The sequence below is a fragment of the Pontibacter russatus genome, from assembly GCF_009931655.1.
Classification (GTDB): Bacteria; Bacteroidota; Bacteroidia; order Cytophagales; family Hymenobacteraceae; genus Pontibacter; species Pontibacter russatus.
The window spans coordinates 1-57671 of record NZ_CP047984.1; the positions used below are offsets into that span (position 1 = coordinate 1).

Annotated in this window: 47 protein-coding genes and 2 pseudogenes (1 of these 49 running past the window's edge); 26 read left to right on the top strand and 23 right to left on the bottom strand. The window is 54.3% G+C overall.

Annotated elements, in window-relative coordinates; genetic code table 11:
• Positions 1-22: 22 nt before the first annotated feature.
• Positions 23-196 (bottom strand): annotated as a pseudogene (locus tag GSQ62_RS21110) (UvrD-helicase domain-containing protein); the annotation flags it as partial.
• Between the two features lie 288 nt (positions 197-484).
• On the bottom strand, positions 485-1021 hold the full coding sequence (locus GSQ62_RS00010) for a hypothetical protein (protein WP_161887595.1): 537 nt from the start codon (positions 1019-1021) through the stop codon (positions 485-487).
• A 665-nt stretch (positions 1022-1686) separates the two neighbouring features.
• Here GSQ62_RS00010 and GSQ62_RS00015 point away from each other — a divergent pair.
• Positions 1687-3573: a DEAD/DEAH box helicase gene (locus tag GSQ62_RS00015; protein ID WP_161887596.1), complete on the top strand. Its 1887-nt coding sequence runs from the start codon at positions 1687-1689 to the stop codon at positions 3571-3573.
• A 122-nt stretch (positions 3574-3695) separates the two neighbouring features.
• Here the strand turns inward: GSQ62_RS00015 and GSQ62_RS00020 are convergent, their stop codons facing one another.
• The 4 genes from GSQ62_RS00020 to GSQ62_RS00035 form a co-directional block, all read right to left on the bottom strand.
• Complete coding sequence (locus GSQ62_RS00020) at positions 3696-3875, bottom strand: hypothetical protein (protein ID WP_161887597.1); 180 nt, start codon at positions 3873-3875, stop codon at positions 3696-3698.
• 46 nt (positions 3876-3921) lie between these two features.
• Positions 3922-4374 (bottom strand): ferritin-like domain-containing protein, encoded by a 453-nt coding sequence (locus GSQ62_RS00025; protein ID WP_161887598.1) that lies wholly within the window; start codon positions 4372-4374, stop codon positions 3922-3924.
• Between the two features lie 97 nt (positions 4375-4471).
• Positions 4472-5713 (bottom strand): BaiN/RdsA family NAD(P)/FAD-dependent oxidoreductase, encoded by a 1242-nt coding sequence (locus GSQ62_RS00030; RefSeq protein ID WP_161887599.1) that lies wholly within the window; start codon positions 5711-5713, stop codon positions 4472-4474.
• Positions 5714-5934: 221 nt separating this feature from the next.
• Positions 5935-6765, bottom strand: a complete 831-nt coding sequence (locus GSQ62_RS00035) for an SDR family oxidoreductase (protein ID WP_161887600.1) — start codon at positions 6763-6765, stop codon at positions 5935-5937.
• A gap of 91 nt (positions 6766-6856) precedes the next feature.
• On the opposite strand from GSQ62_RS00035, the gene GSQ62_RS00040 reads away from it, so the two are divergent.
• Complete coding sequence (locus GSQ62_RS00040; protein ID WP_161887601.1) at positions 6857-8311, top strand: phytoene desaturase family protein; 1455 nt, start codon at positions 6857-6859, stop codon at positions 8309-8311.
• Positions 8312-8570: 259 nt separating this feature from the next.
• On the opposite strand, the gene GSQ62_RS00045 is transcribed toward GSQ62_RS00040, so the two are convergent.
• Complete coding sequence (locus GSQ62_RS00045; RefSeq protein WP_161887602.1) at positions 8571-8972, bottom strand: nuclease A inhibitor family protein; 402 nt, start codon at positions 8970-8972, stop codon at positions 8571-8573.
• Positions 8973-9101: 129 nt separating this feature from the next.
• Between GSQ62_RS00045 and GSQ62_RS00050 the strand changes: the two genes are divergently transcribed.
• The 12 genes from GSQ62_RS00050 (at position 9102) to GSQ62_RS00105 (ending at position 23152) form a co-directional block, all read left to right on the top strand.
• Positions 9102-9977 (top strand): SDR family oxidoreductase, encoded by an 876-nt coding sequence (locus GSQ62_RS00050; RefSeq protein ID WP_161887603.1) that lies wholly within the window; start codon positions 9102-9104, stop codon positions 9975-9977.
• A gap of 210 nt (positions 9978-10187) precedes the next feature.
• Positions 10188-10952, top strand: a complete 765-nt coding sequence (locus tag GSQ62_RS00055; RefSeq protein ID WP_161887604.1) for an oxygenase MpaB family protein — start codon at positions 10188-10190, stop codon at positions 10950-10952.
• 96 nt (positions 10953-11048) lie between these two features.
• Positions 11049-11405 (top strand): DUF6122 family protein, encoded by a 357-nt coding sequence (locus GSQ62_RS00060; protein WP_237586856.1) that lies wholly within the window; start codon positions 11049-11051, stop codon positions 11403-11405.
• Positions 11406-11634: 229 nt separating this feature from the next.
• A complete protein-coding gene (locus tag GSQ62_RS00065) occupies positions 11635-11835 on the top strand; it encodes a hypothetical protein (protein WP_161887605.1) in 201 nt (66 codons plus the stop codon).
• A 537-nt stretch (positions 11836-12372) separates the two neighbouring features.
• Positions 12373-13722 (top strand): hypothetical protein, encoded by a 1350-nt coding sequence (locus tag GSQ62_RS00070; protein WP_161887606.1) that lies wholly within the window; start codon positions 12373-12375, stop codon positions 13720-13722.
• Positions 13723-13727: 5 nt separating this feature from the next.
• Entirely contained in the window at positions 13728-14141 is a 414-nt protein-coding gene (locus GSQ62_RS00075) for a hypothetical protein (RefSeq protein WP_161887607.1), read from the top strand.
• 2 nt (positions 14142-14143) lie between these two features.
• Entirely contained in the window at positions 14144-15595 is a 1452-nt protein-coding gene (locus tag GSQ62_RS00080; protein ID WP_161887608.1) for a hypothetical protein, read from the top strand.
• A 146-nt stretch (positions 15596-15741) separates the two neighbouring features.
• Positions 15742-16038 (top strand): GIY-YIG nuclease family protein, encoded by a 297-nt coding sequence (locus GSQ62_RS00085; protein ID WP_317164385.1) that lies wholly within the window; start codon positions 15742-15744, stop codon positions 16036-16038.
• A gap of 60 nt (positions 16039-16098) precedes the next feature.
• A complete protein-coding gene (locus GSQ62_RS00090; protein WP_161887609.1) occupies positions 16099-19560 on the top strand; it encodes an acetate and sugar kinases/Hsc70/actin family protein in 3462 nt (1153 codons plus the stop codon).
• Positions 19561-19772: 212 nt separating this feature from the next.
• Positions 19773-20729, top strand: coding sequence for a hypothetical protein (locus GSQ62_RS00095; RefSeq protein ID WP_161887610.1), 957 nt, complete (start codon positions 19773-19775; stop codon positions 20727-20729).
• 9 nt (positions 20730-20738) lie between these two features.
• Complete coding sequence (locus tag GSQ62_RS00100; RefSeq protein WP_161887611.1) at positions 20739-22490, top strand: AAA family ATPase; 1752 nt, start codon at positions 20739-20741, stop codon at positions 22488-22490.
• Between the two features lie 2 nt (positions 22491-22492).
• Complete coding sequence (locus GSQ62_RS00105) at positions 22493-23152, top strand: hypothetical protein (RefSeq protein WP_161887612.1); 660 nt, start codon at positions 22493-22495, stop codon at positions 23150-23152.
• Between the two features lie 58 nt (positions 23153-23210).
• On the opposite strand, the gene GSQ62_RS00110 is transcribed toward GSQ62_RS00105, so the two are convergent.
• The 4 genes from GSQ62_RS00110 to GSQ62_RS00125 form a co-directional block, all read right to left on the bottom strand.
• A complete protein-coding gene (locus GSQ62_RS00110) occupies positions 23211-23894 on the bottom strand; it encodes a YggS family pyridoxal phosphate-dependent enzyme (protein WP_161887613.1) in 684 nt (227 codons plus the stop codon).
• A 149-nt stretch (positions 23895-24043) separates the two neighbouring features.
• Positions 24044-25096 (bottom strand): VWA domain-containing protein, encoded by a 1053-nt coding sequence (locus GSQ62_RS00115; RefSeq protein WP_161887614.1) that lies wholly within the window; start codon positions 25094-25096, stop codon positions 24044-24046.
• Complete coding sequence (locus GSQ62_RS00120) at positions 25077-25988, bottom strand: hypothetical protein (protein WP_161887615.1); 912 nt, start codon at positions 25986-25988, stop codon at positions 25077-25079. Before GSQ62_RS00120 ends, GSQ62_RS00115 begins: the two co-directional genes overlap by 20 nt.
• Positions 25981-26862, bottom strand: coding sequence for a DUF58 domain-containing protein (locus GSQ62_RS00125; protein ID WP_161887616.1), 882 nt, complete (start codon positions 26860-26862; stop codon positions 25981-25983). Before GSQ62_RS00125 ends, GSQ62_RS00120 begins: the two co-directional genes overlap by 8 nt.
• Before the next feature lie 58 nt (positions 26863-26920).
• Here GSQ62_RS00125 and GSQ62_RS00130 point away from each other — a divergent pair, with 58 nt between their 5' ends.
• The gene (locus tag GSQ62_RS00130; protein WP_161887617.1) at positions 26921-27316 is read left to right on the top strand and encodes a DUF4296 domain-containing protein; all 396 of its coding nucleotides are present in this window, start codon (positions 26921-26923) and stop codon (positions 27314-27316) included.
• Between the two features lie 54 nt (positions 27317-27370).
• Here GSQ62_RS00130 and GSQ62_RS00135 read toward each other — a convergent pair whose 3' ends face one another.
• A complete protein-coding gene (locus tag GSQ62_RS00135) occupies positions 27371-29614 on the bottom strand; it encodes an ATP-dependent helicase (RefSeq protein WP_161887618.1) in 2244 nt (747 codons plus the stop codon).
• Between the two features lie 282 nt (positions 29615-29896).
• Between GSQ62_RS00135 and GSQ62_RS00140 the strand changes: the two genes are divergently transcribed.
• The 3 genes from GSQ62_RS00140 (at position 29897) to GSQ62_RS00150 (ending at position 36503) form a co-directional block, all read left to right on the top strand.
• Positions 29897-31504, top strand: coding sequence for an ankyrin repeat domain-containing protein (locus GSQ62_RS00140; protein ID WP_161887619.1), 1608 nt, complete (start codon positions 29897-29899; stop codon positions 31502-31504).
• A 191-nt stretch (positions 31505-31695) separates the two neighbouring features.
• On the top strand, positions 31696-32274 hold the full coding sequence (locus GSQ62_RS00145; RefSeq protein ID WP_161887620.1) for a DUF3109 family protein: 579 nt from the start codon (positions 31696-31698) through the stop codon (positions 32272-32274).
• A gap of 719 nt (positions 32275-32993) precedes the next feature.
• Complete coding sequence (locus tag GSQ62_RS00150; RefSeq protein ID WP_161887621.1) at positions 32994-36503, top strand: GEVED domain-containing protein; 3510 nt, start codon at positions 32994-32996, stop codon at positions 36501-36503.
• A 75-nt stretch (positions 36504-36578) separates the two neighbouring features.
• Here the strand turns inward: GSQ62_RS00150 and accC are convergent, their stop codons facing one another.
• The 3 genes from accC to efp form a co-directional block, all read right to left on the bottom strand.
• Positions 36579-37922 carry an acetyl-CoA carboxylase biotin carboxylase subunit gene (gene accC / locus GSQ62_RS00155; protein WP_161887622.1) on the bottom strand — a complete coding sequence of 448 codons (1344 nt, stop codon included), beginning with the start codon at positions 37920-37922 and terminating at the stop codon, positions 36579-36581.
• A 100-nt stretch (positions 37923-38022) separates the two neighbouring features.
• Positions 38023-38511 carry an acetyl-CoA carboxylase biotin carboxyl carrier protein gene (gene accB, locus GSQ62_RS00160; RefSeq protein ID WP_161887623.1) on the bottom strand — a complete coding sequence of 163 codons (489 nt, stop codon included), beginning with the start codon at positions 38509-38511 and terminating at the stop codon, positions 38023-38025.
• Between the two features lie 3 nt (positions 38512-38514).
• Positions 38515-39078, bottom strand: a complete 564-nt coding sequence (gene efp, locus GSQ62_RS00165; RefSeq protein ID WP_161887624.1) for an elongation factor P — start codon at positions 39076-39078, stop codon at positions 38515-38517.
• 398 nt (positions 39079-39476) lie between these two features.
• Between efp and GSQ62_RS00170 the strand changes: the two genes are divergently transcribed.
• The 3 genes from GSQ62_RS00170 to GSQ62_RS00180 all read left to right on the top strand — a co-directional run bounded on the left by GSQ62_RS00170 (position 39477) and on the right by GSQ62_RS00180 (position 42897).
• A complete protein-coding gene (locus GSQ62_RS00170) occupies positions 39477-40490 on the top strand; it encodes an NADP-dependent oxidoreductase (protein ID WP_161887625.1) in 1014 nt (337 codons plus the stop codon).
• Positions 40491-40721: 231 nt separating this feature from the next.
• Positions 40722-41879, top strand: coding sequence for an iron-containing alcohol dehydrogenase (locus GSQ62_RS00175; RefSeq protein WP_161887626.1), 1158 nt, complete (start codon positions 40722-40724; stop codon positions 41877-41879).
• A gap of 847 nt (positions 41880-42726) precedes the next feature.
• A complete protein-coding gene (locus GSQ62_RS00180) occupies positions 42727-42897 on the top strand; it encodes a hypothetical protein (protein ID WP_237586857.1) in 171 nt (56 codons plus the stop codon).
• Between the two features lie 77 nt (positions 42898-42974).
• On the opposite strand, the gene GSQ62_RS00185 is transcribed toward GSQ62_RS00180, so the two are convergent.
• Entirely contained in the window at positions 42975-43214 is a 240-nt protein-coding gene (locus GSQ62_RS00185) for a hypothetical protein (protein ID WP_161887628.1), read from the bottom strand.
• Between the two features lie 68 nt (positions 43215-43282).
• Positions 43283-43972: a hypothetical protein gene (locus tag GSQ62_RS00190; RefSeq protein WP_161887629.1), complete on the bottom strand. Its 690-nt coding sequence runs from the start codon at positions 43970-43972 to the stop codon at positions 43283-43285.
• A 149-nt stretch (positions 43973-44121) separates the two neighbouring features.
• On the opposite strand from GSQ62_RS00190, the gene GSQ62_RS00195 reads away from it, so the two are divergent.
• Positions 44122-44829 (top strand): hypothetical protein, encoded by a 708-nt coding sequence (locus GSQ62_RS00195; RefSeq protein ID WP_161887630.1) that lies wholly within the window; start codon positions 44122-44124, stop codon positions 44827-44829.
• A gap of 64 nt (positions 44830-44893) precedes the next feature.
• Entirely contained in the window at positions 44894-45457 is a 564-nt protein-coding gene (locus GSQ62_RS00200) for a hypothetical protein (RefSeq protein WP_161887631.1), read from the top strand.
• A gap of 429 nt (positions 45458-45886) precedes the next feature.
• Here the strand turns inward: GSQ62_RS00200 and GSQ62_RS00205 are convergent, their stop codons facing one another.
• From GSQ62_RS00205 to GSQ62_RS00230, 6 genes and pseudogenes are all read right to left on the bottom strand, one after another.
• On the bottom strand, positions 45887-46741 hold the full coding sequence (locus tag GSQ62_RS00205; RefSeq protein WP_161887632.1) for a hypothetical protein: 855 nt from the start codon (positions 46739-46741) through the stop codon (positions 45887-45889).
• A 184-nt stretch (positions 46742-46925) separates the two neighbouring features.
• Positions 46926-47795, bottom strand: a complete 870-nt coding sequence (gene dapA / locus GSQ62_RS00210) for a 4-hydroxy-tetrahydrodipicolinate synthase (RefSeq protein WP_161887633.1) — start codon at positions 47793-47795, stop codon at positions 46926-46928.
• A 195-nt stretch (positions 47796-47990) separates the two neighbouring features.
• Complete coding sequence (locus GSQ62_RS00215; RefSeq protein WP_161887634.1) at positions 47991-48728, bottom strand: LytR/AlgR family response regulator transcription factor; 738 nt, start codon at positions 48726-48728, stop codon at positions 47991-47993.
• 6 nt (positions 48729-48734) lie between these two features.
• A complete protein-coding gene (locus GSQ62_RS00220) occupies positions 48735-49778 on the bottom strand; it encodes a sensor histidine kinase (RefSeq protein ID WP_161887635.1) in 1044 nt (347 codons plus the stop codon).
• 700 nt (positions 49779-50478) lie between these two features.
• A pseudogene (gene ligA / locus GSQ62_RS00225) lies at positions 50479-52490 on the bottom strand (NAD-dependent DNA ligase LigA).
• Between the two features lie 663 nt (positions 52491-53153).
• Positions 53154-53639 carry a hypothetical protein gene (locus GSQ62_RS00230; protein ID WP_161887636.1) on the bottom strand — a complete coding sequence of 162 codons (486 nt, stop codon included), beginning with the start codon at positions 53637-53639 and terminating at the stop codon, positions 53154-53156.
• A 416-nt stretch (positions 53640-54055) separates the two neighbouring features.
• Here GSQ62_RS00230 and GSQ62_RS00235 point away from each other — a divergent pair, with 416 nt between their 5' ends.
• From GSQ62_RS00235 to GSQ62_RS00245, 3 genes are all read left to right on the top strand, one after another.
• Complete coding sequence (locus tag GSQ62_RS00235; RefSeq protein WP_161887637.1) at positions 54056-54778, top strand: polysaccharide biosynthesis/export family protein; 723 nt, start codon at positions 54056-54058, stop codon at positions 54776-54778.
• Positions 54779-54808: 30 nt separating this feature from the next.
• A complete protein-coding gene (locus tag GSQ62_RS00240; protein ID WP_161887638.1) occupies positions 54809-57160 on the top strand; it encodes a GumC family protein in 2352 nt (783 codons plus the stop codon).
• Positions 57161-57325: 165 nt separating this feature from the next.
• Positions 57326-57671: the 5' portion of an endonuclease domain-containing protein gene (locus GSQ62_RS00245; RefSeq protein ID WP_161887639.1), read on the top strand. It continues 20 nt past the right edge of the window; 346 of the gene's 366 nt are visible here — the first part of the coding sequence; it begins with the start codon at positions 57326-57328; the stop codon falls past the right edge of the window.

Consider the following 57671-nt stretch of genomic DNA (forward strand, 5'->3'; position numbering starts at 1 on the left):
GGGTGTCGTCGTTGAAGTTTCGCAGCGCCGCCAGAATTCGGTCTTTCATCTCAGCGGCGGCGTCGTTGGTGAACGTGATGGCCAGGATGGAGCGGTAATAGCCAGGGTCGGGGGTGTGTAGCGCCAGCTTCAGGTACTCCTTGGTGAGGTGGTACGTTTTGCCGGAGCCGGCGGAGGAGGAGTATATCTTAAAGATAGAGGGCATATATGGATTCTGTAGCCTAAAGATACTGCACGCCGAGGGCTACAGGCAAATTACCGCGTAATATCTTTCCAGCTAAATCGTCGGTGCAGTGCTACCGGAACAAGTGAAAACGCCTCTGCCAGCAAAGACAAAGGCGTTCCATAGAATTTTATATGCAGCATCAGGCAGAGGGGGCATATATAGGATGTGCCCCCTCTGCCTGAAACCTGCGACTGCGTGAGCAGCAGGAGTTCTAATGCCTGTTGCCCCGGCGTATTGTGCTACAGTGTTCCAGGAAGCTTAACTGGCGTAAGCCAGCTGGCCCACCGGCTGGCTGTGGTACCCGGTCCCATCGTTCACGCACACATGGTACATGATGCGGGCCATCGACAGCGAGTAATCGGTGATCAGGCATTGCTGCTGCTCCGCGCTCATCAGGGCCTTGCTGTTGCCCAGGTTAAACTTGCTCAGCTCAATCACCTCATCAAAATTCTGGCGCAGGGCCTTCAGGGCCTTGAAAGAGGGCTCGTTGTAGTAAGCCGGAATCACCTGGCAAACGGCGTAGCTGCCTTTGGCGCGCTCCTGCGCTATCATGCTGCACAGCGACTCGATGTTCATCTTGTCAAGGTCGGAGAGGATAACGTAGAAAACGTTACGGCGGTCTGCGTTCACGGCCCTTGCCGGGGCGCTGCCCAGCAGCATGTTGCGGTGTATTTTAGAACCCTGCAAAAAACTCTCGTCCTTCAGAATCTTGTTGTGGATTTTAAATGCCAGCGCGCCGGAGGCAATCAGGTTGAAGTCTTTGCCCTGTGATGAGATTTTGGAAAAGTGTAGCATAGAAGCAGGATAAGGAGTTAGGAAATATTCTTTATAAATTTAACAAAGCAGGTATCAGCAGACATAACAGCGCCAATGTTTACCGTCATAAACCTTCCTGAATTGAGAGGGAATACAATGGCAGAAACTGTGGAGACATAAAAGTAAAATATTGTGTTCAATTACAGCTGTTGCACTAAATGGCTATAGCCGTCGCCGCAGGGTTCAATTGCTTTAAATTCGGCAACTTTTTGCAAAAAAATCGTGCTTTTGTCTTATTTATTGTACATGTGTCTAAATGGCTGGTGAACTGACATATATAACGGGTGAACGATATTTATGTTGCTAATATTAAATGAAAATATATAATTTTAATGTTAATGGCAGTCCATTGCATACATTTATCTATGCAAAATATAAAGTCTGGCTGTAGTGCAACGCCCATGGGCAAAAGCCCCTTAAAACAGTACAATAAATATATTTATTTAAAATACAGGCAGGCGTAGCTATTGTAAAGGTTTCTTCGTACTTTTGCTGCAGTTTTGGTACAGTCTGAATTACTGATAAAGGATACTCCCACCGTAGGCTAACCTGGTTGTTTATCGTTTTTGAGTCGCTCTGATACACAGCAGAGACAAGGTTGAATAGCAGACTGCGCCAGGTATTGAAGTATATACGTAATTTAGATGAACAAAATCAGATTTGAAGAGCTTCCGCTTTCGCCGGAAGTGCAGCGCGCTATCGCTGACATGGGGTTCGAAGAAGCCTCACCCATCCAGACACAAGCCATCCCGGTTGTTTTAGAAGGCAGAGACATTATTGGTCAGGCCCAGACCGGAACCGGAAAGACGGCGGCCTTCGGCATCCCTACCATCGAACAGATTGACCCGACCGACCGCAGCGTGCAAGCGCTGATCCTGTGCCCGACGCGCGAGCTGGCGATACAGGTTTCGGGCGAGATCCAGAAACTGGCCAAGTACAAGTCCGGCATCAGCGTGGTGCCCATATATGGCGGGCAGCCATACGACAGGCAACTGCGTGCCCTGAAGCAGGGCGTGCAGATCGTGATCGGCACGCCGGGCCGTGTGATGGACCACATCCAGCGCGGCACCCTGGTGCTCGACAACGTGAAGAAGATTATCCTGGACGAGGCCGACGAAATGCTCGACATGGGCTTCCGCGAGGACATTGAGTTCGTGCTAGAGCGCATCCCGGAAGAACGCCAGACCATTTTCTTCTCGGCCACCATGTCGAAGCCGATCATGGAGATGACGAAGCGCTACCAGACTGATCCTGTTATCGTGAAAGTAGTACACCAGGAACTGACGGTGACCAACATCGACCAGGTATATTTTGAGGTGCGCAGCAGCGCCAAGCAGGAAGCAGTGTCGCGCCTGCTGGATATGTATAACATGAAGTCGGTCATCATCTTCTGCAACACCAAGCGGATGGTGGATGATCTGGTGGCAGGCCTGCAGGCCCGCGGCTATTTCGCCGACGCCCTGCACGGTGACCTGAACCAGAACCAGCGCTCCAACGTGATGGGCAAGTTCCGCAACGGCACTCTGGAGATACTGGTGGCAACGGATGTGGCTGCGCGCGGCCTGGACGTGGAAAATGTGGAGGCCGTTATCAACTACGACCTGCCGCAGGACGAGGAGTCTTACGTACACCGCATTGGCCGCACAGGCCGTGCAGGCAAGTCCGGAAAGGCTTTCTCTTTTGTGGGCGGCCGCACAGATGGCTATAAAATCAAAGACATCATGCGCTTTACCAAAGCAAAGATTGTCTTGCAGCAGGTGCCCTCGCTGGAGGATGTGAACGAAATCCGCACCACCCTTTTCTTTGATAAGGTGAAGGAAGTGCTGGAGAAAGGCCACCTGGCCAAGCATGTTGCCCGTATCGAGCGCTTTGTAAATGAGACCGACGGCTATACGCCGCTTGACGTGGCGTCGGCTTTGCTGAAGATGAGCATGAAAGAGGCCAAGGTGAAGGAGAAAGGCGCGGAGGCCGAGAAAGGGCTTTCCGCCACCAAAGACGGCATGGACCGCCTGTTCATCACCATCGGCAAGAAAGACCAGGTACATCCGAAAGACCTCATCGACCTGCTGGCCCAGAACGCCAGCATACCGGCAGGCAGGGTAGGAGACATCGACCTGTACGACAAGTTCAGCTTTGTGGAGGTGCCGTCGGAGTACACCGCAGAAATTGTGTCCAACTTAGCGGGATTTGAATACCAGGGCCGATCAGTGGTGGTGGAGAAATCGCAGAAGAAGGGCGCCGGAAGCGAAGGCGGCCGTGGCGACAGAGGGGAGTTCGGATTCAGCGACAGAGGCGACCGCAGAAGCGGTGGCGGCTTCGACCGCGACAGAAACCGCGGCGGCGGCTCATTCAGGGACAGGGACCGTGGCGGCGATTCCTTCAACAGGGACCGTGGCGGTGATTCCTTCAACAGGGACCGTGGCGGTGATTCCTTCAACAGGGACCGTGGCGGCGACCGCAGAGGCGGTGGCGGCTTCGACCGTGACAGAAACCGTGGGGGAGGCGGCGGTTTCCGCAAAAGAAGATTCTAAAACGATAACCTTCCTGTTCACGCCCCGTATATATAAACAGACAGCATTTAAGGTGTGAAAAGCTTTAGAAGCTGTTAGAAAAGGCCGACTTCAAAAATCGGCCTTTTTGTTTTGGCCCCTGCTTACGTTTTTTTAAATCCTGTGTGGTGGGGAGCATGCAACATCTGCAGCGGCAGGCCGTAAACGACAGTATAAAAAGGTTGGAAGATTAATGCCGACTGCTGAAAAGCGGTTGGATATGACAAGGTTGGCATCAGACGGATGCCAACCTTGTTTTTTTTAGCAACCAGACGTGCAGGCATAAAAAAGGGAGCCGAAGCTCCCTCTCAACAGAATTTATATATAAGCTTATCCTGCTTTCGCAGCGTCGCGCAGCGAGCGGATGTGGTCGTGTGCTCTTTTCACGTCATCATACTGCTGTTGCACGATTTGCTTTATTGTGGACGGTAGGTCTTTTTCCAGGGCTTCCTTATAGGCTTTCACGGCATAATCTTCACCGCGCTCGCACTCTTCCAGCACGCGCTTTCTGTCTCTGGAGGTCAGGGCCGCTTTCAGGTCGATCCATGCGCGGTGTACTGTGCCCTCAATAGAGCTCGACTCGTCATCCAGCCCACCCATTTTAACCAGTTGGTCCTGTAGTTCCGTGATCATGCTGTCGCGCTGCACGGCGTATTTACGGAACAGGTCCTTCAGGTCTTTGTCTTCCACGTCTTCTGAAGCTGTCTGGTAGCCTTTTGCCCCGTCCTTACAGCGCTCGATCAGGTGGTGGATGGTTGATCCGATTTCTTTATTAATTGCCATAGTTTTACAAGTTTTGTTTTCTAAGGTACTGATGTCTATTATGCTGATGTACTGCAATTATTTCAAAATAGTTGCCACCGCGTATATAGCACGCCGCTTACGCCTCCTTGCAGGCCATGGCCTTACCCGCCAGGAAACCAGTCGTCCAGGCAGCCTGAAAGTTAAAGCCGCCCGTGACGCCGTCTATGTCCAGCACCTCGCCCGCAAAGTAAAGCCCCTGCTGCACGCGGCTCTCCATCGTCTTCATATACACTGAGCGCAGGTCCACGCCACCACAGGTCACAAACTCCTCCTTAAAAGTGGTTTTGCCTTTCACCGCCACCGGCGCGCGCAGCAGCGCCTCCACCAGTTTGTTGGTACTTTTGCCGGGCAGCTCGGCCCAGCGGGTGTCGTCCGGCACCGCGGCAAGGGCGGTAAGCGCTTTCCAGAGGCGCTGCGGCAGCCCGAACAGCGGGTTGTTGCTAACCACCTTTTTGGGGTGTGCCTGCCGGTAAGCCTGTAAATTTTCCCGAAGGGTTTCTTCCGTATAATCAGGGATCCAGTTGATGAGGGCGGTAAAATTGTACTGCTGCTCATGAAAATAGCGTGCTCCCCAGGCCGACAGCTTCAGCACGGCCGGGCCGCTGTAGCCCCAGTGCGTGATGAGCAAAGGCCCCTCGTACTCCAGCTTCTGACCCGCCACCCGCACTTTTGCCCGCGGCACCGACACGCCCTGCAGTTCCTTCAATGGCGAGGCGGGCACGTTGAACGTGAAAAGCGACGGCACCGGCTCCTGGATGTTGTGCCCCAGCGCCCGCAGCCAGTCGTAGCCCTGCGACTTTGGGTTGCCCCCAGTACACACCAGCACTTTGTCGGCGGTGACGCTCTCGCCGGAGGTCAGCCGCAGCATGAACGTTGGTTTCCCGGAAGTATCCTGCGCGGCCGATATCTTTTCTACACCCGCCCCTGTCCTTATCTGCACGCCCACGCGCTTTGCTTCCTGCAGCAGGCAGTTCACAATGGTTTCCGAGTTGTCTGTCACCGGGAACATGCGGCCGTCGGCCTCCGCTTTCAGCTGCACCCCGCGCTGCGCGAACCAGTCGATGGTTTCCTGCGCGCCGAATGTCCTGAACGCCTCCTTCAGTTGCTTCCCGCCCCGCGGGTAATGCTGCGACAGCACCGAAGGCACGAAACAATGGTGCGTCACGTTGCAGCGCCCGCCGCCCGACACCCGCACCTTCGACAGTAGCTTCCCCGACTTCTCGAGCAGAAGCACCATCGCCTCCGGGTTGAGCTGTGCGCATGTGATGGCTCCAAAAAATCCGGCTGCCCCGCCGCCTATCACTACGATTCGCTGCATTTTTGATTGCTGGTTGTTAATTGCTGGTTGTTGATTGTTAGTTGTTTGTTGAATGGTTTGATGGTTAAATGGTTGTTAAGACCTCAGTCGTAGAAAGACAAGGTTTCCGGCTCTTGAAGCTGCGCTCATAGCATAATCTGATGTAAAGCAAGTGTCATATATAAAACTCCATTTCACCCATGCAGCTATTGAACCATTCAACAACTAACAACCAGCAATCATCAACCAATAAAATTCATTGGGTCGGGATGTAGGAAGGCATACGCCAGCGCATCCTTTAATTTCTGGCTGTTGATGAGCTTGAAGTGCGTCTCCTGCATGTCATCGAACTCCGGGGGCTCCAGGCCAAGTGCCAGGGCGGCCTGCGTGTAAAACTCTTTGCGGAGCGGGTGCTGGTCGGCGCAGGCGTGGAACACCTCACCCCATATATCCTGCTCGATGATGCGGGATATAATCTGAATGCAGTCCTCTAAATGAATCAGGTTGACGGGCGCATCACCATTCGGCACGTGCTTTTTGCCCGCCAGAAAGCGTCCTGGCTTCCGGTTGCCGCCCACCAATCCGCCAAAGCGGAGGATGGTGGTCATCCAGCCTTCGGCTGACTGAAACAGCCGCTCTGCCTGCAGCAGCATGTGCTCCGGTTGCTGCTCCTCCGCAAAAATAATATCCTCCTCCGTCACCACGCGGTTCAGGTCGGGGTACACGGAAGTGGAGGAGACAAACAGCACCCGGTTGACAGGAGACGCTGCCAGCGCCTTCGCCAGCAGGCGCAGCTGCTGCAGGTAACTTTCGCCACCGTCGGAGCGCAGGTGCGGCGGAATGTTCAGCACCAGCACCTGCGCCTGCAGGAAGTCCCGAAGGCGGCCCATATCCACATTCTCCTCCTGCAGGTTCAGCAGGAAAGGCGCGACTCCCTCGGCCTGCAGCACTTCCAGCTTTTCGGGGGTCGTGGTCGAGCCTTTTACATCATACCCCGCCCTCACCAGCTGCGCGGCCAGCGGCAGCCCCAGCCATCCGCAGCCCATGATGCTGATATCGTATTTCTGACTCATATATGCTTCTTCTTCGCCTGAACAGTATCGTAACAATTTGCAGCCCCTGCTGTTTAAGGTGCGGCATTTGCTGCCGTAAAGTAACGCATAAATGAGGTATGATGTCGTACTTGTTGGCTCCGGCTTTGGCTCCCTGACGGCTGCGGCGCTGCTGGCGAAGCGGGGGCTGAAGGTTTGCGTGCTGGAGCAGGCGAAATATCCCGGCGGCTGCGCCTCGTCCTACAGGCGAAAAGGTTATTGGTTTGAGACCGGGGCCACGACCCTGGTGGGGTTGGATGAAGGCATGCCGCTGCGCCACCTGCTCGATGCCACCGGCATCCAGGTGCCGGTGCAGCCCCTGGAGCCTTCGATGCAGGTACACCTGCCGAATGGCAAGGTCCTGACACGCTACAAAAACCTGGGCGACTGGATTGCGGAGGCGGAGCGCGTATTTGGAAAGCACCACCAGCGGCTATTCTGGGAGCACTGTTACAGCATCAGCCAGGGAGTGTGGCGCACGTCGCTGCAGCAGCGCAGTTTCCCTTTCTCTAACCTGAAGGATTTGGCACTATCGGTAAGCCGGGTGCGGCCAGCGCAGCTGAAACTCCTGCCTGGTGCCTTCCGCACCATGGAGGACGTGCTGAAACAATACGACCTGCTTCAAAATAGACAATTTGTAGACTTCGTGAACGAGCAGCTGCTGATTACGGCGCAGAACCACCTGCACGAGGTGAACGAACTGTTCGGCGCCACGGCGTTGTGCTACACCCTGTACAGCAACTACTACGTGCCCGGCGGACTTATAAATCTGGTGAAACCGGTGGTGGATTATATAACCCAAAGGGAGGGCGAAGTTATATATGGCCGGCAGGTGGAGCGCATCAGCAGGAGGGAAGGCGGCTACCATATCGCTACCAGCAAGGGAGATGTTGAGAGCCGGTTCGTCATCAGCGGCATCCCCCTGAACAGCACGCTGGATCTGTTTGATGATGTGCAATTACAGAAGCGGCTGCAGCGCTATGTCATGCCCTCTGAACAGTTGAACGGCGCCTTTACGATGGGGCTGGTGCTGCAGGGGCAGGAGCCGCCAGCGGTATTGCACCACCAGGTGCATGTGCCGGAGGGGCTGCCGCTCATCGGGAGCAAAAGTGTCTTTCTCAGCTTCAGCCACCCTCAAGACAGGCTACGGGCACCGGCAGGAGAATTGGTGGCCAGCATCAGTACCCACGTGCCGCACCCGAAGCAGTCCTATATACAGAAAAAGCAGGAGATGGAAGAAGCGATTTTGGAAGCGCTGGTGCGAAGCGGCCTTATCAAACGAGACCATATAAAGCTGCTGCAGTCGGCCACGCCGGGTGCCTGGCTTTTCTGGACCGGGCGGGCCTTTGGTGCCGTGGGAGGCTATCCGCAGTACCGCCATATAAAGCCCTGGCAGATGAAAGACGCCCGCCTCGACCACCAGGGCGCCTACCTTTGCGGCGACACGGTCTATCCGGGGCAGGGCATCGTCGGGGTCTGCCTCAGCGGCATCATTGCAGCGGAGAAGCTCCTGCAGGACCACTTTTAGCTATATTAAGTAAAGAACATAGTTACCAATGCTCAATACTATTAATGGTATATAGGATTGGTTTTCAAGAGGCTCATATATGGGGTGATCTTGTGGATAGTGCAGGTTGATTTTGTCCATGTGCTTATCTGCGAGAGCATTTTTGGTGAAAGATGTTTTTTCAGCTCCCTGCCATTTAAAGCTCCCAGCCATATATAAAGACCGCGGAAGAGAAGCCTCCCTACTATATAGCCGAAGAAACTGAGCCCTTTCCAACCAATCATGTTTCCACCAGCACCGTTTTGAGCCCTGTTATCTCGCCGGCTGCTGTAGTACCCAGTATGAACACTGAAATGCGGGTTTCGCCGATGCGGTAAACCTTCACGTCCGGCAACAGCTCATGCAGCTTTGCCTGCAGCTGCCGGAAGCGCTCCGCCCGTGCCAGTTCATCCGGCGTTTCTTCGGCCGGACGAACCTGGCTGCGGAAGAATTCATCCAGTTCAACCACCAGCAACGGGTACTGCGCGGGCATGCCCGCCAGTTTGCGGACGGTCTCCTCATTCAGCTCGGTGCTGTCGTGCTCCTCATCATAAAAAAACTCAAATGGCTCGTCGGTCTCGCTCCGCATCAGGAGTCCGTTCACGGCCTGCTTCAGTTCGGTTTCTATCTGCTCTAAATTCATCTGCTCTTATCTTTAGGTTCAAATGAATACGCAAGTCTGGAAATTTAATCCTTCCGGGTTTTCGGTTTTATACGAAAAGATTCGCTGCGTATACGTTATAAATTGAAAAGCACCTTAAAGCTACACGACATGATAAAAGCAGAACCAATGCTGAAAGAAGGCGCCCTGAAGGGCAAAACTATCATCGTGACGGGCGGTGGCACGGGGCTTGGCCGCTCTATGGTCAAATATTTTCTGGAGCTCGGCGCGAATGCCGTTATCTGCAGCCGCAAGTTGGAGGTGCTGGCTGCAGCGGCGAAGGAGCTGGAGCAGGAGACCGGCGGCAAGGTGCTGCCCGTGGCCTGCGACGTGCGCAAATACCTGGAGGTAGAGGCCATGCTGCAGGCGGCGCTGGCGCAGTTCGGCCGGGTGGATGTGCTGGTGAACAACGCGGCCGGTAATTTTGTGAGCCCGACGGAGCGCCTTAGCCCCAAAGCCTTCGATGTGGTGACGGACATTGTGCTGAAGGGCAGCTACAACACGACCCTCGCCCTGGGCAAGCACTGGATCGAGCAGCAGCAGGAGGCGGCCATCCTGAACATCGTGACGACCTACGCCTGGACGGGCTCCGGGTACGTGGTGCCGTCGGCCTGCGCCAAGGCGGGCGTGCTGGCGCTGACACGCTCGCTGGCCTCCGAATGGGCCAAATACGGCATCCGCTCCAACGCCATTGCGCCCGGTCCTTTCCCGACGGAAGGGGCCTGGAAGCGCCTGTTCCCGAAGCAACTGGCCGACAAGCTGGACCCGGTGAAGCGCATCCCGGTCGGGAGGTTTGGGGAGCACCAGGAACTGGCGAACCTGGCGGCCTACCTGGTGTCGGATTTTGCGGCCTTCGTGAACGGCGAGGTGGTGACGATTGACGGCGGGGAGTGGCTTTACGGCGCCGGTGAGTTCAACGCCTTCGACCAGATACCGCAGGAGATGTGGGACGCCATGGAAAAGCAGATGCGCGGCAAGGGGCAGTAGCCCTGCCGCCGCTGCCATGTATGCGCTGCTTTCAAAAGGAGACAAAATGAAGCTCGCGCTATATCAGTTATATAATCAGTTATATAACTGGAAGCGAAGCATAAGTGAATCGAAAGATTTGGTGTCTTGCTACCTCATACAAGCACCTTGTTTCTGACATTTATATAGGCTGGCTTCGCACATTTTGCGGTGCAGAATTGTTCAGGAGGCATGAGATATTTTGTAGAAGAAGGCTCGATGGTGCGGGAGATATGGGGAAAGAGCGACACCATCCTCTTTATCTTTGCCGGCGCCTCCGCCGAGTTTGCCCTGAACAAGGCCGTAGACTGGCTATACTTTACCGGCAGGCTGCCTGCCGACCCGCTGGGCAGGCTGTTTACCACAGTGGCCTATGCCCGCCTGATTGTTTTTTCTGATTTTGAGGGAGCGCACCGCGCGATTGACAAGATGGCCGCGATCCATGCCAGCGTGGAGGCAAAGCGGGGCATGTCTATACCTGACTGGGCCTACCGCGACGTGCTCTTCATGCTGATTGACTATTCCATCCGCTCCTACGAACTGCTGGAGCGAAAGCTGACGGAGGCAGAAAAAGCGGAAGTGTTTGAGGTGTTTAACCGGGTTGGCAGCCGGATGGGTTTGAAAGGCTTGCCGACAACCTATAAAGAGTGGCGCCCGATGCGCGAAGAGCACCTGCGGCAGAACCTACAGCATGGCCCCTTTACCTCAGATTTATACAGGCAGTACCGAAAGCACCTGGGCCTGCTGCGCTATGGCCTGCTGTTGCAGGGGCAGGTGCTGGTAGTGCCAGGAATTGTGAACAGGATGCTGCGGCTCGGGCGGTTTTCGCTGCTCTCGCCGGTGCTGGCTATATATAAGGTATGCAGGCAGCTGCGTATGGAGTGGCTCCTGAAAGCGGCTATTCTTCCACCGGCCTATAGGTCAGAGATAAAGGCGCTGGATTCGGTGCCGTCCTGAATCCAGCCTGTCCTGTTAAGGCAACCGGGATAAATATTATATAGAACCAATGCGCGCTGAAACAGTAAAAGTGGCTGGTTTACGTTAACATCAGGAATGGATATCTTCTTAGGCACGCTGACGCCCGCGTTTCTTCTGCATATGTTTTTTCACGTGGCGGTGCCGGTAGGGGTGGCGGCGCTGTTCTTCCGCAAAGACTTCCGGCATTCCGCGCTGCGGATGCTGGCAGGCATTCTCATCGATATCGACCACCTCGCGGCCAGCCCCATCCTGGACCCCAGCCGGTGCAGCGTGGGCTACCACCTCCTGCATAGTTTCTGGCTGATTCCCGTTTATGTTACGCTTGCCCTCTACCCTAAAACACGGCTTATCGGACTTGGGCTGGTCATTCATATAGTGCTGGACACGGCTGAGTGCGTGCGGCATGCGCAACCCTTGCTGATGCTGGGTTAGGCTGACCCAATGGTGTAAGGCGGCGCGGGTACGTGCATAGCTCCTCCCGGGTATGGTGCTTCCCAGAAGAGTCGGAGGGCGTGGCCGTGCAACCTGTGCGGGCATATAGGCTGTATTCCTATACAGGGCGGTAGACGTTCCGGTGGGGCTGTTTGATTTTCAGGCTTGGGCACAAAAAATATCCTATATGCTTTTACCCACGTACGTTGAATTAAATTGTAGATAGATTATGAAAGAAACGGCACCAACTAAATCGATACTGGACATCCTGAAGGATCCGGATGAAGCGAGCAAATTGTTAAACAACCCAGGCAAGTACGGTCTTGATTTTTACAACGGGCTCTCAAACCAGAACAAGCAGTATATTGCGTTTGCGGCTGCAGCAGGGCTCGTGATATATGGCTTGTACCTGAACAGGCAAAAGGTGTAAGCAATCTGATGCCATTTTCCCGTGCAGCAGCCAGGCAAGTCGCTTTAGGCGGGCTGCTTGTGCCTGACCTGCAGGCATAACAACAAGCTCCATTGTCCCGGGTAGGGGAGATGGAGCTTGTTGTGCATATAGGTAAAGCCAAAATCCACGTCCCGCTTGAGGCCCAACGGCAACACCGCTCCGGCAAGTAGCCTCGCTTTATATACCGGGACTTCTCAGGAAGGGAGGCGGGTGCAATGGAATTTTCTTATATTTGAGCAGACCAGTGCCTGACGCCAGCCCGGATCAACTGCACCGGTATATAGCATTGTAGCACATATAGATTTGTGCAGAGAAAATCAGAGCGAAGGCATTGCCAGCTTGTAGTAATATTTATGTTCTTTAATACGTTCTGCAAGAATCAGGGGAATGTTTGGGCGGCAGTCGGTGAGCGCGAAACCACGCATGGCAGCAGTAACACCAAAACGCATCTATAACCTAATATAACCCTAAGCCTGTTTTCAAAGTAATTGCGGAACAGCTAAACCCCGAAAATGCATGCCTGTAACCAAGTTTGCCAGTAGCATCTACATGCTGCTGCTTTGCATGACCCTCCTCTTAACGGGCTGTTTCAAAAAGCAGTCCGGCGACGAAGAAACAGCCCCCGGAGCTGCCACGCCCTCACAAAAAGACAAACCCGCAGCCAGTGCATCTCCGGCAGAAACAACCGCCCCCGAAAAGGTGGACGTGAACGTGTACCTCGAAATATCCAACGGCATGAAAGGCTTTATGCCGCAGGCCACGGCGGGGAAAGAAGCCACTACGTTCCAGGACAAGGTGCTGAATCTGCTTTCGGAGGTGCAGGACGGCCGCTACGTATCGGACAAAGGCTTTTACCTGGCCAAGGAAGACCAGCAGAGCCGCCCAGTGCTCGACAGCGTATCGTACAATACGATGAAAAGTTATGTCGTGAGCGGCATTAAGGACGATGTGCGCGGCACGCCCCTTCCGGCTTTGCTGCAGACGGCCCTGCAGAACTCCATCGACCAAGGAGCCGTCTGCGTGATTATATCGGACTTTATCCACGGGCCCAGCGATCAGGGGCAGTTCATTTCGCTAGACGCAGATATGCGGAGCAGCCTGCGGGAAGCCGAGCACCAGGGGCTGGCCATCGCCATCCTGGCCAACACCTCCGAGTTCTTCGGCACCTACCACCCGGCGGTGAAGAAACCGGAAGTCAGGAGAACGCTGAACGGCGAGGAGATACCGTTTTATATATGGGTTATCGGCCCGCAGCAGGAAGTACAGGTGGTGACGAACAGGGTGCTGCGCAACCTGCCGCCGCAGCAGGCCTATTTCGGCTTCGAATATGAGAGCATTCCCTATTCCGCCTTGCTCAAAGAAAAGGAATTCAGCCCAAGCGGCATCGTTTATTGCAGCAGCAGCAACGCCGACCCCTGCACCTCAGTAAACCTGCAGCCGGAGGAGGATCAGCCCGTAGAATTTACTGTAGGGTTGGATCTGAGCAATTTGCCGATGGCGATGCAGCAGGTGGATTATCTGAAGCGCAACCTGAAAATCGGCAGCAAGGGCAGCCGGGCGAGTCTGGTGTCGGTGACGGCGGCGGACGAAAGCATCAAAGCAACCCCCGACCTGGCCAGGTACACCCATTTTGTGCGGGTGCAGGTGCCGCAGCTTACGGCCAATGCCGGAACCATATCCGTGCAACTGCCGCACGTATACCCCACCTGGATAGACAACTGGGCAACCGACAATGACAACAACCCGGTGGCGAACCCGAAAAAAACGTACCAGTTAGACAAAATAGTAGACGGCGTTCAGGCCCTGTACCGCGACCAGAGCGACTTCGTTTTTGAGGCAACCATCCAATTCAACAAAGCAGATTAGCACGTATGATACAACAGTTTTTCTCAGGACTCTACGAACTGGTTTTAGGCCGGCCCATCCCTGCAAATTTCACCAACGATTACCGCGAAGTCGTGTTCCCCAACACCGGGCTGATGCTCTTCATCATCACGTTGGCGATGGTGCTGGTGTATTATTATGTGCTCAACCGCATGATGAGCACCGGGTTGTACAAGCCGCGCCACTGGGTGATGTTCCTGGTACTGAACGCAATCATCGCCTTCATCATCCCCATCGCGCAGGTGACCGGCAACGACATCGAAACGCACTCCTATACCTATATGTTTGCTTTCGTGAACGTGATATACAGCCTCATCCTGTTCTTCATTTTCTCTATACTATTCAAAAGGGGCTCTGTGCAGGCATGGACCACCCCTATGAAATGGCCCAATAAAAAATAACTATGGCAAAGCTTTTTGTATTCGGAATCGGAGGCACCGGCTCCCGCGTGATCCGCTCGCTGGTCATGCTGATGGCGGCAGGTGCCAGGATTCAGAACTGTGATAAAATTGTGCCCATCATCATTGACCCGGACACGCAAAACGGCGACATGAACCGCACGGTGGAACTGCTCAAAACCTACAAGAACATCCACAATGCCCTGGGCCGCCGCGACGAAGGTTTCTTCCACACCGACATCAGCACCCTGTCCAGCATCGCCAATGACGGCAACGCCAAAATCCGCGACAGTTTTGTGTATGACTTCGGCGGCATCAACAAGCCTTTCAAAGACCACGTGGGTTACAACCAGCTCAACATCGAGAGCCAGGCGCTGATTGACCTGCTGTTTACGCCGGAGAACCTGAACAACAGCCTCGACGTGGGCTTCCGCGGCAGCCCGAACGTGGGCAGCGTGGTGCTGAACGAGATCATCGACTCGCCGGAGATGCGCTTTTTTGCCTCTAACTTCCAGGCCGGTGACCGTATCTTCTTTGTCAGTTCGATTTTCGGTGGAACGGGCGCCGCCGGTTTCCCGCTGCTGCTCAAGAACTTCAAGGATTCCCGCACGGGCCTGCCTAACGCCGCCAGCCTGAACAACGCGCTGACTGGCGCGATGGTGGTGTTGCCGTATTTCTCGCTGGAGCAGCCGGCAGCCGGCGTAGAGGCGGATTTTATCGACTCCAACACCTTCACCACCAAAGCCAAAGACGCGCTCTCATATTACCAGAACCACCTGACCGGGGTGAATGCGGTGTACTATATGGGCGACACACCGGACAAGCCGATGGAGAACAACCCCGGCCGCGCCAGCCAGAAAAACGACGCGCATCTGGTGGAGTTGCTGAGCGCGCTGGCGATTGTGGACTTCATGGACTACTCCGACAATGAGCTCTCTGGCAACGAAATATACCATGAGTATGGCCTGCGCGAGGACGTGAGCAATGTACAGTTCTCGCACCTGGACAACGAAACGAGAGACCGCATAGCCAAGCAGTTCATCCGTTTCCATTATTTTGAGCGCTATTATACCACACACCTGCCGGGAGATTCGCAGGCGGCGTATGCCAAAGGCGTGGACCTGACGAGCGCCATCCGCAACGAGCCCGTGTTCAAGGAACTTAACAAGTTTCTGACAAACCCGGAGTACGGCTACCAGGCGTGGCTGCGCGAACTGGGCCGCAACGAGCGGACCTTCGATGCGCTCAACCTGAACGAGACGGACTTCAACCGCATGGTCTCCGATAAATACATTGAAACCGGCTTCCTGAACAAAGGCATCCACCAGGGCGCCTTCGTAAAAGAACTCAACAGAGCTTCGGAGTCCATATCAGACCGGGACGCTTTCAGGGCAACCATCAAAGCCTTTGAAACCGCTACCGGCACGCTGGTAGAGGAGAAGCTGAAGTATAGTTAATGCCATGCTTTGTATCACACACTTAGTGTCATACGCTTATAACTTCCTTTTGTCATCCTGAAAGGATCTTGTGGGCATGAAGCAAAAGCTGCAGCTATGAGAAGCCACAACTACTTCGTCTACATCACCATCAATCCAATAAAACGGTGCTGTATGTAGGGGTGACAAACGATTTGCAAAGCAGGATAGAGCAGCACAAGGCAAACCGTGGAAACCGGGAAATATTTGCTGGCCGATACTACTGCTATAAGTTGCTTTTCTTTGAACGCTATACCTATGTGCAACATGCTATTGAGCGGGAGAAAGAGCTGAAGCTTATGAAAAGAGATGACAAACTGCAATTAATAAAAGCAGAGAATCCTAATCTGATGTTTTTGGCAGGCGTCACTGGTTCTTGCCCACAAGATCCTTTCAGGATGACAAATTGGGAGCAGGTGTTTTGAAAGAAAGTCACAGCAAAACTACTACTTTAGCAAACATTACCTTAACAAAATATAACGAACATGCCGAAAGTACTTCGTCTTCATAAAACCGGATCTAACGTGGAAGGCTGGGCGAAAACCAGCCAGATCACCAGCACCGAGATCAAAGATATAACCGATGGCGCCGGTGGCCGTGCCCTGAAGATCAACGCTTCCATCCCAACGCCATTTGCCAGGATGCACCTGCTCGAGACCGCCTTTGATTTTGTGAAGCGCGGTGTGGCGGGCTCCAACAACAGCATCTACCACCGGTTCGTCACCCACTTCTGGGATCTGTGGGAATTGCTTTACAACCACCAGAGCTACGCGCAGGCGGGCAACAAGATCATCATCCGCCGCTGGAACAAGCACCAGCAACTGAGCGCCATGCAGGCCAACCCGAACACGAGCCTGCTGGGCCGCACGCTCGAACTGTTCATGAATGACAGCCGCTTTCAGGGCGTTGAAGACATCTTCCTGATTTTCTTCGAATCCACGACCAGTCGCGGCGACCGGCACATGCAGCTCATCGGCGGCACTTCGCCGTTGACCTTCCTTTTTGTGGCGCCGAACGTGCAGCCGCTGAGTCTGAACCGGGCGCAGAACATCGGTACGTACTTCGACCACCATTATGTGGCGCTGGAAGACAGGGAGCAGGATTTCAGGGAGTATGTACACAAGCTTTTCGTGTCGAACTCTGCGATGATTCAGGCGTTTCCGGCGGTATATAACGCCCTGGACGAGCACCTGCTGCGCAAAATTAATATGGCAGGGGCGGTAGGCCAGGGAGCCATTGCCTCAGAATACCTGCAACTGGTGGATTTTCAGCAGAACCCGGTGCATGTGGGCCATATCAACTTTCTGGTGAAAAAGGATCAGACTGCCGTGACCAGCAGCGATCTGTTCATCCGCCCGACCCACACCGGCTTTGCTGGCGAGCGACCGATTGTGCTGAAGCCCGAACTGCGGCTGGCACCAGATGTGAAGTACGTCAACAACCTCGCCTGGCCCACAAATACCATAGTAGGTTATGCCGATGAAAAACCTTTGGAGAACCGTTCGCTGCCGGGTGTCGGGTTCAACTATCCATACCTGACGATAAACGACCTGCTGCAGGAAACGCTGGTGCAGGTGCCTTACGAGGTAAACACCGACCGTTTCTACAGTGGCACAGTGGTGTATCAGCCGGGTGTCACGGATAAATCCTTCAATTACCTGCTGCCGATCACGAGCCTGTACTTCGAGTTTTTCACGCCACAGGATCTGGCAAACCACCTGACCTTTTATATCGATATAAATCATGTGCGGGTGACGCTGAGTGTGCCGACGGAGAAAGGAAACGTGGTATATGAGCGCAGCTATTACGATAACCCGCTCAACTCGAAAGATGCTCATGGCAACGTGATTCCGGAGAAAGGCCGCATTGTGAAATCAAAGATCGGGCTGGGAGTTTTCCCGTTCTACAAGTTCACCGACGCGGTGCAGTACAATGATTTCTATAAGGTGATGCTAGTGGACGAGGACATCGATCCGCTGCTGGTGAACAGGAACCACTCGCTCGCCTTCTTTGCAGGGGGCAGGCAACTGGAGGCAGGCGGCGGTATCATCTCAGCCACGGCGCACCGCAGAACCAAAAAGAGCAACAGCAGCGCCGGCAGCACTTACTACGAGATCCGCGGCACACACTTCGACTTTGCGGAGTTTACGCATGCAGGGGTAGATTTTTCCGGGAAGGCGCTCATCGTGCCGAAGTACCAGGAAGTGCAGCAGGGTATTCTCAACTTCACGTTTGCCATCGACTTCGGAACCTCGAACACGCACATCGCCTATACCTCTGGCGCTAACCAGCCGCCGCGCGAGTTCACCATCACCGCCAACGATCAGCAACTGGTGATGCTGAACAAACCATCCGACGATCCGGCTCTGACTGATTACCAGCGATTCCATAAGCGCGGCTTCGGCAGGTTGTTTGCCGTGGAAACCTTACTGAAGCGCGAGTTTATACCGTTGATCATCGGCTCCGGCGGTTCCTTGTATAACTTCCCGACCCGCACGGCTACCTGCGAGGCAATCGACTTTGAGAACCAGATCACGAACCTGTTCGGCAACATCAACATCGGTTTCTCCATCAACACCGAAGGCACTCACCAGGACCAGTACAAGCAAACGTACCATACCGACCTGAAGTGGAGCGAGACGATGACCAATGCGGGCAAGCGCCGCATCGAAGCGTTCTTCACTGAAATTATGCTCCTGATCAAAAACAAAGTGGTGCTGAACCACGGAAACGTGGCCGGTACGAAGGTGGTGTGGTTTGCCCCGCTTAGTTTTGATGAGTACTCGCGCAACATGTTCCAGAACGTGTGGGACGGGGTATATAACGCTGTGTTTAAGAACGGCAGAAACACCGTGTGCATCACGGAGTCCGTGGCGCCATTTTACTTCCTCTCCAGAACGGGAGCTGTGGTGCCCAGCCAGGACGAGAACCTGATAAACGTGGACATCGGCGGCGGCACGACCGATGTGCTGCTGTTCACGAACCGCAGGCCCTCCCACAGCTCTTCCTTCCGCTTTGCTGGCAACGACTTGTGGGGCGATGGCTTCGCCACCGTGAAGACCAAAAAAGACAATGGCCTGCTACAGTACGGCGTGGACCACGTGTTGCGTATCCCGCTGACGGAGGAGGGACGCGAGTACCGCAAGTTCCTGGAGACGGCGCTGGACAACCCGGATTTCAACTCGGCGGATATCAGCAGCCTGCTGTTCAACTACGACAAAGAACTGAACTACAGCTCGCAGCTTTTGCAGGCGCGCCAGCTGCGGTTGATGTTTTACCTGCACTTCGGGGCGCTGATGTATCACCTGGCGCAACTGGTGCAGCAGCTGGATGTGAAAGTGCCGCGCTATATCTCCTTCAGCGGACGCGGCAGTTTATATATAAAGCTGCTGAGCGCCGGCAACAACCTCTCGAATGTGGAGCGCTATGCAAAAGCGATTTTCCTGAAAGTGACAGGGCAGGAGCCACCGGCTAATTTCAAACTGGTGCTGGTGGACAATCCGAAGCAGGTAACAGCCAATGGCGGCGCGATGGCTTTGGAGGGAACGGACCTGAACGACCTGACCAACATTCCGATCATGAAGCCGACGGGATCTGCGAACATGGCGGATGCACTGACTCCGGTAACGAAAACCCAGATAACAGGGGAACTGCGCCAGGAAGTGATGGACAACGTGATGAACTGCCTGCAACTGCTGCTCGACGATCCGGACATCTCTCCGCTGATGCGCTCGATGGGCGTGGAGGTAGACACGAAGCGTGTGCTCGACTATATGCGCGCCAACCTGCAGGACAGCTACACCATGGTGCTGGAAGATACCGTACGCGGCCTGACCGACCGGGAGCAGCTGCACGAGACGATGTTCTTCATGCCACTGAAACAATCGCTATATTTGCTGTCGAAGGAACTGTACAGGCAGCAGTCGCAGGTGAGTGCGATGTCTTGAGTTATATAGCCAGAAAGTCAGCAAGTGGATTTTCGATGGTTCGGATTTATCCCCCAGCCCCTCCTGGGGGTGTAGGGGTGGTTGGACCCGGTAAAGAGAATCTTTTTATATATAGCAAGAGCCTTCAAAATCATATATACCACATACCTCGGCCACCTGACCGAATAATTTCAGGCCTTAATTTCATATACAAGCACAAACAGCACGAACACATGGATTATATAGCAATAATAGTAAGTCTGGTGGCAGTGGTAGGAGCGGGGTTTGCCTTCCTGAGAGCCAACAGCTCGCATCATATCTTAGGAAAGCGAATAGAAACGCTGAAGGAGAAGAACAACCTGATGGAGGCCCGGCTCCGGAAACTGGAGGGCAACGCTGGCAGGGGGAACAGACCAGCGAATGAAGCAAGCGAGTCCGGGCGCAGGAACCAGCCACGGCAGGAGCAGCAAAACGAGCCGAACCCACGCAACCAGCAGCGCCAGGAGCAGCAGAATGAGTCAAGGCAGAACGAGCCACGCCAGAAGCAGCCGAGGCAGGAGCAGCAGGAGCGGCGGCAAAAACAACGCGAGCGGCAGCCACAACCCCTGCAACAGGATGCAACAGCAGCCTCCTTATCACTCCCCGACGAGGAAGCGGCGCAACAACCGCAGCAGCCGAGACGGAAGAAGGAGAACCGCCGCCGCAACGAGCCCAGAGAAAGAGCGAGCTATGGCGAGTTAGAAAGAGGAGAGGAACAGACGCCAGCCCAGAGGCCCGTTAAACTGGAAATTGCGGGAGGTGATTTGCTGGACGAGCTAGAGCAGCAGTCCGGAAATGCAAGCCCAATTACAGCACCGGAAGAGGCCACCTACTCAGGTAAAAAATACGCCATCATCCCGGAGGACGGCGTGATACGGCTGCACCAGTTGCAGCAGCAGCCCGACTCTGACAGCTATATAGAAGTGGATGCCCCGGCGGATGGCGGCAACAGCACGCATTACCGCTTTAACCTGGCAGGAAACCATGCTTTTGTGATCGCGCAGGGCATCGACCGCCTGGAGAATGCCTTTGATTTCGAAAAGCCGTCGAACCGCGTGGTAAACAAAGTAGTGCAGCAGCAGGACGGCCTACTCACTAAGGTAAACAACGGCTGGAAGATAGTCGAGAAGGCCAGAATAGATTTCAGATAAAACGCGCTGATGGAAGGCATATTTATTTTTGAGGCGCTTTTAGTACTGGCGATACTTGGTTACCAGTTTTATATATACCGGAACACCAGGGCCAAAATTGAGCTGATCAAAAATCTTTTCCCTTCCGAAGAGCAGCTTTCAGTCACGGAGCACCTGCTTGATAATTCCCCGAAAGCCGCCGCCAAAGCTGGTTCCACGGATCAGCTTTGGGAGTCGTTGCTGGCGGGCAGGCCTTTCCGGGAGTATATGCCCTCCAACCCGGTGGTAAAACGCATTGTCTCCACCGAGAACGACATCCTGCACATTGAGGCAAAGGGCGGGGCCGTGCCAGCCTACTCGGTAGCCAAAGACAAATTTGAGCGACTGGTTAGCGGCAACAACATCTACCTGATGGAAGGCGATCCGGACGCGCTTGTAAGCACGGTGGCTTCGGGTGGTAAAGGAACAGCGACGATTGATCTGATAGAAGCCCGGAACCCATCCGAGACCTTCAGCAAGATCATCCGGAACACCAACGAGTACCTGAAGCGCAACAAAGGCGCGGCAGCGGATTTTGATATCCTGAAAGATGTGTCGGAGCGCTACTCCGAAGCCCTGGATGCGGAAGTGCAGTCGACGGTGGCCACGCCGCTATATATAGGTTTGCTGGGAACGTTCTCCGGGGTGATTATAGGTTTGTCGAGCCTGATCTGGTCCGGCCTTGGTGCGGAGGAAGCAGCAGGTTCGTTCATCACGGACCAGAACATCCCGTCCTTCCTGTTCGGCGTGATGATCGCCATGGCGGGCAGCTTCTGCGGACTGCTGCTGACGCTGCTGGGGAACAATGCCCTGAAAGACGCCCGCAGCACCCGTGACAGGCTGCAGAACGAATACTACACCTTCCTGCAAACGCACCTGCTGCCCAAACTCAACTCCGATATGGCTGCCAGTCTGGGCAACCTGAAGTCGGTGCTGGATTCCTTCAACAAAGATTTTCTGGACAAAATCCTCGGTTTCCGGCCCATTGTGGACACGCTCACCGAGAACATCAGTACGCAAAAGGAGTTTATCGAGAAGCTGGACAAGATAGGCTTCACGCAGATGGCTAATGCTAATCTGCAGGTCTTCGACAAGATGAAGGAAAGCGAGCAGCTGTTCAAAAACTTCATGCAGTACCAGGTGGCGCTGAACGAGTCGGTGCGGAAAGGGGCGGAGCTGACGCATACCATCAGCAATGTGCTCAATCGGCTGAACGGCCTGCAGGAGGGCTTTGACAAGGTGCCCGGCTATCTGCAGAAGCACGACGAGTCGATTCAGCGGCAGGTGAATTTCTTCGGGCAGCACGAGCGCGAACTGCAGGACATCGGTTCGCGGGTGGAGCAGTATTTCGATAAGGCCGCCCTGCGGTTAACGGATTTAATGGAAGCGCGGCTGCAGCACCAGGAGCGCGATGCGCAGAATGCTTATGAGAAATGGCAGGAGCATTTCCGGACCCTGAACGAAGACAATATCTACCAGCGCATCCTGGATTATATGCAGCCCTTCCAGAACCTGAGCCAGCAGCAGGAAAACATGAACGGCGCGCAGCGGCAACTGGCGGGCGAGATAAGGCAGACAAACGAGCGTCTGCTACAGAAGATAGAAGCCGACACCGCTATTCAGCAGCAATTGCTACAGCAACTCCAGGCCCTGAACGCCAACATGGTCCGGAGCATGGAGCCGGGGCCGATAAAGGCGGCGTTTGACAAGCTATTTGGCAGTGGCGGGAACCACAGGAGGTAGAAATGAGCAAGGAGAGCAGAGATTTTTTCTGGCCCAGCTACGTTGATTTGATGACAGTGCTGTTCCTGGTGATGCTGGTCCTGTTTGTGCTGAGCTTTAAAATGTTCCAGGGCAAGGACCGTGAAAATCGCGAAAACATTGCCCGGCTGCAGGTAGAAGTGGCCGAGAAGCGCAAGCTGGATGAGATAAAAGCCGCCCTTGCCCGCCTCGATGACGAATATTTCCAGTACAACGAGAAGTATAAGCGGCACGAGCTGCTGGTAGATGTGCTGTTTGAGCAAAGCAGCGCCATGATACCGGAGCGTTCGCGCGCGCCTCTCCGCAAAGCCGGACAGAACCTGAGCCAGGTCATCAATTCCATCGAAGACAAAGACGTGAAATACCTGATTGTGATAGATGGCCGCGCCGCCAGCTTCCCTAAAGGCGATCCCCGCAACATCACGCAGCGCGAATATGCCCTGGAACTGAGTTATCAGCGGGCGCTGGCCCTGTTGAAGTTCTGGCGGAATGCGGGCATCCAGTTTCCCGAAGACCAGGTAGAGATAATTGCAGCCGGGAGCGGCTTTGAGGGCGCAGGCCGCAAAGGCGATATCCGCGACCGCCGGTTCGTGATCCAAATTCTGCCGAAGGTGGGCACACTGGAAGCTGGTGAGGAGGAATAAGATCCAGTGGTCAGAAACTATAAATGATAAATTTATAGTAACCGAAAAGCCCTATTTCTCACCTGTTGTAGTGGCGCTCCCCGAAGATGCCGCTGCCCACCCGGATCATGGTGCTGCCTTCCGCCACGGCCAGTTGCCAGTCAGAGGTCATCCCCATGGAGATTTCCCGGAAGCTGTCTTTGGCAACGAAAAAGGTGTCTTTCAGTTGCTGAAAGCACTGGCGCAGGTACCGGAACTCCTGGCGCAGTTTTTCTTCATCATCCGTGTTGGTGGCAATGCCCATTACGCCCGTGATACTGACATAGTTCATCTGGCGGTATTCCTCCGACTGCAGCAGTGCCACGGCCTCCTCGTAACTCATCCCAAATTTGGTTTCTTCATCCGCAATCGAGATTTGCAGCATGCAGTTAATAGGCAGGGTGCGGCCAAACATCTCAGCGCGCCTGTTTATCTCCCGCAGCAGCTTCAGGCTGTCCACCGATTGAATGGTGTCGATAAACTGTGCTATGTACTTTACCTTGTTTGTCTGCAGGTGGCCGATGAGGTGCCAGGCAATGTCGTGGGGGAGCTGGTCGCGCTTTTCTACCAGTTCCTGCACTTTGTTCTCTCCGAAGAGGCGATGGCCAGCGTCATATGCTTCTCTAACTTTTTCCGCAGGATGGGTTTTGGACACAGCCACCAGCCGGCAGGGCGTGTTCCGCAGTTGCTCGTCGAAGTAAAGGATGTTTTCAGCTATTGACATTTCTTTATTTTTTGACAGTTATATATACGTATCACGACGTACGTATCAAGTATCACGATTGGAGGTAGTGTTTATATATAAGTACACTATATAAACTAACGAAGCAAGAGCATCGTGCTACGTGATACGCAATACGTGCTACGCGTTATTCAATCCTCCAGCACGTTGGTGATAAAGGTGTTTTTGAGAAGCATCCAGCAAAGGAGCAGCAGCAGCGCCCATTTCAGGTACACCTGGTAATAATCCTGGGTGTCGCGGAAGCGCTTCTCCGTTATCTCGGTTTTCTCCAGCCGGTTGATGTTCCGGAAGATTTCCTGCAGGGCATCTTTGCTGTCGGCCCTGAAGAAGCTCCCTTCGCCCACCGTCGCGATTTTACGCAGCGTGGTTTCGTCCAGCTGTGTCTCCACCAGCAGCGTTTTGCCTGTTTCCTCCTCCGTGTAGGTCACTTTTCCGTCTTTACCGATCCCGATGGTATATAGTTTTATGCCATAGGCGTAGGCCAGTTGGGCGGCCAGTTCGGGGTCCAGGCTGCCGGCAGTGTTCTCGCCGTCGCTGATCAGGATGATGACTTTGCTTTTGGCCTCCGTGTCGCGCATCCGGTTGATGGCTACGGCCAGGGCACTGCCAATTGCCGTGCCCTCGTTTTCGATCATCTTAAAACCGATGGAGTTAATGTTGTCGCGCAGCAGTTCGTAGTCAGTGGTGAGGGGGGAGAGGGAGTAGGCATCGCCTGCAAACACGACTATGCCAATGCGGTCCTGCACGCGGCCACCGATAAAGTTGAGCGCCACCTCTTTGGCCGCTGTCAGCCGGTCCGGCTTTATATCCTGCAGCTCCATGGAGCCCGACACATCCAGCGCGAGCACAATGTCGATGCCTTCCGCGGTTTGCTCCACCTGCTCGTTTACGCGCTGCGGGCGGGCCAGCGCCACCACTACCAGCATCATGAACAGGATAAAGACCAGGTTGGGGATATGGCGCAGCACACTGCTCCACTGCCAGCGAACCTTACCCTCAAACATGGCCAGGTCAAGCTTGTTGCGCGTGTTCAGGGTAAACAGCCACTTCAGCAGAAACAGCAGGGGCACCACAGGCAGTATATACAGCACCAGCGGGTACACCCACTCAAACGAGCGCAGGGTGCCGTAGCTGAACCATTCCAGGCTGAGCCAGTCCCAGGAGTTATCGGGTATTCTTAGCATTCCGGATGATTTCGCGTTGTGTCTTGTGGCGACTCTTGGCAAAGCGGCGCAGCATGCCCAGCGCCAGGTTCGTCTCGCCTTCCGCCTCCGTCTGCAGGTTGCCATATATGGCCTTATCGCAGATGCGTAGGGCGGTGTTCACTTCCTCGTCGTTCTCATAAAACTCCACTATCTCTTTGGTAGTAAAAGAGTTGATGGCGCTTTTCTCCAGTTTGGTCAGGTAGTTCTTCCAGAGCGAAACAGCCTTCTCCAGGCTCTGCGGCGATCCCGTTTTCTTGAAGCGGTCTTCGTGCGAGTTATAGCGGGAGGCAAAATATACATGGTCTTTGCGCAGGCGGTAGAGCCGGTATTTGCTCTGGATGGCCTGCCCGAAGATGAGCCAGACCAACGCCAGGAAAAGCGCCGTTGCCGTAATCCACAGGATCAGCAGGGGCCAGTTAAAGCGCTCTTCCACAGCGGCCAGTGTCGTTTCTTCCCGCACGGGCAGCGGCTCCCGCACCTCTGTCACCAGTTGCGCCACCACCACGGTGTCTGCCGCGGCGAATACCGTCTGCGTGTCGCGCTGCCCCAGCACGTAGATGGGGAGTGCCAGTTGTTGCAAGGGGGCTGTCTCAAAAGTGCGCAGGGTATATATGGCGCTGTCGGTGCTGATGCCCGCTTTCGTGGAAGTCGGGAAATAGGCTTTGCGCACCAGTTCGAACGGAGCGAAGTCATATTGTTCCGAGGGCAGAATTACCTCCTGGGCCACAGGATGCCGATGCACCAGCGTGTACTGTAGCAACTCCCCGATTCTGGCGGTGTCGTGGGCAAAGGTGCCTTCCGGTTTTGGAATCTGCCCCCAGGCTAGGGCTGGCAGGAGGCACAGGAATAGGAACAGGATATGTTTACGCACTGTTTTTCGTGGACTTGTTTCTCAGCCGGAACAGGTTAACCAGTTGCGGCACGTAATCTTCGTTCGTCTCGATGGTCAGGTAGTTGGCCTGGTACTTCTGGCAGAGGCGCATCAGGTTCTCGCGGTTTTGCGCGTACTGCGCCAGGTAGCGTTGCCGGAACTCCTCTCCGGAAGTGTTCAGCCAGATGGTGCGGCCGGTCTCCTTGTCCAGCACGGGCACGATGCCCATCGGCGGCAGGTGATGCTCGCGCACATCCAGCATGTGCAGCACGATCAGGTCGTGGCGCTTGGCCAGCATCGCCAGTTCCTTTTCATAATTTATATCGATGAAGTCGGAGAGCAGCAAAATAATGCTGCGGCGCCTGATGATGTCCAGCGTCAGTTTGATACCGGCGGCCAGGTTGGTTTTCGCGGATTTGGGCTGCAACTCACTCAGCGCCTTGATGATGCTGTAGGCCTGCTGAATGCCTTTGGCCGGTTTGATGTATTTCTCTTTCTGGTCGGAGATGCAGATGATGCCGATCTGGCTCTGTTGCCGCGCCGCCGACAGGGCCAGCACCCCACATATCTCCTTGCCTACATCCAGCTTCTGCTGCGTCCCGGTGCCGATGGTTTGCGAGGCGCTCACGTCCAGCATCAGGAAAACCGACTGCTCTTTCTCCTCACGATAAGTCTTCACAAACGTGCCGTGCCCCTTTGCCGATACGTTCCAGTCGATAGAACGCACGTCGTCACCGTACTGGTATGCGCGCACGTCGTCAAACTCCAGGCCCGTGCCTTTAAAAACAGAGTGAAAGTCGCCCTGCATTTGCGTAGTGATGGCTTTTCGGATACGGATCTCGTATTTGCGTAGCTTCTTGACAAGCTCTTTCATGGGCTGCTGCCGTGCTGTGTAATTTTAAATTTATCACTTATTCTCGTAATTTACACCCGTGAATAGACTTTTCCGCCTGCTTTTTTGCCTCTGCCTGCTCGGCTGTCAGCAGCAGCCCGATGACCTGCCCGCCGACATGGTGCCCCAGCAAACAATGGTGCGCATTCTGGCCGACATCCACACCACGGAGGCGCTGATCGAACGCAATGTATCCTATCCCGACACGGCCCAGGTTATATATGCGGAGGAGCATGCCGAAATCCTGGAGAAGTACGGCGTGGAGCAGCGGGCATTCCGGGATACCTATAATTATTATCTCACGCACCTGGAGGAAATGGACAAGCTGTACGAGGTGGTGGTGGACACGCTCAGCGTGCGGGAGTCGCTGGCGGAGGCTGCGAAAGCCAAAGCGGACAGCGCAAATGCTGTTAAGCCAACAAAACGAATAGAGTAAACGCCACCACGTGTAGCTATATATCTTTTTATATACAGCTACACGTGGTGACGTTTACGCATGTATCTTGAGCTTGGCGAAACTCAGCAGCAGCGTCTTTTCACCTACTTCCTCGAAGTTGATGATGGCTTTGGTGCTGTTGCCCTGCGTGTCCATTTTCGCTACCACCCCAAAACCGAATTTCGGGTGCTCCACTTTCATGCCAGCCTCCAGTTTAGAGGTATCGCTTGCCTTGAAGTCGGCGGGCGGCGTATAGTTGCTGGCCACCTGCTTGCGTGGCGGTGCCGCCACCAGGCTGCTCTTGCGCTGCAGCACCCGGTCGAACACGTTGCCGCCGCCGCTGGCCCCGTTGTCGCCGTACTTGAAATTTATATACTTCGGATCTATCTCATCGAGGAAACGGCTCTTCTCGCAGGCCCGCAGGTTGCCCCACTGGTAGCGGCTGGTGGCGTAGGTGAGGTAAAGCTTCTTTTCGGCCCGCGTGATGGCCACGTAGAATAAACGGCGCTCCTCTTCCAGGTCGGCGCGGGAGTTCAGCATCATCTGGCTCGGGAACAGGTTTTCCTCCATCCCCACGATAAACACGTTCTTGAACTCCAGTCCTTTGGCTGAGTGAATCGTCATCAGCGTCACGAACTCCCCGTCGTCATCGGCCTTGGTGTCGGCGTCGGTGATGAGGGCGATGTCCTGCAGGAAGGCGGACAGGCTCTTGTCCTCTTTTTCCGGATCGTCCACATACTCCTTTATACCGTTCAGCAGCTCCTGGATGTTCTCGTAGCGGGCAAGGCCCTCCACCGTCTTATCCTGGTACAGATCATCCACAATACCAGAGTGCTTGGCCACGTGCTTGGCTACCTCAAAGGCGTCGCTTTGCTCGGCCATGCGGGCGAAGTCGCGGATCATCATGGAGAAATTCTCGATGGCGGTACCCACGCGGTTGCCCAGGAACTCCGTCGCGTTCATCACCACCTCCCACACGCTGTGGTTGGTGTCGTTGGCTGTCACGAAAAGCCGCTGCTCGGTTGTCTCGCCGATGCCCCGCTTTGGGTAATTGATGACGCGGCGCAGCGCCTGCTCGTCGTTCGGGTTCACCGTCAGGCGCAGGTAGGCAATCAGGTCTTTGATCTCTTTGCGCTGGTAAAAGGAGAGGCCGCCGATGATCTTGTACTTGATGTTCATGCGGCGCAGGGCCTCTTCCATGGCCCGCGACTGGGCATTGGTGCGGTACAGGATGGCGAAGTCGTCGTAGGAGAAGTGGTTGCCCATCTTCTCCTCAAAAATGGTGGTGGCCACCAGTTTGCCCTCCTCGTTGTCGGAGTTTGCCTTTATCACTTCAATCAGCGGGCCCTGCTCGTTGTCCGTGAACACCTCTTTGCGGAGCTGCGCCTGGTTGTTTTTGATGACGGAGTTAGCCGCATGCACGATGTTCTTGGTGGAGCGGTAGTTCTGCTCCAGCTTGAACACCTCCAGCTCCGGGTAGTCGCGCTCGAAGTTGAGGATGTTCTGGATATCGGCCCCGCGAAAGGCATATATGGACTGCGCATCGTCGCCTACCACCACGATGTTGCGGTTCTGCGCGGCCAGCTTGCGGGTGATGAGGTACTGCGAGTAGTTGGTATCCTGGTACTCGTCCACCATCACATATTTGAAAATGTGCTGGTACTTGTTCAGCGCATCGGGGTGGTCCTTGAAGAGCACGTTGGTCTGGAAGAGTAGATCGTCGAAGTCCATGGCGCCGGCCCGGAAGCAGCGGCTCTGGTACATCTCATATATCTTCCCGATTTTCGGGCGCATGGCCGCCTCGTCGTCGGCCTGGATGACCGCATCGTTGAGGTACTGCTTCACCGAGATCAGCTTGTTTTTGGCGGAGGAGATACGGCCCAGCACCACGTTCGGCTTGTAGAGCTTGTCGTCCAGGTTCATCTCCTTCACAATGTTGCGGATGAGCGTCCTGGAGTCGTCGGTGTCATATATGGTGAAGCTTTTCGGGTAGCCGATTTTCTCTGCCTCGGCACGCAGGATGCGGGAGAACACGGAGTGGAAGGTGCCCATCCAGATGTTCTTTGCCTCGTTTCCGATCACTTTCTCAATACGGTGGCGCATTTCCTTGGCCGCCTTGTTGGTGAAGGTGAGGGCCAGTATGTGGAAAGGGTCCACTCCCTGGCTGATGAGCTGGGCGATCCTGAAGGTGAGTACCCTTGTTTTGCCGGAGCCGGCGCCCGCAATAATCATGGCCGGTCCGTCCTTGTGCAGCACAGCCTTGCGTTGCGACTCGTTTAATAAACTTAAATGATCCATTTCTTCTCTTCCGCGTGCGTCTTTAAATCCATGCAATTTACGAATTCATATCCGTTTTCTGAACGGCCTCTCCATTTTGGCACGGCGCATGCAGTGTCATAGCAAAGATTGGCGTTACCAAGTGAACAGGAACAGGCGCGAAAGCGTTTAGTCGTGAGCCTGTATTTTACAGGAAGTGAGCAGCCTTGCTTCAGATTCATGCCGGAGCGCCGCATATTTTGCAGAACGGCTGCGTTTGTTTAATTTTGATCAGATACCCAAGTACTACCTCAACTCCCTTATATGAAGCATTTGCTACTGATTTTGCTACTCGGCGGTGCATGCCACCTGGCCTTTTCCCAGACCGCGCCGCACAAAACAACCGCCGACAGCGCCGCGAAGGCAGGCGTAACAGCAGCTGCCAAATCAGCGAACGCCCCTGCGCCTGTGGTGGTGACGAAAAGCATCTGGCGCACCCCGGCCATGGACGAGGCGATGGCCTATTACAAGGCGCTGCGCTTCCAGGGAGCCTATATGAAGTTCCGGGAGGCTATTGCGCAGGGCGACAAGGACGCTTATTATTTTATCGGCCGCATGCACCAGTTCCGGGAGCTGAAGTACGATTCGGTGCAGATTGACACGCTGCAGCAGGTGCAGGATGCCAGCCAGTACTTCTCCGCAAACAAAGACTCTGCGGCCTACTACTACCAGCTTGCCCTGGATGGCGGCAGCGTGCTGGGTCACCTGGGTATGGCCGAGACCATGATACTGCGCACGGAGAAAGACAGGCGTGAGTTTACACAGCACATGCACACCGCTGCCATGGAGATAAGGGAGAAGGCTGTGGCAGGGGACGCCTTTTGCAACCGGATCCTGGGCAGCATGTACTATACCGGTTTCGGGGCGATGGTGGACAAAGGGCTGGCCTTCAATTATCTGAGCCGGGCCGCTGCGGCCGGGGATGTGCAGTCCTATACCTCGCTGGCTAACCTGTACCTGAACGGCGAGGGCGTAGGCAAGGACTATGACAAAGCCGTGTACTGGCTTAAGAAAGGAGTGGATGCCGGGGAGCGCGAGGCGCTGTATACCCTGGCGCTGCTGTATGAGGAGGGCACGCTGGGCGCGGTAAAAGTGCAGGAGGCGCGCAAGTTGTACAGAAGCGCAGTGGAGAAGGGAAGCGTGAGCGCCTACGAGCAGCTCATCTATATAAACCAGACCGCTGACCAGAAGGTGGTGATCGCCTCCATCAGGCGCGACCCGGAGATGCTGAAGCGGGCCATCTCGGCGGGCGGCGACGTGAACACGCAGGCGGTGCCGGAAGAATATGAAGCCGACCTGCACGGGCGCACCCCGCTCATGCACACCATCTACGTGCCCCTGCGCCAGGAGGATTATGGAACTGAATATGAGCCCGAGGTGCGCTTTCAGACGGTGGGGCAGCTGCTCCGGAAGGGCGCCGACATAAACGCCCAGGACAATGATGGCAAGACGGCCCTGCATTACCTGGTGAGCTGCGTCAGGCTCAGGACGGAGCTTTACGAGATGGAGCAGGTACACCTGATCGACACCCTCATCCACCACGGCGCAAATCCCAATATACAGGATAACGAGGGCAACACGGTGCTGGCGCAGGCGCTGCAGGCCACCATCGGCCAGCACATCGGCATCATGGAGCTGGAGAGGCTGCTGCAGTACGGCGCGGACCCCAACATAAAGAACAAGGAGGGCAAGACGCCGCTGATGCTGGCCTGCGAGATAAACGCTAACTACGAAATCATTCTCGCCCTGCTGCAGGCGGGTGCTGATCCCAAACTGCTTGACAATGCCCAAAAGGCGGCCATCGACTACACCGACCACCGCAACGTGCAGAACATCCTGCTGGCCTCAGGCTCACCGGAGCGGCAGAAGTAAGATGTAACTGACATAGGCGGCAAGAGCCCCTATATATGGCCTCGATTATTAACGGCTATATATAGAACGGCCTTTATTCTGTCTGCTTCCCGGCAGTTTTTTAAACTATTATATGCTTACCTTTGTCTCCCTTTCGGACAGGTGCAGGAGGAAAGGTGCTGCATCCTCCGTTCCATATTTTTTACCAGAAAATGATAGTTTTACAGAATACGGTCATCAGCGATGACGTGCGCGAACAGTTCTTTGTCTGCAACCTGGAGAAGTGCAAGGGGGCCTGCTGTGTGGAGGGCGACCTTGGCGCTCCGCTGGAGGAGGAGGAACTGGCGATACTGCAGGAAAGCTACGAGCAGATAAAGCCCTATATGACGGGTGCCGGAAAGCAGGCGGTGGCCGAGCAGGGGTTATATATAAAAGACTGGGAAGGCGACTACTCCACGCCCACCATCAACAACCGCGAGTGCGCCTATGCCATATATGACGAGCACAAAACGCTGAAGTGCGCCATAGAGCAGGCCTACAACGACGGCAAAATCAGCTGGAAGAAACCCATCTCCTGCCATCTGTATCCCATCCGCGTCACCAAGTACGACGACTTTGATGCCCTGAACTACGACCGCTGGGGAATTTGCAGCGCCGCCTGCAGCTTTGGCCAGGACCTGGGCGTGCGGGTGTACCAGTTCCTGAAGGAGCCGCTCATCCGGAAGTACGGCGAAGGCTGGTACGCTGAGTTGGAAAAACTGGTGGAGGAGGAAAAAGCCACGCAACCGTAAGGCATCAAAATATATATAAATAGCCAGGAGTACAGCAAATGGCCGTAGCAGAGAACCTTCTGTGCCAGGGGTGAAAGCAATTTCTCAAGAAGGCAGGAGGTTCTCTTTTATATATGGCTTTCGCAATTATATAAATAGCCTGTACATGCCGAAAGCTTGTCCTCTAAGTTTCTGCTGTTCCTGAATTTTCCTGCCAGTCAATACTTTTCTTTCACGCTTCATGGGTCTTTAAGTCCAGTGCATACCCCAAAATAACCGTATTTTCTGTACAGACCACATTTTCACATCTATCAGGCCATTGCACCTGCCACGGGTCCTCTCATATAGCTATTTGCAAAACAAGCTGCCCCGGTCCCTGACCGAGGCTCGACTCCTACCGGGAACTCTCCTATAGAAGGTTGCAAAACCGCGGCAGCATACGTGTGCGGCCGCGGTTTTGCCTTCCTATTAAAATATTTTATAATATATCAATAATAATTATACTTATTCTGTTTGAATCAGTATAAGGTGGAAGTAGATGGTGTAATCTTTTATAGAGAAGCCATTATGCGCTCTTTAGCTCATATCTCCCCTCCATCACCCTTCTGCCAATTGGCGCTTTGCTACACCCGCACGTGCCAATTTTTAGCAACTCTAAAAGTCAGGCCACTGTCCGCGCTTCCCCACAAGTAAGCACATACATGCCATTGTCATTTTCTGCACACCTCAACAATTCATACATGAAAAGAAATTTAGCAGTTACTTCGCCTGGTGCATCATGCGCCCCAACTTACAGGCACAGCCGTGGGAAAGTCTCACGGGGTTTTGCGTTTTGCCTCTTCTTGCTGCCCTTCCTGCTTCAGCCAAAGCCTGCCACCGCTCAGGTCGACCACCCCGAATGGAGGTGGGCCAAACAGGCAGGCGGTTCGTCTTCCGACTACACCTGTGCTGTGGCTACTGGTGCTTCCGGGACGGTATATACTGCCGGGGCCTTCAGCGGCACCGCTGCGTTCGGTAGCACAAGCCTTGCAAGCAGTGGCGCAGAGGACGCCTATATAGCACACTATACTGCTGACGGAGATTTGCTGTGGGCCCACCAGGTAGGAGGACCAGCAGCTGACCGTGCCACTGCCATCGCGACGGATGGATCTTATAATGTATATATAGCTGGCACGTTCAGCGGCACCGCCGACTTTGGCGGCACGAGCCTGACAAGCAGCGGCGAAGCGGATGCCTTCATCGCCAAGTATGATGCGTCGGGCGCGTTGCTATGGGTGCGACAGGAGGGGGGAGAGCGCATCGACAGTGTGCTGGAGCTATCGCTTGATATAGCTGAAAATCTTTATCTGGCCGTTCGTTCCGCAAAGAGCAGCAGCGATGAGCCTCTGGAGCAGGTCTACCTATATAAATTCGGCTCTTCTGGAAGTTTACAATGGTCATCCAGCGCAGGCGGAGAAGGCGGCAATGTTACAGATGTTTCCTTTGATGCGGGCGGCAATACCTTCGTCGCAGGAGATTTCACCGGGACTATGGTGATTGGGGACCAGACTTTCCAAAGTCCAACCAATCCTTATAAGAATTACTCCGCTGTTTTTACGGCAAAGTTCAATCCGGATGGAAAGTTAGTATGGGCCAGGGAAGCGTTCGGCATGGAGAAGTACACCGAGAAAGGGTTTCCTGCCTCTGTTCAATCACCCCTAATAGCTACGGATAAAGCTGGAAACGTCTACATTTTCGGTATTTTTTTCAACGGTGTCCGGTTTGGTGATGTTATACTTGATGTTGGGTTTGATGGTGAAGTTCCAAGTGATGTATTTCTGGCCAAATATGATAATGCCGGTAATGCGGTATGGGCCAAGGGGGTTGCCAGATTAAATCAAGGCGTTGACATAGTAGAATTAATATCCAGTGCGGATGATAACCTCTACCTGGCCTATCACCCGCGGGGTTTCATGGCCCAGGACCCAACTGCCAATGTCAATAAATACGACACAGATGGAAACCTGATCTGGAAAATAGTAGAAGATGCCGATATTGACAACCCTACGCCCATCCATCAAATTGCCCTGGATGAAGACAGCCGTCTTTATATGACTTTCTCTTTTATCGGAGAAGTTTACATAACAGGCACAACCGGAACTGAGGAGAATTCGGTACTTATCACCAGCGACGATTTGTCGGACCGGTTTACTGCCATTTACAGCGCGGAGGGAGCGCCAGTATGGGTGCAGCAGGTAGGAACGAGTGCCATATCCGATGCTTCTAATGGCGTATATATGGCCGGCTCGTTCGAAAACACCGCCACTTTCGGAACTGCCACCCTGACCAGCAACGGTAGTACGGACGCTTTCTTGGCCAAAGTTGCTTTCACTGCCTTGGCTAACCCCTATTGCATTCCGGTTATGACCAGTGGTTGCGCGGAGGATAACTTTATTGCCTACTTTTCCTTTGCCGGTTTGTATTACAATGTGCTGGGGCAGGGATGTCAGAATAATAACAGCTACACCAATTTTACACCTTTTTTTGATTACTTCAACGACTCCGACTACACTTCCACTGTGAAGCAGGGGCAAAGCTACCCCATCAACCTGCGGTCGGAATCTGAAAATGGCGATATATCCAGGGAGCAGGCCTACGGCGTGTGGGTCGACTACAATGACGACAAGGATTTTGACGACCCCGGCGAATTTATATATAGTTCCCCCGGAGTCGGGGCAAATTTTTCGAGCACCATAACTATACCCGCTGATGCCGCCTCAGGTGTCAGGCGCCTGCGGGTAAGGAGCAGGCCGGAGGGTATATTCACTGCCTCCGAGTCCTGCGTGGCTGGCACCTACGGCGAGACCCAGGACTATACCTTTGCCATCGGATACTGTGCCTCCTTTGCGGCTGCAGGTTGCGGAAATTGTTCTTATATAGATAATTTCAGCCTCAACACCCTCGTCAACAACGGTTCAGGCTGTAACGGGAAGGCTGGCGGCTACATCAGCTATGAGCCCACCGGCACGCTTTCCACCACCGTTAAAAAAGGGGGGAGCTACAGCGTCAGCATCCAGTCCGGCCCTATGGCGCAAACATTTGGCGTTTGGATAGACTACAACAACGACATGGACTTCAGCGATGAAGGTGAGTTTGTGTATGGTTCCCCTGTTGTAGAAGGAGAGTATGACAACGATGGCGGAGGGTTTATATCCCCGTCTGCCAGTACAGATGCGTTCAATGGCACAGTAACTATACCTGCGCACGCTGTTACTGGGCCTGTGCGCATGCGGGTGCGGTCAAATAAATTCGATTTCTATGGTAATGAGGCCTGCGCTGAGTTTTTTCCGGATGATCCGACCGAGCAGGAGGACTCTTTCCTTTACGGAGAAACAGAAGATTACACCATCATGATAGAGGAGCCGGAGGTGGGCCCGCCCACGCTTGCTTCTTTCACACCCCAGCACGGGCTACCCGGAACAGCGGTGCAGCTGACCGGCACCGCCCTGGCAACCACACATGCAGTCCGGTTCAACGGTGTGGAGGCCGAGTTCACCGTCATCAGCGACACGCAACTGAAGGCTGTCGTTCCGGCCACGGCGACCACTGGCAGCATCACGGTCACCACTGCGGGCGGGGAGGCCACCAGCGGGACAGCGTTTGTCGTGCTGCAGCCTGGCATCTTTGTCTTTGCGCCGTGGTGGGGCCACGCAGGCTCCAAAGTCATCATCATCGGGCAAAACCTCTCTACCACCAAAGAGGTCCGCTTCAATGGCGTGGCAGCGAGCAGTTTCTCAGTATACAACGACTACCTGGTGCGGGCGACGGTGCCCGCCGGGGCAACTACCGGTAAAATCAACCTCCTGCTGCATGGCGGGGCAGAAGCCGTCAGCCCCTGGGACTTCCAGGTGCTCTGGAGACCATCAGCGCTCATAGCGTCTGAGGCATCAGCCGACAGCACCACGCTGGAAGTGCCAAACCAACCGCTGGCAGAGGAGGATCTTGTGGCTTATCCGAATCCGTTCAAAGGAGATGTCGTGATTGCTGCCACGCTTCGCGAGGCGGGCCCGGTGCAGTTGGTCATCTTCTCGGAGCTGGGCCAGAAAGTGCGGGAAGTCCGCTACGGCCAGCTCGGCGAGGGAAGGCATGAGCTGAAGTGGGACGGCAGAAACAGCCAGGGCGTGCCGGTGGCGCGGGGGCTTTACTTCTACCAGGTGGTGCTCGGCAACAGGCACCTGAGCGGCAAGCTGCTCAAGTCAGGCGGCAACTGACGGGCGCTGTATATAGAAAAAGCCCCGGCCATATATGGGTATATGGCCGGGGCTTTTTCGTGTTGCAGGCGGAACTTATAAATCCTTGAAATTAAAATTATCGAGGTAAGCGGTGGTGAAGTTACCGGCCTTGAAACCGGGGTCGTCCATCAGCTTCAGGTGGAAGGGGACCGTTGTCTTGATGCCCTCTATCATAAACTCGCTCAGCGCGCGCTTCATTTTCACCAGCGCCTCCTCGCGGGTCTGGGCGCTCACGATCAGCTTGGCAATCATCGAGTCATAGTTCGCCGGAATGGTATAGCCCGAGTACACGTGCGAATCGACCCGCACGCCGTGGCCACCCGGCATGTGCAGCGTGGTGATTTTTCCGGGGGAGGGGCGGAAGCCGTTCTTGGGGTCTTCGGCGTTGATGCGGCACTCGATGGCGTGCATCTTCGGGAAGTAGTTTTTCCCGGATATTTTCTCGCCCGCAGCCACTTTTATCTGCTCTTTTATCAGGTCGAAATCAATTACTTCCTCCGTGATTGGGTGCTCCACCTGTATGCGGGTGTTCATCTCCATAAAGTAGAAGTCACGGTTCTTGTCCACGAGGAACTCGATGGTGCCCACCCCTTCGTAGTTGATGGCTTTGGCGCCCGCAATGGCCGCCTTGCCCATTTTCTCGCGCAGCTTGTCGGTGATGAAGGGAGAGGGGGTTTCCTCCACCAGCTTCTGGTGGCGGCGCTGGATGGAGCAATCCCTTTCCGAGAGGTGCGCCACGTGGCCGTGCTGGTCGCCTATCAGCTGAATCTCGATGTGGCGGGGCTCCTCCACAAACTTCTCCAGGTAGATGCCGTCGTTTCCGAAAGCGGCTTTGGCCTCGGTGCGGGCATCGTTCCAGCCTTTCTCAAACTCGGCTTCGTTCCGGGCGATGCGCATACCCTTGCCGCCGCCGCCGGCTGTCGCCTTCAGGATAACCGGGTATTTGATCTTGGCCGCTATCTTCAGGCCCTCGTCCATCGATTTCAGCAGTCCCTCCGAGCCCGGAATGGTCGGCACACCGGCTTTTTTCATGGTGGCTTTCGCAGACGACTTGTCACCCATCTGGTTGATCATATCCGGGGTGGCCCCGATGAACTTGATGTGGTTCTCGGCGCAGATGCGGGAGAACTCGGCGTTCTCCGACAGGAAGCCGTATCCCGGGTGGATGGCGTCCGCGTTGGTGATCTCCGCAGCCGCGATGATGTTCGGGATGTTGAGGTACGACAGCGCGCTGGGAGGGGGCCCAATGCAGACAGCCTCGTCGGCAAAGCGCACGTGCAGGCTTTCCTTGTCGGCGGTGGAGTAAACGGCCACCGTCTTTATCCCCATCTCTTTGCACGTCCGGATAATGCGCAGGGCAATCTCGCCACGGTTGGCGATGAGTATCTTTTTGAACATATTTTTCAATTAGAAATTAGAAATCAGAAATTAAAAATAGCTGGGATGGGTTTTGACATCTATATCTCCCATCTTCTAATTTTTAATTTTTAATTTTTAATTATGATGGGTCTACCAGGAACAGCGGCTGGTCGTATTCAACCGGGTTGGCGTTGTCTACCAGCACCTTCACAATCCTGCCGGATACCTCTGCCTCAATCTCATTGAACAGCTTCATGGCTTCGATGATGCAGATGACCTGGCCCTTTTTCACCTCATCGCCCACGTTCACGAAGATGGGGCTTTCGGGGCTGGACGCCCTGTAGAAGGTACCGATCATCGGGGCCTTGAGGGCCACATACCTGCTGTCGTCGCTGGCGGCGGGAGCTGCCGCAGCAGGGGCCGGGGCAGCAGGGGCGGCAGACGGGGCAGGCAGGGGAGTGGCGGCCGGTGCGGGGGCCGGGGCCGCGCCGGAGTCCTTTACATACTTTACCTTCTGGTCCGGGTCGCGCTTAACCGATATTTTAAACTCTTCTGTCTCAATGTTTACTTTGTTCAGGCCGGATTTGGCGATGAAGTCGATGAGTTCCTGGATTTCTTTAGCTTTCATGTTTTATTTAACTCTCTCTGCGTATGAATAGGTACGGGTGTCTACTTTGATTTTTTCATCCTGGCCGATGAACAAAGGCACCTGAATGGTAGCACCCGTCTCCACTATGGCGGGTTTCGAGGCGTTGGTGGCGGTATCGCCTTTCAGCCCCGGCTCGGTATAGGTGATGGTCAGCTCCACAAAAGGAGGAATTTCGCAGGTAAGGGGCGTCTCCGTCTCCGCATGGAACAGAATCGTCACCTCCTGGCCCTCTTTCATCAAATCGGCAAAAGGCACCATGTGATCTTCCAGTGCAACCTGCTCAAACGTATTCATATCCATGAAGTTGTAGCCAAGGTCATCTTTGTATATAAACTGGTGGGGGCGCTGCTCCACACGGGCGGTGGTGATTTTGTGGCCGGCAGAGAAGGTATTGTCGAGTACCTTGCCGGTTTTGATGTTTCGGAGCTTCGTCCGAACAAAAGCAGGTCCTTTTCCGGGTTTCACGTGCTGGAAATCAATGACGACATAGAGGTCGTTGTTGTATTCCATGCACAATCCGTTTTTAATATCAGCGGTGGTTGCCATACTGGTAAACTCTTTTTTGCGTTGTGAATAGAGGGTAAAAGTAATTTTGTTTTTTTTGTCTTGCAATGTAAAGTTATACATTCTGCTGTAAATGTTGGCAAAGAAAACCAGAAGTGCCCCTCCGCCCCATCCTCCCGTGAATTTGGAGTACCGCAAAGGTTACTTTCCGGGTTGTGAAATCTGAAGGGTAGTTCCTCAATTGACTGTTTTGGCTGAGGACACCGGGCATCAAAAACCAATAAGGTTGACACATTAGGGCCTGAAGTATATAAGCGCCATATATAGCTGCTGTTCCGGGGCCAGCCAGGCAGAGAAAGCAGGTGGCTGCCGCGGCCATTAAAAACTGTAGTGGCCGGTTCTGCGTGTAACAGGTAAACCGCCAAGCCTGACCCGGAACCATGAAGAGTAAAACCATCCTGCTTAACAGCCGCCCGCACGGCGCGCCCAGCAAAGACAATTTTAAAATCACCGAAACAGAAGTGCCTGCCCTGCAGCCGGGAGAGGTGCTGCTGAAAGCGCTGTATATATCCGTAGACCCCTATATGCGGGGGCGCATGAGCGATGCCAGGTCCTATGCCGCACCGTACGAGGTAGGCAAGCCATTTATGGGCGGCGTAGTGGCCGAGGTGGTGGAGAGCAGGAACGGGCAACTGCAAAAAGGAGCAGTGGTGGTAGGCAGCCTGCCGTGGCAGCAGTACACGGTGCATACAGGCAAGGGACTGCACGCGGTAGATCCGGAGGTGGCGCCGCTGAGTTACCACCTGGGCATATTAGGGATGCCGGGCCAGACAGCCTACTTCGGCCTGCTGTATATAGGCCAGCCAAAAGAAGGCGAAACGATAGTGGTGTCGGGGGCGGCTGGCGCCGTGGGCACAGTGGTGGGCCAGATCGCGAAGCTGAAAGGCTGCCGCGTGGTGGGGATTGCCGGCTCCGACGAAAAAATCGACTATCTCAAAAACAAGCTTCACTTCGACGAAGCCATCAACTACAAAACTACTGGCGACATTAACAGGGCTGTGGCACAGGCCTGCCCCGATGGCGTGGATGTTTATTTCGACAACGTGGGCGGTGCCATCTCAGATGCCGTGCTGCTGTCGCTGAACAAGTTTGCGCGCATCGCCGTCTGTGGCCAGATCGCCTTTTATAACAACACCACTCCTCCCACAGGTCTGCGCGTGGAGCCCATCCTGCTCCGCAACAGCGCCCTGATGAAAGGATTTATCGTGAACGACTACGCCAGCGATTTCGGAACGGCCGCCCGGGAACTGGCATCCTGGCTGAAGGAAGGGAAACTGCAGTACCAGGAAACCATCAAGGAAGGCTTTGAACATATTCCGGAGGCTTTTCTGGGCCTTTTTACCGGCGAGAACACCGGCAAACTGCTCGTGAAAGTGGCTGAGCGGGAAGCATAGAAAATGTGCTCCGGCGGCCTGTTGTGGGCTTTCCTGTCTATCAACTCCTGCATAAATCAATCACAATATCCTTGGAATCTACTCGATTCCTGTATCATGTACTCTAAATTTGAGCGATAATAAATTCCTCTGCCTTGCCACCTGTGTCCTTTCAATATATGGCCTCATGCCGTAGCACGGCTGTGAGCAGACTGCATTTCATACTGTATATAAAACACCAATAAAGCATCCATGAACAATTTCACATTTTACAACCCTGTAAAAATACTTTTCGGCAAAGGGCAGATCAGCGCCATCGCCAAAGAGATACCTGCCGATGCCCGCGTGATGATGACCTACGGCGGGGGCAGCATCAAGAAGAATGGCGTATACGAGCAGGTGATGGCCGCCCTGCAAAACCATACGGTGCTTGAGTTCGGCAACATAGAGCCAAACCCGCACTACGAGACGCTGATGCAGGCCGTGGACATAGCCAAACGCCAGAAGATAGATTTTGTGCTGGCGGTGGGCGGGGGCTCCGTGATTGACGGCACCAAGTTCATTGTGGCGGCCATGGCCTACGAGGGAGAAGATCCCTGGGACCTGCTGGCAAAGCACGCGCCGGTTCAAGCTGCGGTGCCGTTCGGCACGGTGCTCACGCTGCCCGGCACAGGCTCTGAAATGAATGCCAGCGCCGTGATTACGCGGGTGGCCACGAAAGAGAAGTTCTCCTTTGGCAGCCCCCATACCTTCCCGAAATTCTCGGTGCTGGACCCGGAGACCACCTTCACCTTGCCGCCGCGGCAGATAAGCAACGGCGTGGTGGATGCTTTTACGCATGTGCTGGAGCAATACCTGACCTACCCCGTGAACGCGCCGCTGCAGGACCGGATGGCGGAGGCCGTATTGCTGACGCTGAGGGAGGAGGGACCCAAGGCGCTGCTGGCCCCGAAGAACTATGACGTGATGGCCAACATCATGTGGAGCGCAGCGATGGCCCTGAACGGCGTCATCAGGGTTGGCGTGCCCACCGACTGGGCCACGCATTATATCGGCCACGAACTGACAGCCCTGCACGGAATCGACCATGCGCGTACGCTCGCTGTGGTGCTACCCGCGCTGCTGCGCTACAAGAGCGGCACCAAAAAAGAGAAACTGCTGCAGTACGGCGAGCGCGTATGGGGTGTGAGCGCTGGTACAGAGGACGAACGGCTGGAGGCCACCCTGCAGGCCACTATTTCCTTTTTTGAGTCGATGGACATCAAAACCAAACTGACGGACTACGAAGTGGGGGAAGACACGATCAAAACTATCGTCGGGCGGTTAGAAGAGCGGGGCATGAAAAACCTCGGTGAGCGGGCCGACATACAGGTGACAGATGTGGAGAAGATTCTGGAAATGAGCCTGTAACGCTGCCCGTGCATATATAAAGCCGCCGCAGAAGCACTGCGGCGGCTTTATATATAACTGACATCGGTCATAAAGTAAAGAAATCTGGTACCCCTCTGAGTCAGGACATATATGGCGCAAGCGACCTAGCTGGTGAAGCCAACCCCACGGCCACCAGCCGCCTATATAGTTCATGCTTCCGTTTCGGAAATCTTTCGTCCGCCGTGAACTCATCAGTTTCAATCCGCAGTACAGCTTCGCTACCGCCAAGCTTATATATAAAAGCTGCCTGTATATAAATACCGGCCGGAGGCCCTGTGATAGTAGACACAGGCGAAGACACTCGCGCCATATATGCCATGCCTTCCAAGGTGGGAAAAGTGAAACTTGAATCAGGCAAAGCCCTTCAAGGATGGAGAAATGTAAATCCCGAAACTGGTACTCCTATCAGCTATGTTACCGGGAAGCACCAGGAACGGGGCAATTAGCAGGATTGAATTTTAAAGCGGGGGGAATTTCACCTGCGAGCTCTCCCTCACTGTCATAACTGCCTGAAGAATAATACAAAAGCTATTGTATATATAAATAAGTATATATACCAGGGGCGGGTTAACTTTATATTAATTTTTTATTCCGAAAGCTTGTGTTTGAGAATGCTTCCCTCTAAATTGCACTAAGCTATTTTGATAAAGAGAGATTCAGAACAGCAATGGATGGCCTTACAGGATTAAGAACCATCGTATTTTTACCAACAAAGCACCCGGACTTCACAACCTGACGATAAATTTAACCAATGATAGACATCATCAATCTCGTAGCGCTTTCCGGAATATTCAATATTTTATTTTTTTGGTACGCCTCCACCAAGATGAGCTCGAAATTGGACCCTGTGAAGACGCTGATTGTCTCGTTCATCTTTTCCATTCCGCTCAGCTTCCTGCTTATCGGGGTATATACCACCATGCTGATTTATGCTGCCAAAACCGGCTCCAGCGAGGACGCGATGTGGGAGTATATGGAGCAGGAAGAATTACAATAGCAACTGATTTGATTTAAACTCCCATAAACAAGGAAAGCCGCCTACACAGGCGGCTTTCCTTGTTTATGGGAGTTATGTTAATGGCTTCCGGCGCTGCTGCCCACATCCTGCCCGCCGTCCTGCACGTCGGCGCTGCCGCGGCTGCCGCTCTGCTGCGATGGAGCGCCGCCTACCTTGCCCTTCCGGATTTCCTCCTCAGTGGCCTCTTCCTGTCTTTTGCCGGTAGGGTGGATATTCGGTACGCTGTTTCCTTTGTTGATGGTCTTATTTAAGTTCTCGTCCTGCAGTTTGCCTTTGCTTTTATCGCTCTTGTTCATCTTCATAAATTTTAGTTAAAAACGCTGAGGGTTATGTATCCCTCTTTTAATGTAGTGGCCATATGGCTTTAAAACCAGCCGTTTTCGTGGCGGCCGCGCCGACTATTGTTCTCGCGGTATTGCCTCCGCTCCGGGTGGCGGCTCTCGTAGTGGCCGTGGTAGCTGCGGCGCTGGCCGGTCAGTGGGTCATATTGCCTGTTCCAGTCCGGGTCTGCGTTATAGTCCCCGTCGTATCCGTAGCTGAGGGAACCGGCCATGTTGCCGTAGTTGGCCCCGCCGCCGCTTCCGAAGTTGTCGGGGCGGTAGTCGGCGTCAAAATTGCCGGCGCCGGAAGAAGAGTGTTCCAGCCTTTCGCTTCTGCCGCCGAAGCGCACATTGTAGCCTCCGCTTGTCGGACGAAACTGCTCTTCGCGGATTCCGTAATCTCCGCCGCGGTACCCGGAGCGGCTGTCGCGGTTGTAGTCATCCTCTCCTGAATGTTCGCGTCCTGAATGTTCGCGCCGCTGGTCGCTGTTGTAGTTCCGGTTATAGTCGTTGTTGTAGTTGCGGTTATAATCCAGGTTGTAGTCTGTGCCGCGCCGGCTCCTGTCGCTGCGTCGGTCAAAACCGTCCCAGGTGGTCTCGTGGCGGTGGTCGCTGGTGGTGTCGAGGCGGTAGGCGCCGCGGTAGCTGTCCTCATCCACCTGGCGTCTGTGGCCGTGCGCGCGGTTCCTGTCGCTGTCGTAGCCCCGCCTGCTGTTCCATTCGTTTCTTTCCATAGTCGTCGTGGGTTTGGTGATATATCTCTTTAACGCTTGCGAAACGCCTGGGTTTTTCTACTCACGCCGCGGTGGCGCTAACCCATCGTGTGCTTGCTCCCGTAAAAAGAGAGAGTATGTTAAACCGCAACAGCTAAACCCGAGAAGCTATGAGAGACGAAAGAAGCGATAACCACAGCAGAAATTATGACGCAGCCAACAGCGACAGCGAGCCGCGCTGGCTGCATGGCCACCACCATGGGCAGAACTCCGACCGCGGCAACTATCCCCGCGACAGCCACTTTAACCGAGGCTACGGCGATAACTCCTTCAGCCAGTACGGCGACGACAGCAGCTTTAGCAGCAACGCCGACCAGCGCCAGATGAGCCCACAGGGTCGCTTTCGTGCGGGTGGGGCGCCCTACAGCGGCGACGATTATACCCGCGGGAACAGCAGCCCGGACAATCCTTACGGCATGACCTATTTCAGGGAAGACGGCCATAACTCTTCCCGCCACTACGACTCACGCGCCGACTACAGGGACCGGGACTATAGCGCCTTTGGAGATAACGGACATTCGCACAACAGGTATGGCATGGCTGATGAGCGTTTCGGCCACGAGGTGCGCCGCGGAGAGAACGAGGGCGGCTGGGCACGCGGCTCCCGCGGCGACTTTGAGTCGTACCGCCGATACGAGCAGGGCAACCGCATGTACGACGACGACTACAGCGCAGGCTTTGCAGGCCGCAACTACACGGACGGCGACACGCCACACTACGGCGAAGGCAGCCACTACAGCAGCATGGACCGCGGCCGGGAGGATAGCGGCCAGCACGGGGACCGCTACGACTACATGCGTGGCAGAGACAGGCGCTAGATGAACTGACAGGGAATGATGTATTGAACCGGAGGCGCTAGCGCCTCGATAAAAAAGCAAAATCATGAGAGAAGACAGAAATAGAAACTACGGCGACTATAGCCGCAGCTACCATGAACAGGAGGGCTATTCCCGTCAGGCCGGCCCTTACCATGGCCGAGAACATGCCCGTCTGGGAGATACCCAACACGAGCCCGGCGAGCATTACCGCCTGCAGCACAGCCGGGAGTATGGCCGCAGCGGAGGTCGGGAAGGGAATAGGAGAGACCGGTACAACGAAATGTATGACATCTCAAACTATTCCGACCATCCGAGGAGCTCAGACTACGGCCTGCCTTATGGCGCCGAGAACGACCTGGACACAGTAGACCGCTTCCCCTATAGTGAGGGGCCATATGCGCGGCGGCCGCGCCACTACACCTACAGCCAGGGCTATAATCCAAACTACGACAACCCGGAGGAAGGCGACCGTTACCGCGACTTCGACAGCCGGGGCAACCACGGCTTCCGCCACGAGTCGGGTTATGGGAACGAGGACACCTTCCGCGATTTCGGTAACGACCACTATGGCACCCGCGACCGGGACAACAACCGTTATTACGGTCACTTCGGTGGATATAACCGCTGAAGCAATTTATATATAGCGGCAGGCTAAAAAGCGCATCAGCAGCCAGCCGCATGAAGAAAGGCGGCAGCTATATATAGCTGCCGCCTTTCTTCATGTGGTAATCCAGCGTAAGTCCCTATCGCTTTGCGCTCTTACGTCCCTCTATATAGGTTATACATAATTTGATTCTCGCTAAAGTTTAGCGGCAGCGCAAATGTGGCTATATATGAGTTCATTATGTAAAGGCATGATCCAAAATATAAATTCGCAAGCTGTGAACTTGCCGCCATGTTTCACCGGTATAAGAACTCTAGATAGGGCCGCTGCTTCCATTTGAATGGCTGCACGTTTTTCCCTGTAAGTTAAGCCTCACATGGATGAGGTGGATTCAAGTCGTAAGAATGACAAATCAAGAAGAACAAAGGCTATATATGGCTCATGCTGTGTGGTTTATATTCTACTGCCTTCAGCTTTAAATTCAGCGACCTTCTTATATAGATTGCCCTGTTCGGCCATGGAAGACAGGTACAGCGCGTAGCGTGAAATGTTGTAATGGTTCGACAGGTCCAGGAGCAGGTCCGGGATGCCGTCGCGGTCCACGTCGCCAGCCCACAGCAACACATAGATGGAGTCCTTGAAGCGCTGGTCCTCCACCAGGGTTTGCTTAACCTGACGGCCATTCTTGCGCCCCGACACTCTCCAGCCATAATTTTTGTAGCTGTACTTCCCGGAGGCTTGTTCCACGCTGTCGCCGTAGGCTTCTATGGTATACTCCCTGCCATCAAAGGTATAGGTGAGTGCTTTGTTGGCGGGGAGGGTGGTAACATGAAAAGCCGCCGTGTCTACAGGGCCCGTTGTGGCACGGCGCAGCCCGGCTACAAAGAACAGGGCGTTTGTGTCAGCGGCCACCACTTCACGGCCCGAGAGCACATTGGCGCTGTCCAGCACGGGGTCTTTTACAGTGTTGATATGCAACTCCGCCGGGCGCAGTTCATATCCCTCCGCTGTACGGAAAACACCAAGCCAGTCCTCTTTTTCGGCGCCGCGCCATACTTCATTTTTATGGTAGGTTCCCTCCAGCAGAAGCTTTACCGGCGTTTCAGGCGCAGGCGCGAGTCCTGTCGTGTCTAAAGTAAGTGCTGCCTGCATGGGAGTGTCCGTGGCCGCTGGTGCGGCAGGCTCTTTCACGGAATCCTCCTGCACGACATGGTCGGTGGGGGCTGCCGGGGGAGTGGTCTCTGTGCTTTGGCGGCAGCCAAGCAGCAGGAGCAGGCTAAAAGGCAACAGCAGGCGGGGATATGGCATGTTTATCTTCAAAGGAGAAGTTTATGCAGGGAGTTCCGGCGTCTTTGAAAGGGAAAGGCTCGCAAAGCCAGAAGCATCATTTGGCCTGACAAACAGATAAGCAGGGTGACATGCTTTGTTTTAACAAAGATAAACCTGCACATGATGTTTTTTATATATGCTGATAACAAGCAGCATATACAGGCTATAAAAGCTTGTCTATTTTGTCGCGCAGGCCAGCCGAGGCTTCCACGAGCGGCAGGCGAACGCCGGGGGAGCAGATGCCGAACCTTTCCAGCAGCACCTTCACGCCAACGGGGTTTCCTTCCTCATACAGCAGCGGGTTCAGGTCCACGAAGCTGAGCAGCAGGTCCGCCGCCGCTTTAAAGTTGCCCTGAAGCGCCTCCTGCACCATGCTGCTGAACTTGGCAGGATAGGCGTTGGCGAGCACGGATATGGCCCCTTCGGCCCCGAAAGACATCATCGGCACGGCCATCATGTCGTCGCCACTCACCAGCATAAAGTTTTCCGGGCGGTGCCTCGCGATGAGCAGGCACTGCTCCAGGTTGCCGGATGCCTCTTTTATTCCGATGATGTTGTCGTGCAGGGCCAGTTTCAGGGTTGTGTCGGCTGTCATGTTGCTGCTTGTGCGGCCCGGCACGTTGTAGAGCATCACGGGCACCGGCGAGGCCTCTGCGATATGCAGGAAGTGCTGGTAGATGCCCTGCTGCGAAGGCTTGTTGTAGGCCGGGCTCACCGAGAGGAGGGCATCCACGCCATCAAAGTCTGTCGCGGCTATCGCTTCGATTACCTGCTGCGTGTTGTTGCCGCCGATGCCGAACATCAGGGGCACGCGCCCGTTCAGGTGCTGTTTCACGAAAGCCAGTATGGCCGTTTTCTCAGCGGCTGTGGTCGTGGGCGATTCGGCGGTGGTGCCGTTCACCACCAGATAGTTCACGTTTCCCTCCAGCACAAAATCCAGCAGTTTCTGCAGCGCGTCGTAGTCTACAGCCAGCTCTTTTGTGAACGGCGTTACCAGCGCCACACCCGTTCCTCTTAGTTTCTCTCTAATCATTGTATTCCATTCCGAACCACGAATTACGAATTATGATTTGATTTCTGCAAACAGGACCGCCAGAAACAGGACTGACGCACGCCCACAGCAGCATCGCCTAGAATCATCGCAGGATATCGATTAGCTGAAGTAAAGGTATGTAAGCCATTCAAATACAACGTATAACACGCAATTCGTAACGCGGAAATCGTAATTCTACTGAATATTATTTTCCTCCACCCATTTCAGGAACTGCTCTTTGTATACTTCCCCGATGGGTATCTCCTTGTTGCCGATGCGTATGCGGCTTTTCTCGATGCTGTCAATCTTCTGCAGCGACACGATGAAAGAGCGGTGTACCCGCAGAAACTTGGAGTCCTGCAGTTTTTCCATCATCTTGTTCATGGAGAGCAGCGTGATGATCTTCTGGTCTTTGGTCTGGATGATGATATAGTCTTTCAACCCCTCAATCCAGAGAATGTCCCTGAAGTCGACGCGGATGGTCTTGTAGTCGGCCTTCACAAACATAAAATCCTGCACCGGGGCGGCCTGCGGAGCGGGGATGGGCTGGGCCGGCTCGGTTGCCCTGCCGTTGCGCTGCAGCCGCTCCTGTGCCTTGGTCACCGCCTTCAGGAACCGGTCGAAGGGGATGGGCTTGAGCAGGTAATCCACCGCGTCCTGGTTAAAGCCCTCCAGGGCGTAATCGGGGTAGGCGGTGGTGAAGATGATGAGCGGCTGGTGCTTGAGGATGTTCAGGAACTGGATGCCCGTCAGTTCCGGCATCTCGATATCCAGAAACATCAGGTCGACCTGCTCCTCCTGCAGCACCTGCATAGCCTCGGTGGCGCTGGAGCAGGTGCGCACCAGTTTCAGGAAGGGCAGCTTGCTGATATAGCTCTCAATAATGTCCAGGGCGAGCGGCTCGTCGTCCACGGCAATGCAACGTACTGTCATAGTTTCTTAGGTGTTAGGTCTCAGGTGTAGTTTCAGGGTAGCGTAAAAAGCGTCCTCTCTTTCTTCGAACGTCAGTTTGTGCCGATTGGGGTACAGCAGGTTCAGGCGCCGCCGCAGGTTCTCGAGGCCGATGCCGCCGTACTCGCGCTTCTTGTGCGAGCTGGTGTTGTTAATGGTGCTGAAGGTGAGCATATCCTCCTTTACCTCCAGGCGCATGCTGATGCCAATCTCGTTCTTGCTCACCAGGCCGTGCTTAAAGGCGTTCTCCACCAGCGTCATCAGCAGCATAGGCGCAATCTGCTTCCCTTTCAGGTCGCCCTCCACGATAAATCTGATGCTGGTCTGCTCGCGCAGGCGCAGCTTCTGCAGATCAATGAAATTGTTGATATGGTCCACTTCCTTCTCCAGGCTCACCAGCGGGTCGTTGCTCTCGTACAGCATGTAGCGCATCAGCAGCGAGAGTTTCATGATGGCGTCCGGCGTCTCGGGGTGCTGCTTGTAAGCCAATGAGTAGATGTTGTTTAGGGTGTTGAACAGGAAGTGCGGGTTTACCTGCGATTTGAGGTAGGCAAGCTCCGTGATCAGTTTCTGCGTCTCCAGTTCCTTGTTGCGCCGCTCGTTGCGGATATAGTTTCCCGTCACTTTCAGCGCCGAGCTGATGAAGGTGGTGACGAGTCCGCCGAGCGCGTACTGCAGCAGGCGCTCGTAGCTGTAGAGGCTTTCCATGCCAGGGTTAAACTCCCTGAACACAAAATAATCGAAGGGGGCCTGCAGCACCGCCACCGCCAGCAGCGTGGCCAGCACCGCCGCTATATAGAGCAGGATGCGGTTTCTGGCCAGGTACTTCGGTATCAGCACATACCAGTTAAAGTAAAAGATGAGGAGCTGAAAGAGCAGCCCCACCGCTATGTCGAGGCCCTTACTGAAGGAGAGCGTGCGGTTGGCATATACGAAATAGAAGATCCAGGCGCCGAATATCACCCACCCGGCAATGTGCAGCGCTATCTGGTAGCGTTTCCTGATGGTCACCTCTGGCAAAGACAGGTTCATGGAATAAGGAGTGTTAGCAGCCGTGGTGAAGCGTGCAGGCAGCGTCGTGCTGCCTGGGAGATCGAGCGCATATTATTTACAGTATATAATCCAAGTTCCGCAAGATGAAAGTGACTGGCTATATATAAGGGTGCTTGCCTGGTGCAGGCGTTAAACCAGCATCCGGGTCTGATGATACGCCTTGCTTGTCCCGCGCGAAGTCCCGGTAACAGCATTCACCATCGCGTACGCCCGCGCAATACATAGCTCTATATGTTAGCAGGGTGAGCTTCAGCAGCTACATATACCACAACCTGCAATATATAAAGTTAAGCAAAAGGCGGCAGTAAACGCTTCTTCCAGGGGCAGGTATATACAAAAGCCTGTTTTGTGCCGATGAAGGCCGTTTTTCCGGCGATGAACCTCTCCACAGGCACCAGCCGGGATTGGTCTATAGATAGCAGCGCTTGGTATAATATAGTTTTAAGTGACGGAAAGAATGTGCAGCTTGTAACATGATGGCAGCACGGCACACCGGCGCTGCCTCTATAGCCAGGACTTCCCCAGGCGGGGCGCATGATGAGACGACGGCGCGTTGCAGCGCGGCGGAGTCGGCCGTACCTGCCAGGTTCCCCGGCAAAGCAGAGTTTGTTGTTTGTTAGAGTATACCTGTAAAAGGCACCGTTGCTTTGCAGCGGTGCCTTCTCTCTTTCATCGGGTTCTATTCCTGTAGCATCCCCAGAAACTCGTCTTCACTAAGTATCCTGATCCCCAATTTGTTTGCCTTCTCCAGTTTGGCGGGGCCCATCTTGTCGCCAGCCACCAGGTACGACAGCTTGGCGGAGATAGAAGACACCACCTTGCCGCCGTGGCTCTGGATCAGGAGTTGCAGCTCTTCCCGGCTCATGCTCCGGAACACCCCCGAAATCACAAAGGTGCTGCCCGCCAGCTTCTCGCTCTCCATCGCCGGAGCAGTTTTTTCAGATTTGAATTTCAGACCCGCCGCCTTCAGCCGCTCCACCAGTTGCACGTGCTCCGGGTTCTGGAAGTAGTCGAGAACGGAGGTGGCGATGCGGCCCCCGATCTCGTTGATGGCCAGCAGCTCCTCGTAGGTCGCGCCGCGCAGGGCCTCCAGGTCGGGCAACTGCTCTGCCAGCTTCTTTGCCACCGTGCTGCCCACAAAGCGGATGCCCAGCGCGAACAGCACCCGGTCATAAGGCGTCTCCTTCGACTTCTCCAGGCTCTTCAGAATGTTGTTGGCAGATTTTTCCCCCATCCGTTCCAGTTCAACCAGTTGTTCAAAGGTGAGGTCGTAAAGGTCAGCCGCGTTGCGCACAAGGCCGGTCCGGTAAAGCTGCTCTATCGTCTCCGGGCCCAGGCCGTCGATGTTCATGGCCTTGCGCGAGATGAAGTGCTCCAGCTTTGCCTTTATCTGCGGCGGACAGCCCGCTTCGTTGGGGCAGTAAAAATGCGCTTCGCCATCTGCGCGCACCAGCGGCGTGCCACAGGCGGGGCACACGTCCGGGTAAACGATCGGCTGGCTGTCGGCGGGACGCTTGCTGAAATCCACCCCGGTTATCTTGGGAATGATCTCACCGCCCTTCTCCACATATACCACATCGCCGAGGCGCAGGTCCAGGCGCTGTATTTCGTTGGCGTTGTGTACCGAGGCCCGCTTCACCACGGTGCCCGCCAGCGGCACCGGCTCCAGCAGGGCCACAGGCGTCACGGCTCCGGTGCGGCCCACCTGGTACTGGATGCCCGTAAGTTTGGTGGCGGCGCTTGTAGGGGCATATTTGTAGGCAATAGCCCACCGCGGGCTCTTCGCTGTGTAGCCGAGTTCCTCCTGCAGCGCAAAGCTGTTTACTTTTACCACCACGCCATCCGTGGCGATGGGCAGCTCGAAGCGCCTCGTTTCCCATTCCGCTATATAGGCCAGCACCTCTTCGATGCTGCTGCACTTGCGCCAGGTGTCCGACACCTTAAATCCCCACTTCTGTATAGCCTGCAGGCTCTCCTCGTGCGTGTCGAAGGGATTGTGGGCGCAGTGGAAGGAGTAGGAGAAGCAGCCCAGCCTGCGGCTGGCCACCACAGCGGAGTCCTGCATTTTCAGCGTGCCGGAGGCGGCATTCCGGGGATTGGCCAGCAACTGCTCGCCTGCCTCCTCGCGCTCGGTGTTGAGTTGCTCAAACACGGGCAGCGGCAGAAACACCTCGCCCCGCACCTCAAACACCTCCGGAAAGCCTTTGCCATGCACCTGCAGCGGCACATCGCGTATGGTGCGCACGTTGGCCGTGATGTCATCGCCGCGCGTGCCGTCGCCCCGGGTGGCGCCCTGCACCAACAGTCCGTTCTCATAGGTCAGGCTCATGGCCACTCCATCAAACTTCTGCTCACACACGTACTCCACCTCCTCGCCGATGGCTTTGCGGACCCGGTTGTCGAACTCGCGCAGTTCCTCTGCGGAATAGGTGTTGCTGAGCGACAGCATGGGCCACTTGTGGTAGACGGTTTTGAAGTTTTTGGTGATGCTGCCCCCACCCGCTGGGTGGGGGAGTTGGGCAGGCGCAGGTCGGGGTGTGTTTCCTCCAGTTCCTGCAGCCGCTTAAGCATGAAATCGAATTCCAGATCGGGTACTTCAGAGATGCTGTTCTGGTAATATTGGAAGTTCAGGTGATTGATGCGCTCCGTCAGCTCCTGTATCTGCCGGGCCGGCTCTTGCTCTGCTGCCATATAGGTTGTCTTGTTCTCCCGTAAAAATAGGAAACAGGAGACAGAAACCAGCGTAAAGGGCAGAGTTAGCTAGCACTTTCCTGAAAGATATGGCTGAAAGGGAGGCTTCTGGTAACACCCTGCCTTTTGAGTGCAGCGCCTGCACAGCGGGGCATTTTTCTGAATCAGGATTCACAGGATTTATTGGATGGACAGGATGAGCAGTAATTGTCACATCCTCTGCTGGTGCGCACTTGTAGCCCGTACTTTCTATATAACAGACAGAATGCAATGAAATAGAGGATGAAAAGAAACGGGAGGAGACATGGATTTGTAATCCGCTTTTGGATAGGCAGCAGGGAATGCAGCCCGTCCTCGCTCGTGACCTGCTACCCTACGGCATTTATATATAGGCTGCCATCCCGGAAACATATCCATATCAATCCGCTGCTTCGCCGCCGCCGGGGCTATATATAGGCTACTTGCATAATTAAATGTAGGCAGGAGGCCTACGGGGTAGCAAAGAAAAACAAGAAGCTCGCGCCATGTACGCTTGACTTAAAACAGGGCTTTTTAAACTGCATTGCTTTTTGCTTAATATCAGTTATTGCTTGAATTATGATTACATATACATCTGATTAAAAGCATGTTATTCATGAATAAAAAAGCAATGGCAAAGTTCTGTCAGCAGGTAAGCAGGTGGTCATACGCTGCCGTTTGGCTTGCTTTTGGTGAATCGTTCCGAACCTCCCCCAGGGGCGCCTCCTCCAGTAGGGCCGCCCAACTTTCCAGATACAGCACCACGTCCTCCCGCCGGTTGTGCAGCAGGCGCTTCCTATCTTGTGGCAGGCGCTGCACGATGGCCGGGTGCGACAGGCGCTCCAGGTGTGCCAGGTCCTCCCGCGTCAGGCCAAGGTCCAGCATCTGGTCGATTATCTCATCCAGAGGCAGGCCGCTCTGCGGGCAGTAGTCGCGCAACTGCTCCCGCCAGTCGCCGTGGCGCCACATGGCCGCACCGTGGATAGTGCCTTTGCTGCAGCGGGTAATAGTCTGCGCCAGGTGCCCGCAGTTGCAACTGCCCATGTGGCCCCACTGGTAGGCAGCGCCCTGCGCCAGCCGCTGCGCTGTTTCATGTAGCGCCTGTATCAGTTGGATGGAAGCTCTTGCCATAGAATAGTTAGGTTAGATTAACGGCAATATATAATACGTAATACGCCTTAGAGATACAAACACATTAATTGTCTTTTTTAAAGACAGAACGATTGGCGTTGTGATTCTATGATTTCGCCTGGACAGGCAGGATCCAATTCTGTCATCTTAAGGAAATTATCTGAGGCCGCAAGTTTAGCGACAGCGCAACTTATGGCTGTAAATGAGATTTGAGTTGTCGCAATCGTGAAAGAAGCCTATGATATTTTTGAGTTGAAAGAACGATACTCCCGCAATATTTATTTAATTTCGCCATTTATAAAGGGCAAGCAGTGCAATTTGAAGGCTGTGTTTGCTGTAAACATGTTTAATTGAAGATGCGCAACACCCTTAGTGCCCTGTGGCTTTTTATCGGAATCCTTTTCTTCTCTGCTTGCGTGCCACAGAAAAAAATCATCCTGCTGCAGGATAATCCGGACGTAGCGAACCAGGCCAATGCCGATGAGCTGCTCCGGACGTTCGACCTGAAGCCGCAGGCCTATATGCTGAAACCAGGGGATGTGCTGTCGCTGCGGGTGCAAAGCACTACTCCCGCCGAATTTGATTTCCTGGCATCCGGTGCCACTACTTTTGGGGCGGGTGACCCGGTGCTGAACGGATATACGCTGGATGCGGAAGGAAATATCCTCTTGCCAGCAGTGGGCAAAGTGAACCTGAACGGCTTAACCATGCCCGATGCCCGCATCAGGGTAACGGAGGCCCTGCAGCCCTTCTTGTCTGACCCCACCGTGAACCTGCGCCTGCTCACTTTCCGGTATACCATCGTCGGAGAGGTACCTAACCAGGGGCAGTTTACCACTTACCAGGACAATATCAATGTGATGGAGGCCATTGCCACGGCAGGCGGATTTAGCCCCTATTCGAACCGAAGCGAGATTAAACTTGTTCGCTACGAGAATGGGGTGGCAAAGCTCTATAAATTCAGCCTGCTGGATGATGACATCCTGGCTAAAAGCAACTACTATTTACAGCCGAACGATATGATTGTGGTAGAGCCCTTGACCGCTAAATACTTGAGGGAGAATCTCCTTACAAACCTCACATTAGGCTTGTCTTTGGTGTCAACAATTACATTGCTGCTAATCAGACTAACACAATAATTATTCTTTTTTACCTACTCCTGCCTAGGCGTGAATCCAGAACCTATTCCACAACAAGACAGCCTGATTGATTTGCAGTACATCCTGCAGAAGCTAAAGCAGTACTGGTACTTGTTTTTAATAACAGTGCCGTTAGCCTTAGCCGTTGCCTATTTTGTGAACAGGTATACGCCTCCTGTTTACGAAGCCAGCACCACCGTGCTTATCAAGGACCCCTCAGATTTGTCGAATGCACCCGTCAACCTCTTGTATGGCGGGAAACTGTTGGGTGATGTTAAAAATTTAAACAACGAAGCGGTACTGCTGAAGTCAAATGACATGGTGGGCGAAACCATCAGTTCACTGGATTTCGGTGTGTCTTATTATGCGGAGGGTGATGTTAATTTCACAGAGATATATAATGAGAGCCCCATACACGTTATCATCGACTCTACCTCTGCCACCATTCCCTACGGCGCGCTTATAGGGTATGAAGTCATAGATGACAACAGGTTCCGGATAAGCAGCTCCGGCGCTACGGATTCACTGAACCTTTATTTTTTTGGGAGACTGATTGATTTAGATGGTTTCAGGTTTGTGGTTACTAAAACCGACAGTAATTTTTCGGAGGAGATCCTATATTTTCAAGTTAACCGGCCGGAGGATCTGGTCAGGCGCTACAGCAGTAGCCTGGCGATAAAGCCAGTGGAAGGGACATCTATTCTAGAAATCAGCACAACAACGAACAATACAAAAAAAGCGATTGATTTCCTGAATCAGCACGTACAAACTTATATTTCCCAAAGCCTGGAGGAGAAAAATAAGACGGCCGTCAACACCATCGATTTCATCGACAGGCAGCTTCAGCAGATCGGTGATTCCCTGTCTTTGGTGGAGGGACGTTTAGAGACATTCAAGAAGGAAAACACCGGGCTTACTATGAGTGACGAGGGGGCGCAGACAAGCGGACAGATACAGGCACTGGAACATGAAAAGGCCGTTTTGTTGCTGAACGCAAAGTACTTCGACTACCTCAGCGATTATATCGCAGCGGGCGACGTGACCGAGAGCATCGTGGCCCCGGCTTCCTTTGGCGTGTCGGACCCGGTGTTGAGCCAATTAATCGGGCAGTTGATCGAGGTGCAGTTAGAACTGACGGCGCTGAACTCCGAAAGCGCGCAGAATCCCATCGTCACTACGCAGATACAGGCAGCAAGAGCCCAGGCAAAGGAGTTATTGGCTGGTATTTCCGAAAACGTGCGCAACCTGCAGCAGGCGAACCAGATATCCATTAATGACCTGAATGCGCGCGTCTCACGGCTGATGGGCTCCCTGAGCCAGCTGCCTGCAGCAGAAAGGCAATTTATCAACCTGAACCGCATGTACAACCTGAGCGAAGGGCTTTACGTGTTCCTGATGCAGAAAAGGGCAGAGGCCGGTATTTCTACGGCTGCCACCACCCCGGATGCCCGCCTGGTGAATGCGGCCGCTGTCAAAGCCCGAATATCCCCAAAGACGGATCAGACCTACCTGATTGCCCTGTTTATCGGGTTATTGCTGCCCGCCGGGTTCATTTTCCTGAAAGAAGTACTGAACAACAAAATCAGCTCCACGGAAGATATTGCCGCCCATACCACGCTGCCCTTGCTTGGTATTGTCGGGCACAACAAGAACGAAAACGCCAGCTTAATCGACCAGAACCCAAAATCTGCCCTGGCAGAGGCCTTCCGGACTGTCCGCTCCAACCTGCGCTTCATGCTGGGTTCCAAAACAGGGGAGGGGAAGATATTCGTGATTACCTCTTCTGTCAGCGGCGAGGGGAAAACTTTTTCCGCAAAAAACCTGGCCTACATCTTTGCTATTTCTGGCGAGCGGACACTGCTCGTAAATGCCGACATGCGCAAGCCCAACAACAACACCGATTTTGGCGTCAGCAGCACTGTTGGCCTGAGCAATTACCTGGCGGAACATGCCGGCCTGGAAGACATCATCCATACTACCCTGCAGGAGAACCTGCACATTTTACCTTCAGGTGATATTCCGCCGAATCCCTCGGAGTTGCTTTTAAGCAGTAGAATGGATGAGCTGATTGCAGCTCTGCGGAAGCGGTATGACTATATCATTCTTGACACGCCACCGGTTGGCATCCTGTCAGATGGTTTGGAACTGATGCAACTGGCTGATGCAAACATCTTTATGATCCGGCAAGGCTACACGCTTAAAAGCTTCGTCACCAGCCTGCAGCAACAGTATGAAGCCGGAAAAATAAAGAATACGGCTATTCTTTTTAACGACGTAGATTACAGGAAGCTCAATTATGGCTATGGCTACGGCTATGGTTATGGTTATGGCTACTATGCAGAGGATGCCCAGCGAAAGCCCTGGTGGAAACGAATGGTTTAAAAAGACATTAGACGATAGATATAAGATGTTAGACTCGAGACTTTTTGTTTTGATAACATACTTCTGCCACGGCGGAAGTATGTGAAGTCCCCCTTTGAAGAGCCTGTCCCGAAGCATTTAGGGAGGGTAGGGGCATGAGCGGCAGACAGAAGCAGCACAACAGCAATGGAGCAGAACAACCATTACAACAAGAGGCTAAAAGCATTTGCCAGTGACCTCCGCTCAACATCCACTAAGGCGGAAGTCAGGTTGTGGTGCGAGTTATTAAGTAAAGGTAAAACAGGTTATTCCTTTTTACGCCAGCGGCCGATAGGTCCTTATATTGCTGATTTCATGTGCAAGGAATTGAAGCTTGTTATTGAAGTAGACGGCTATTCACATAATTTTAAAACGGAAGAGGACTTAGAAAGGGACACCGTATTAGCAGCTTTAGGCTTTACCACCCTCCGGTTTACAGATGAAGAAGTAATGAGGGATCTGCCTAATGTAGAACGGTCAATTATAGCTTGGA

Coding starts and splice junctions, on each gene's coding strand:
- GSQ62_RS00010 (WP_161887595.1), bottom strand. CDS start 1,021: ATGCTACACTTTTCCAAAATCTCATCACAGGGCAAAGACTTCAACCTG.
- GSQ62_RS00015 (WP_161887596.1), top strand. CDS start 1,687: ATGAACAAAATCAGATTTGAAGAGCTTCCGCTTTCGCCGGAAGTGCAG.
- GSQ62_RS00020 (WP_161887597.1), bottom strand. CDS start 3,875: ATGCCTGCACGTCTGGTTGCTAAAAAAAACAAGGTTGGCATCCGTCTG.
- GSQ62_RS00025 (WP_161887598.1), bottom strand. CDS start 4,374: ATGGCAATTAATAAAGAAATCGGATCAACCATCCACCACCTGATCGAG.
- GSQ62_RS00030 (WP_161887599.1), bottom strand. CDS start 5,713: ATGCAGCGAATCGTAGTGATAGGCGGCGGGGCAGCCGGATTTTTTGGA.
- GSQ62_RS00035 (WP_161887600.1), bottom strand. CDS start 6,765: ATGAGTCAGAAATACGATATCAGCATCATGGGCTGCGGATGGCTGGGG.
- GSQ62_RS00040 (WP_161887601.1), top strand. CDS start 6,857: ATGAGGTATGATGTCGTACTTGTTGGCTCCGGCTTTGGCTCCCTGACG.
- GSQ62_RS00045 (WP_161887602.1), bottom strand. CDS start 8,972: ATGAATTTAGAGCAGATAGAAACCGAACTGAAGCAGGCCGTGAACGGA.
- GSQ62_RS00050 (WP_161887603.1), top strand. CDS start 9,102: ATGATAAAAGCAGAACCAATGCTGAAAGAAGGCGCCCTGAAGGGCAAA.
- GSQ62_RS00055 (WP_161887604.1), top strand. CDS start 10,188: ATGAGATATTTTGTAGAAGAAGGCTCGATGGTGCGGGAGATATGGGGA.
- GSQ62_RS00060 (WP_237586856.1), top strand. CDS start 11,049: ATGGATATCTTCTTAGGCACGCTGACGCCCGCGTTTCTTCTGCATATG.
- GSQ62_RS00065 (WP_161887605.1), top strand. CDS start 11,635: ATGAAAGAAACGGCACCAACTAAATCGATACTGGACATCCTGAAGGAT.
- GSQ62_RS00070 (WP_161887606.1), top strand. CDS start 12,373: ATGCCTGTAACCAAGTTTGCCAGTAGCATCTACATGCTGCTGCTTTGC.
- GSQ62_RS00075 (WP_161887607.1), top strand. CDS start 13,728: ATGATACAACAGTTTTTCTCAGGACTCTACGAACTGGTTTTAGGCCGG.
- GSQ62_RS00080 (WP_161887608.1), top strand. CDS start 14,144: ATGGCAAAGCTTTTTGTATTCGGAATCGGAGGCACCGGCTCCCGCGTG.
- GSQ62_RS00090 (WP_161887609.1), top strand. CDS start 16,099: ATGCCGAAAGTACTTCGTCTTCATAAAACCGGATCTAACGTGGAAGGC.
- GSQ62_RS00095 (WP_161887610.1), top strand. CDS start 19,773: ATGGATTATATAGCAATAATAGTAAGTCTGGTGGCAGTGGTAGGAGCG.
- GSQ62_RS00100 (WP_161887611.1), top strand. CDS start 20,739: ATGGAAGGCATATTTATTTTTGAGGCGCTTTTAGTACTGGCGATACTT.
- GSQ62_RS00105 (WP_161887612.1), top strand. CDS start 22,493: ATGAGCAAGGAGAGCAGAGATTTTTTCTGGCCCAGCTACGTTGATTTG.
- GSQ62_RS00110 (WP_161887613.1), bottom strand. CDS start 23,894: ATGTCAATAGCTGAAAACATCCTTTACTTCGACGAGCAACTGCGGAAC.
- GSQ62_RS00115 (WP_161887614.1), bottom strand. CDS start 25,096: ATGCTAAGAATACCCGATAACTCCTGGGACTGGCTCAGCCTGGAATGG.
- GSQ62_RS00125 (WP_161887616.1), bottom strand. CDS start 26,862: ATGAAAGAGCTTGTCAAGAAGCTACGCAAATACGAGATCCGTATCCGA.
- GSQ62_RS00135 (WP_161887618.1), bottom strand. CDS start 29,614: ATGGATCATTTAAGTTTATTAAACGAGTCGCAACGCAAGGCTGTGCTG.
- GSQ62_RS00140 (WP_161887619.1), top strand. CDS start 29,897: ATGAAGCATTTGCTACTGATTTTGCTACTCGGCGGTGCATGCCACCTG.
- GSQ62_RS00145 (WP_161887620.1), top strand. CDS start 31,696: ATGATAGTTTTACAGAATACGGTCATCAGCGATGACGTGCGCGAACAG.
- GSQ62_RS00150 (WP_161887621.1), top strand. CDS start 32,994: ATGAAAAGAAATTTAGCAGTTACTTCGCCTGGTGCATCATGCGCCCCA.
- accC (WP_161887622.1), bottom strand. CDS start 37,922: ATGTTCAAAAAGATACTCATCGCCAACCGTGGCGAGATTGCCCTGCGC.
- accB (WP_161887623.1), bottom strand. CDS start 38,511: ATGAAAGCTAAAGAAATCCAGGAACTCATCGACTTCATCGCCAAATCC.
- efp (WP_161887624.1), bottom strand. CDS start 39,078: ATGGCAACCACCGCTGATATTAAAAACGGATTGTGCATGGAATACAAC.
- GSQ62_RS00170 (WP_161887625.1), top strand. CDS start 39,477: ATGAAGAGTAAAACCATCCTGCTTAACAGCCGCCCGCACGGCGCGCCC.
- GSQ62_RS00175 (WP_161887626.1), top strand. CDS start 40,722: ATGAACAATTTCACATTTTACAACCCTGTAAAAATACTTTTCGGCAAA.
- GSQ62_RS00180 (WP_237586857.1), top strand. CDS start 42,727: ATGAGCTCGAAATTGGACCCTGTGAAGACGCTGATTGTCTCGTTCATC.
- GSQ62_RS00185 (WP_161887628.1), bottom strand. CDS start 43,214: ATGAACAAGAGCGATAAAAGCAAAGGCAAACTGCAGGACGAGAACTTA.
- GSQ62_RS00190 (WP_161887629.1), bottom strand. CDS start 43,972: ATGGAAAGAAACGAATGGAACAGCAGGCGGGGCTACGACAGCGACAGG.
- GSQ62_RS00195 (WP_161887630.1), top strand. CDS start 44,122: ATGAGAGACGAAAGAAGCGATAACCACAGCAGAAATTATGACGCAGCC.
- GSQ62_RS00200 (WP_161887631.1), top strand. CDS start 44,894: ATGAGAGAAGACAGAAATAGAAACTACGGCGACTATAGCCGCAGCTAC.
- GSQ62_RS00205 (WP_161887632.1), bottom strand. CDS start 46,741: ATGCCATATCCCCGCCTGCTGTTGCCTTTTAGCCTGCTCCTGCTGCTT.
- dapA (WP_161887633.1), bottom strand. CDS start 47,795: ATGATTAGAGAGAAACTAAGAGGAACGGGTGTGGCGCTGGTAACGCCG.
- GSQ62_RS00215 (WP_161887634.1), bottom strand. CDS start 48,728: ATGACAGTACGTTGCATTGCCGTGGACGACGAGCCGCTCGCCCTGGAC.
- GSQ62_RS00220 (WP_161887635.1), bottom strand. CDS start 49,778: ATGAACCTGTCTTTGCCAGAGGTGACCATCAGGAAACGCTACCAGATA.
- GSQ62_RS00230 (WP_161887636.1), bottom strand. CDS start 53,639: ATGGCAAGAGCTTCCATCCAACTGATACAGGCGCTACATGAAACAGCG.